Below are 57,671 nucleotides of genomic sequence, written 5' to 3'. Positions count from 1 at the left end.
GTAATCGGTGTGCTCTTCGGCCTTTGGCCCGCAAGGCAGGCTTCCAAGCTCAACCCGATCGAAGCCCTTCGATACGAATAGGGTCTATTGTTTGAGGTTCTGCAGCTGCTGCATGGCCTTGCTGAATTCTTCTAGGGCTACCATGCCGATTGCGTACTTCACGCGCGGCCCCAGCCCTGCCTCCGGTTTCTCCGCCGGCCCCTTTATCACAAAATCAAATATCAGGTTGCCCTGCCGTGACATGAGATATGGAGTAAGCCTGTTCACAGACGTCTGCAGGAACTGCGAATTTTCAGCGCCGGGTTTGGCTTTGATATGCAGTTTGTGAAAGGATATCGTTGTGAGCGAATCTACCATGTTATCATGCATACGGAACCGGGTGTCCGAACTGAAGACGCCGTCTTTTACGGAGAACGGCGTATACGCGTCGAAATACGGCAGGAAGAGCGCCATGTTTATATAGTTGGTGTATAAAGCCGCTTCCATATCCACCCTTTCAGGATAGATAGCCATGCCGGCGCTGAACTCGGCGCTGCCGTTTACAGAATTCAGCACGGGGATCCTGAGTTTGAAACTGCAGTCAGCCCCGATTTTTTCCCGGGAGATCCCGGTAGGCGTGAATTCGAAATTAAAATTATCGGCGTATATCGAGAATGGTTCCCGGGATATGTAGTAGTCTTTGAACCTGAGCACGGAATTCGATATGGTTATCTTTTTTATGCTCTTCGCGAAATTGTAGATGCCGCCTGAAGCCGGAGCCTCCGCGGCATACGCGACTCCCGCCTGACCGGGAGGATCATACACGGGCCATGCGGCAAGGTTGAGCAGCCCTTTAGCGTTCCTCTCGATGGTCAGCGTGCCCCTGTCGATATGTATCTCCTCAAAAACGAGCTGCCTCTCTTTCTCGAACTTTTCCCTGTCTATCGATACTGTGAATTTATCGGCCATGAAGATATTCTCTTCGAACTCCATCTTGTTCATTACCGTAAAACCCTGGAAGCTGACCATGCTTTTCTTTATGTCGAGCGCCACGCCCGTGAACTTTATCCGGGAGCCCAGCATATTGCTGACGGCCTCTTCGATAGCGCGCTTGCCGAATAATTGCATGTAGAGCGAAATAAAAGCGATGGTGACCGCGATGAGGATCACTGAGACGACGAAGATCTTTACAAGGTTTTTTGCGATGTTCATTATGGAATAGTATATCATGCCGTAACAATTTTGGTAACAATTTTGGCTACTCTTGGCAAATGATCATTTTAGGTGTATAATATTACATGTTACAAGGAGAAAAAAGTGGCTGATAAGGTCAAGATCTTGGTCGTGGATGACGGCAAGGAAAATGTGGAGCTTTTAGTTACGCTGCTGACGGTATTTGGATTCGAGGCGTTGAAGGCATATAGCGGAAAAGACGCGATAGAGATAGCTGGTAAGGCGCGTCCGGCGATGGTGTTGCTGGATATAATGATGCCGGAGATGGATGGTATCCAGGTATGCGGCGCGTTAAGGAAAGACCCGGGTAATGCTCAAATGGCTATAGTTATGGTGACCGCTAAGGACAAAGACAGCGATATAGTCCGGGCCCTTGAAATGGGCGCGGACGATTATATAATGAAGCCGGTTTCTAAAAAAGACCTCATCGTCAAGGTGGATAACCTTCTGGCAAAAGCGAAGGCAGGGGAACTGCCGAGCCAGCTTTATTTAAAGGACGTTAGATCCGAACAGAAAAAGAAGGACGATAGATAGGGAGAGAGCGATGGCGATCAATATCGATATCCTTTTACGCACTCTGGTTATTAAAAAATCCTCCGATCTGCATTTTCAGGCGGGAAGTCCGCCGATATTCCGCGTTAACGGCGAACTATCATTCTCCGATCTCGGCATACTGGCTTCAAAGGATATAGAGAAGTATATGTATTCCATCATGACGGAAGGCCAGAGAAAGATATTTGAAGAGAGCCACCGGTTCGACTTTTCATATTCGGTGCCCGGCATAGCCCGTTTCAGGGTCAATGTATACAGGCAGCGCGGATGCGTTGGGGCGGTGATGAGATGCATCCCTTTCGAAGTGCCTACTATAGAAGACTTAGGCCTGCCGTCCATCGTAAAGGAACTGGCGGCAAAACCTAACGGGATGGTATTGATAACCGGGCCGACCGGAAGCGGCAAATCGACTACCCTGGCCGCTATAATAGGATATATCAACGCGAGTTTTAAGCGCCACGTCATAACAATAGAGGACCCTATCGAATTTGTCCACCAGAACAAGCTTTGCGAAATAAACCAAAGGGAGGTCGGGATAGACACGGAATCGTTCGCGTCCGCTCTCAGGGACGCTCTCAGGGAAGACCCCAACGTCATCCTCGTGGGAGAGATGAGAGACCTGGAGACTATATCCAACGCCATAACCGCGGCCGAGACAGGCCATCTGGTATTTGCCACCCTGCATACGAACGACGCCGCCCAGACGGTAGACAGGATAGTGGACGTCTTTCCGCCCCACCAGCAGCCGCAGGTGCGCATGCAGTTATCCACATGTTTGAGGGCGGTAATTGCCCAGACATTGCTGCGCCGGAAGGACGGGGCCGGCAGGATAGCTGCTTTTGAAATAATGCTGGCCAACCCCGCCGTAAAGAACCTTATTAAGGAAGGAAAGACCTCCCAACTGTATTCAACCATCCAGACAGCGCGCCAGGAGGGCATGCAGCTTCTCGACCAGTCGCTCGAAAACCTGTGCAAGAACGGATTGGTGACCGTCGAAGAGGCGAGTACCAAGGTTAACGACCATAAGGCGTTTGAGCGGGCGATTAATTCCTAACAAAAGCTAGATGACCAAAAAAACTTGATTTTTTTACAACTTGAAGGTATACTTTTACAATTATAAGTAAACCTTGAAGGGGGTGAGCAAGCAGATGAAGAAGACTTTTATCGCATTATTAGCGTTGATCAGCCTGTGCGCGGTATGTTACGCACAGGATGATACTCTTAAAGCCACCGAACCGGTTGGCGTAGTGATCGAGGCAGGCGGCGTATTTGTGGGGACCGTGGTAGGCGCCACTGAAGAGGCTGTCACCGGCGAGAAGAAACTCACCGTTAAGAGCGATACCGGCGAGACGAGGATATTCCCGTTCACCGAGACCGTGAAGATAGTGGATGATACGGTCAACGCTGTTACTTTCAACCAACTCAAAGAAGGTCAGAAGGTAGTGGTTGAATATCTGAAGGAAGGCAATACCGAGAAGGCAAAGTCGGTAACAGTTACAGAATAGGACTTTGAAGAGGTAATTTGGAAATGGCAGGCTATATTTTTTAGCCTGCCATTTTTTTGGCGCGCGCTGTGATATTTCTTGATATATTGGGATAAAATACCTATAATGAATCAAAAAAAGGCGGGCATTTGAATATAGCGTATCTTGCTGTCAAACTATTGGCGTTCAAGGCAATGGCGTTTGAACGGTCTACAAAAGACCCTGTGCGCGCCCAGAAAAAAATTCTTCTGGAGTTCCTCAAGCGCAACCGTAACACAGAATATGGACGGCGTTACGACTTTTCCAGTATAAGATCCATTGCGGATTACCAGAATACGGTTCCCGTGAACGACTTCGAGACCTTTCTTCCTTACCTTGAAAAGATGGAGAAAGGGGAGGATCGTGTCCTGACCGTGGATAAGCCGATATTCTTCGGCGCCACCAGCGGCACTACCAGCCGCAAAAAGCTTATCCCCGTGACCGGCTATTCGCGGGAGAAGAAGGCCGAGGTTTCGACCCTGTGGTCATATTATATCTCAAGGGATCATCCGCGCGTCCTGGACGGCAAGGTGCTGGCCGTCATAAGCCCCGAGATAGAAGGATATACGGGATCGGGGCTGCCTTACGGAGCAGAGAGCGGGTTCGGTTACAGGAACCTGCCAATCGCCGTTAAGAGCCTCTACGCGTTGCCGCACCAGGTTTTTGAGATAAAAGATTACGACGCGAGATATTACTGCATACTCAGGATCGGCATAGAGCAGAATATAACGACTGTAGCAACGTTGAACCCGAGCACATTAGTATTACTGTGCAAAAAAATAGAGATATGGAAAGATAAGATAATAGACGATATCGAACGCGGTTCTTTAAATAAAGAATTCGATATTTCCGAGAATATAAGACGTGAGATAGAAGCGGCGTTCAGGCCGAACCCGGCGCGCGCAGCGGTCCTGAAAGATATTCTGAAGGAGAGAGGGGCCCTATTGCCGAAATATTTCTGGCCGGGCCTGGAGCTCATAGAGTGCTGGAAAGGCGGGACGGTCAAGATATACCTTAAGGAGCTGCCTCAGTATTTTGGGGACGTCCCTATAAGGGATTTCGGCTGCCTTTCCACGGAAGCCCGTAGTTCCATACCGATGAGCGATGAAGGGGCAGGAGGCGTCCTTGCCATAAACGCGAATTTTTATGAATTTATACCCAGGGAAGATATGTCAAAGAAGGACAAGCGCGTCTTTCTTTGCGACGAACTGGAAAAGGGCAGAGAATATTTGCTGGTCGTCACCACCCCCGGAGGGTTATACCGCTATAACATAGACGACGTTATTGTCGTCGACGGTTTTTTCAACAAGACGCCGGTCATAGAATTCGTGCAGAAAGGCCTTAACGCCGTTTCGCTTACGGGAGAGAAGGTATACGAATCGCAGGTGAACGAGGCGGTGAATAAAGCCCTCGACGCTCACAAGATGATAGTGGAGCTCTTCTCCGCTTCCGTCCAATGGGACCACCCGCCGCGTTATATATTTTTAGTGGAATTTGACGGCGTGCCCACTCTTGAAGAGAAAAAAGGATTTCTAAAGTCCATAGAAGAAGAACTTTGCCGCCAGAATTGCGAATACAGCTGGATACGGCAGGCGCAACTCCTGGGGTCCCCGCTTTTGAAGGTCGTAAAAAGCGGGGAGTTCGAACGATATCGCGCGAAGAAGATAAGTGAAGGCGCCCATGATACGCAATTTAAACTGCCGGAGCTGTCCGGCGACTTCACTTTCCAGGATAATTTTAAGGTCGAAGAGAATATATCGATCGAATAGAGAGTAGAATATCAGGCGTAAGGCGCCTTTTGCCGGATGATTACGATAAAACAGGGCGACATAACGAATGAGGATGTGGAGGCGATCGTAAATGCCGCGAATAGCGGCCTGCGCGGCGGCAGGTTGAAAGAGGCGGACCTTTTAAAGAGCGCCCGCAGCTTCCGCCTTCGCTGAATCAGCGATACCGGTTGAAGCTTCGGCGGATTTCGCCATGAATAGTTTAGGGTCGGGTTTAGGCTCAACAATTTTTGCGCTTATTTGAGTAAAAGCGCCCGTAGCTTCCGCCTTCGCTGAATCAGCGATACCGGTTGAAGCTTCGGCGGATTTCGCCATGAATAGTTTAGGGTCGGGTTTAGGCTCAACAATTTTTGTGCTTATTTGAGTAAAAGCGCCCGTAGCTCAATTGGATAGAGTGGCTGGCTTCGAACCAGTAGGCTGGGTGTTCGATTCACCCCGGGCGCGCCAAATTTTGCCGCAGCCTAACTCAGGCGAAATTTGTCCCGAGCAGCATGTATTTTAGTCAAGCTGCGAGGGGCTACAGATAAAAAACTGTAATATACTTTGACGATTTGACTTAAGATGTATTCCCTCGGCTGCTCCGATTTGTCGCAGCCTCGGGATGAAATTTATACATAAATTTCAGCGGACGTGGCCCGTCACTTAGGCTGGAAGTGCAAGAGATATCCAGTCAGATAGAAGTGGCGGAATTGGCCTTGCGCAAAGCGAATACAACAGCGCAATGCACAAAATACCTAAACTCTGACGATGTGACTTAAGTGGACTTACGCGGGCGTGACGGAATTGGCAGACGTGTACGGCTTAGGACCGTATGCCGCAAGGCTTGGGGGTTCAAATCCCTTCGCCCGCACCAAATTTTACTGCAGTCTCACTCAGGTAAAATTTGATCCTGAGGAGGATTGAGTTAGACTGCGGTTCGACGAAGGACCTATATCAGCTCGAGTGGAATGAAATAGTCAGAATAAAATTGGCTAAATTACGTATTTTGCCATATCTAATAGAATTTATTGCATTTAATTTATGATTTTGATATAATTATCGCTCTAAGCAACTAGGGATTTTTAGATATAGCGAATTTTATTCCATGCTTTTTTTGTTTTTGGTGTTAAAGTTAGAGGAAGGAAAACAGTCCCGCCCAGAGTTATAGTCCTGGCGGGACGTTAGAAGGAAACCTAGGTTTCCTTCTAAGGAGCGATATAGCAGGACGGTTTTCGCGACGCCCGCATAGCTTCCGCCTCCGCAATCAAGGCGCAAGCTAGAAGGTGCTTCGGCGGATTTCGCCATGAATAGTTTAAGGTCGGGTTTAGGCTCAACAATTTATTGCGCTAAAACTGACTGAGATTGCCCGCATAGCTCAATTGGCAGAGCAGGACACTCTTAATGTCAAGGTTCCAAGTTCGATTCTTGGTGCGGGCACCAAAATTGCGAAGCAATTTTGATATTGAAGCCGCGTAAAGAAATCCGACCAAAGGAAGGATTTTAGCGGCTGAAATACCTATAGACAATATGAAGAGAAAGATCCTGAGGAGGCTGGAGTCAAACTGTAGGCCAACGAAGGACCTAGGATCAGTTCACGGGCAAGCGGTCAGACTTTAGCGCAATTATATTTTAGTCGAAGCATAGGTGCTTCGCGTCGCCTGAAGCGCTCCTGTTCGTCGCGCTTCATGGCTAGCTCAGCATCGCTTTTGCTTTGCAAAAGCGGCGGTAATTCAGTGGTAGAATGCGACCTTGCCAAGGTCGATGTCGTGGGTTCGAAACCCATCCGCCGCTCCATTTTTTACAATAGTCTAACTCGGGTAAAAAATGATCCTGAGGAGGATACGGTTAGATAGTAGTCCGACGAAGGACCTATAACAACGCGCGGGGGTGACGGGTAAGATATTTCGGCAGCTAAAATGCTCACTATTCGTTCGCATTTCTTAGCGCTGCCTCAATATCAAATTTGTACGCAAATCTGACGCTAGAATAAAATAGGAGGCAGCATCCACATAAACCCCGCACCTTCTAATATCTTTTGGTGCGGGAAAGGTATTGTAAAAAAATCTCTTTATAAAATACAACGTTAAATTTAAGGAAGGAAGGTGCGGGGTGAAGATAATGGATTTTTTGAACAAGAAAGCCGTCGCTGGAAGCCTGAAATCGACGGATAAAGAAGGCGTTATCAGGGAACTGGTAGACCTTCTGGCTAAGGCAGACGAGATAAAGAACAAGGAGGAACTTGTAAAAGCCCTTATGATGAGGGAATCTCTGGGATCGACGGGTATCGGCCAGGGGATCGGTATACCGCACGCTAAATCCCAGAATGTGAAGAACCTGGTAGCCGCATTTGGGCTGTCCCAGAAGGGAGTGAACTTCGACTCTCTAGACGGGGAGCCTGTCTATATATTCTTTTTGCTCATAGCGCCCGAGGAGTCTGCAGGCCCGCATCTGAAAGCACTCGCCAGGATATCCAGGATGCTTAAAGACAAATTTTTCAGGGAGATGCTCAAGAAGGCCAAGGACGAAAAAGAGATACTCCACATAATTCAGGAAGAAGACTCCAAAAAATATTAAAAAAGAAGAATATCCTCCTTTTTTAATTTTCTAAAAAGGCGCTGAAGATAGTGAAAATATTAAATGCTTTTAAGTGGCTGTATCCGGGCATGTGGGTCAAGCGGTGGATCACATTGACCGTCTTCGGTATCATAATGATATCGATGGGATTTGTTACCGTACTGCTGGAGCAACACCCTAAGAACAAGACATTTGCGGGCATTATTATAATAATAGGTATATTGGCTGTAGTCACGGGAATAAAACGTATAATAAAATCTCTCGTGCTGGTTTTTCTGCCCCAGGGCAACGATGAACTTGTCGACAAGATATACCAGAAAAGGATCCTGGAAAAAGGGCCGAAGATAGTCGTAATAGGCGGCGGGACGGGGTTGTCGACGCTGCTGCACGGATTGAAAGAATATACCAGCAACATTACCGCCATAGTCACCGTATCCGATGATGGGGGATCGTCGGGTAGATTGAGGAAGGAATTCGACGTCCTGCCTCCGGGAGACATAAGGAATTGCCTCGTCGCGCTTGCCGACGCGGAACCGTTGATGGGCAAGCTTTTCCAGTTCCGGTTCGAAGAAGGCGGCGAACTCGGCGGGCATAGTTTCGGGAACCTTTTCATAACGGCGCTATCCAAAGTTACGGGAAATTTTGACGCGGCTATCAAAGAATCCAGCAAGGTCCTGGCAATAAGAGGAAGGGTGCTGCCTTCTACGCTGGATAAGGTTACTCTGGTGGCGGACCACCTGGACGGTAGACAGACGATCGGCGAGACCAGTATTGCGTCCGCCGGAAGCCCAATTAAAAAGATACATTTAAGGCCTGTAAATTGCAGGCCTACCGATGAGGCTATAGACGCCATCAGGAAAGCGGATACCATTGTGCTGGGGCCTGGGAGCCTGTATACAAGCATAATGCCGAACCTGCTGGTAGGCAGGATCTACAAAGAGATACTTGAGTCCAGGGCGGTAAAAGTATACGTCTGCAATGTGATGACGCAAAAGGGCGAGACGGACGATTACAAGGCGAGTGACCATCTCAAGGCCATGGTGGAACACGGAGCTCCGGGCATCGTCGATTACTGCATTATAAATACCGCGAAGATCCCGGAAGAGATGGCGGAAAAATATAAAGCGGAGGAGTCATATCCGGTCGTTCCCGATTCCGATAATTTAAAGAAGATGAAATGCAAAGTAGTGGAAGCCCATATAGTTAACAGCAGTGATTATGTGAGGCACGACCCGGCCAGGTTGGCAAAAATAATAATCGACCTGGTAACGAGTTTAAAGAAATCTAAAGGATAAAATGTATGACTGTTGAGAAGACGATAATGATAAGGAATAAACAAGGCCTGCACGCCAGGCCGGCCGCGCTATTTGTGCAGATCGCCAACAAATTCAACTGCGACATTACCATATCCAAAGGAAAGCAGAAGGTTAACGGGAAGTCCATAATGGGGATAATGATGCTCGAGGCCGGCGCCGGGGTCAAAGTATTGATAGCGGCGGACGGCGAGGACGCCGAGCGGGCGATCGCGGAACTCGAGAAGTTATTGTTAAGCGACGATATTGAGGATTTTGTCATATAGCGTCCAGGATGAGGGAATATTATGAATAAGAAGAAAGAGACAGCGCTGAAAGGAATACCGGCTTCGCCGGGTATAACCATAGGCAAGGCGTTCCTTTTCGGAAGAGAGCAGTATACTATCTCCAGGCGTAATATAAAAGATGAGCACATACCTTCGGAGATAAAGCGTTTCAAGGACGCTCTCATCCAGACCAAGAACGAAATAATCGATATAAAGAAACGCATTTCCGAGGAGATGGGCGTAGAGCACGCGCAGATATTCAGCGCGCACCTCCTGGTAATAGACGACAGCATGTTGATAGAAGAGGTGGTGTCGAGGCTTAAGAGGGAGAAGCTTTCGATCGAATACGTCTTCCAGGACGTCCTGAAGAGATATATCAAGGTATTCTCGGAGATGGATGACGAATATCTAAAGGAACGTATAAGCGATATAAACGACGTCGGTAGGAGGATCCTGAAAAATCTGATAGGAGCGAAAGAGGACATACTGTCAAACTTGAAAGAGAAGGTCGTGGTCGTAGCGTACGACCTTTCGCCGTCCGATACCGCCACAATGCATAAGAAGAATGTCACCGCTTTTGCGACAGATATAGGCGGCAGGACATCTCATACGGCCATCATGGCGAAATCTTTGGAGATACCCGCTGTTGTAGGCCTGGAGACCCTGACCAAGAAGGTCGAGAACGGCGACGAAGTGATAATAGACGGCACCCATGGTTTTGTCATAATAAATCCGTCTGCTAAAACGCTGAAAAAATATGAGCAGGATAAGGAACGGTTCGCGGTCATTGAAAAACACCTGCTCGAGCTCAAGAACCAGCCCTCCATTACTCTCGACGGCAAGAGCATACAGCTGTCGGCAAACATAGAGGTGCCGGAGGATGTGGCCTCTGTCATAGCGCACGGGGCCACCGGCATAGGCCTGTACAGGACGGAATATTTCTATATGAACAGGAAGGACCTTCCTACCGAAGAGGAGCAGTTCAAGGCGTATTCATCCGTCGCGAAGAAGATGAAGCCGAATTCTGTCATAATCAGGACGCTGGACCTGGGAGGCGATAAGTTCCTTTCTCAACTCGATGTCCCGCAGCAGATGAACCCTTTTCTTGGATGGCGCGCTATAAGATTCTGTCTCGCGAGGCCTGATATATTTAAGGCGCAGCTCAGGGCAATCCTGAGGGCTTCGGCATTCGGAAAACTTAAAGTTATGTACCCTATGATATCCGGCGTAGAAGAGCTGAGGCAGGCGAACACCCTCCTGGAAGAGGCTAAGAAGGATCTTAAAAAAGAGGCCGTCGAATTCGATGAGGATATAGAGGTAGGCGCTATGATCGAAGTCCCTTCCGCGGCGCTTACCAGCGATATACTCGCCAGGGAGATAGACTTCTTTTCGATAGGTACGAACGACCTTATACAGTATTCGCTTGCTGTCGACAGGGTGAACGAAAAGATAGCGTATCTATACGAGCCGGCCCACCCTGCCGTGTTGAGGCTTATAAAGAACGTGATAGAGAACGGCCATAACGCGGGCGTGTGGGTTGGTATGTGCGGAGAGATGGCCGGCGATATAGTAATGACCATAGTGCTTCTTGGGCTGGGCCTTGACGAATTCAGCACCTCGCCTATAGCCATCCCGGAGATAAAACGTATTATAAGGTCCGTGACTATCAGACAGGCGAAAGAGATAGCTCAGGAGGCTATGACCCTTTCCACGGGGAAAGAGGTGGAGAGGTTCGCTAAGAAAAAATTGAAAGAGATTGTTCCGGACCTGGCGATCGAAGTGGAATAGCAGAATGAACTTAGACGATCCGAAAAATATTACGAGATATGACAGGGCAGGTATGCTGGAGACGATCGAGCTGTTGCCTCAGCAGTGCCTTGTCGCCAGTAGTATAGGATCTAAGATCGACCTGCCGCGGCGTTTCAAATCCGGATATAAGAATATAGTATGCGCGGGTATGGGCGGTTCAGCCATCGGCGCGGATATCGCAAGATCATATCTCTTCGATAAGGCGAGGGCCCCTCTGTTTGTTAACAGGAACTATACCGTGCCCGGTTTTGTGGGCAGAGGATCTTTGATTATAGCCTCAAGCTATTCAGGGAATACCGAAGAGACGATAAGCTCGTATAAAGACGCCAAGGCTAAAAAGGCCGATATCATAGTCATAACTTCCGGCGGGAAACTAAAGAAGATGGCCGAAGCCGACGGTTTTCCCGCGGTCATCATACCCGGAGGGCTGCCGCCCCGCTGCGCTATAGGCTATTCGTTCTTTCCTCTCCTTATCCTATTGTCTAAAATAGGATTTGCGGGAAGCCAGGAAAAGGATATCTCTGAGACGATAAAGGTCTTAAGCCGCCTGAAGGAGAGATTGGGCCATGCCGTTCCTGAGAGCGTTAACCCGGCAAAGAAGATCGCCGGGAAATTATACCTTAAATACCCTGTGATCTATGCCGGCCAGGAACATATAGACTGCGCGGCTACCAGATGGAGAGGCGAGCTTGCGGAAAATTCCAAAACCGTTTCATCCGTCCATACTTTTCCCGAGATGTGCCATAATGAGATCGTCGGCTGGGCAAATCCGGAACGTATACTGAAAAGTTTTGCTGTCATTTTATTAAGAGATAAGGGGGATAGTCCCCGCATAGGATTAAGGATGGATATCGTCAAGAGGATGCTGAAGACGGAAGGCATCGAAGCGACGGAAGTCCATTCTTCCGGTGACGGATTATTGGCGAGGATATTTTCGCTCATATATATGGGCGATTTTGCAAGTTTCTATCTTGCCATAATGAACAGGACAGACCCGACACCTGTAGACAGGATAACGTATCTTAAAAAAGAATTGTCAAAGAAAGGGTAAAAGGCAAAAGTAAAAAGGGAAAAGTTATGAAAGTTGTTATTCTGGCTGCCGGTTACGCTATCAGACTTCATCCGATGACCCTGAATACTTCGAAGTCGCTCTTGAGCGTCGGCGGGAAAAAGATGATCGACAGGATATTGGATAAGATCGCGGCAATGAAGAACGCCGCGAGTTCGATATGTATAGTTACGAATGATAAGTTCTACGGCAGCTTCAACGGCTGGCTTATGACGTCGTTCCACAGGAAAAAGACCGAATTATTAAACGACGGGACTACGGCCAACGAGAATAGACTAGGTGCCGTGCAGGACCTCGAATTTGCCATTAAGTCAAAGAAGATAGACGATGATCTCCTGGTGATAGCGGGCGACAACCTGTTCGATTTTGACCTTGATAGATTTATCGAATTCGCCAAAGGGAGGGCAGACGGCGTTTCAGTAGCTCTGCATGACATAAAGAAGTTTGAGTCGGCCAGGAGCTTCGGCGTTGTCGAGATAGACGTTGACGAAAAGGTGGTCGACTTCGAAGAGAAACCTGAGAAACCGAAATCTACCCTGATATCGTGCGGAATATATTATTTTCCTAAAGAAAAATTGTCCTTGATAGAAGAATATGTAAAACAGCAGAATAAGCTTGACGCCCCCGGTTACTATATAAGCTGGATGAGCAAGGTCGACAGGGTTTACGGGTTTACATTTCTTGAAGATTGGTACGATATAGGGAATATCGAATCTTATGAGAAAGCGGACAGGGAATACAGGAAAAAGGAGAGCGCCGAAAGATAGTTTGTATCGAAAAGCATGGGCTTTTTAAATGTATCTTTCGGCATTAAATTCGGCCCAACGTTTGAGCAATCCGGACAACTTATGTTCGCTATCGCTCCATAAGTTGAGGCCTCATTTAAAAAGGAGAAGGGAAGATGACGAAGAATAAATATCTGTTCACATCGGAAAGCGTAACGGAAGGCCATCCCGACAAGGTATGTGACCAGGTTTCCGACAGCGTCCTTGACGAGGTATTGAAACAGGATCCGGCAGGCAGGGTCGCATGCGAGACTTATGTTACCATGGGCCTTATAATAGTAGGCGGGGAGATAACGACAACGGCATATGTGGATATACATAAACTGTGTCGAAGCCTGCTGAAGGATATAGGCTACACACATCCTAAATACGGGTTCGATCATCACACATGCGCCATATTGAACGCCATACATACGCAGTCGCCGGACATTGCCATGGGAGTAGACAAAGGCGGGGCCGGAGACCAGGGCATGATGATGGGATATGCCTGCAAGGAGACGCCGGAACTTATGCCGCTGCCGATAATGCTCGCTCATAAACTTTGCCGGAAACTGGCTGAGGTGAGAAAGAGCAACGAGCTGAAATATCTCGGACCCGACGGAAAATCGCAGGTCACGGTGGAATATCACGACGGCAAACCGGTTAAGGTGAATTCAGTCGTCCTCGCGAGCCAGCATACCGAAGACGTTGTTGATAAGAAGACCGACATGCTCTCAAAGAAGGCAAGGGAAGAGATAATCGAAAAGGTGGCGCTTCCGGTCCTGAAAAATTACATCGATAAGGAGACGGAATTCTTTATTAACCAGACCGGTAAATTCGTGATCGGCGGGCCGCAGTCGGATACCGGTATGACCGGCCGCAAGATCATAGTCGACACATACGGCGGTACCGTGTCCCACGGCGGCGGGGCTTTTTCAGGAAAAGACCCCACAAAGGTCGACCGTTCCGGCGCATACATGGGAAGGTATATAGCCAAGAACATAGTCGCCGCAGGCATCGCCGATAAGCTCTTTATACAGCTTGCTTATGTCATCGGACGCGCCGAACCGGTATCCATGATGATCAATACATACGTGACCGGAAAGATAAGCGATGAGAAGATCGAGAAGGTGATAAGGGAGCATTTCGAGCTTACGCCTCAGGGAATAATAGCCACTTTGAAGTTGCGGGAATCCGACGGCACAAGGTACAGGAAGACGGCCGCTTACGGACATTTCGGCAGGACCGAAGAAGGGTTTACCTGGGAAAAGACGGATGTGGCGAAGGATTTAAAGAAGTATGTTAAGTAGTCGTAAGTCGTAAGTTGTAAGTCGTAAGCGAATTGTTGATAGCTTGCGACTTAAAACTTAAAACTTACAACTTATAACTAACGCGGAGATATACCATGCAATATGATGTCAAAGATCTAAAACTCGCTGGAAAGGGTAAATTGCGCATAGAGTGGGCGAACGAGTATATGCGCGTCCTGCAGCTCGTCCGGAAACATTTCAGGAAAGAAAGGCCGCTTGCAGGGTTGAAGGTATCGTGCTGCCTCCACGTAACGACAGAGACGGCTAATCTCGCCCTTACCTTAAAAGAAGGGGGGGCGCTTGTGTCCGTATGCGCTTCTAACCCGTTGAGTACGCAGGATGACGTCGCCGCCTCGATGGTGAAGGACATGAAGATAAGCACCTTCGCCATAAAGGGGGAGGACAACAAAAAATACTACAGTCACATAAACAGCGTCCTCGAAACCTCGCCGAACATAACCATGGACGACGGCGCGGACCTCGTTTCGACTGTCCACAAATCTAAGGGCTCGCTGGCCAAAAATATGCTGGGCGGGACCGAAGAGACGACGACCGGCGTTATACGTTTAAGGAGCATGGAGAAGAGGAATCTCCTTCTTTACCCTATAATCGCCGTGAACGACGCGGATACAAAACACCTGTTCGACAACCGTTACGGGACCGGCCAGTCTACCATCGACGGCATAATACGCTCGACCAACGTCCTTATGGCTGGATCGAATTTCGCGGTATGCGGCTATGGCTGGTGCGGAAGAGGCGTTGCGATGCGCGCAAGAGGCATGGGCGCCAATGTGACGATAATCGAAGTCGATCCGTTAAAGGCTCTCGAGGCTGTCATGGAAGGATTTAATGTGATGCCTCTTAGAGAGGCCTGCAAAAAGATGGATGTATTCGTTACGCTGACCGGCGATATAAACGTCATAAGGAAAGAGCATTTTGAGCTTATGAAAGACGGCGCGATAGTCGCCAATTCCGGCCATTTTAACGTTGAGATAGACATACCGGCCCTGGAAAAGATCGCTAAGGGAAAACGCAAGGTCAGGGAATTTGTCGATGAATACACCTTGAAGGACGGCAGGCGCGTAAACCTGCTGGGCGAAGGCAGGCTCATCAATCTCGCCGCCGCTGAGGGCCATCCTGCCAGCGTAATGGACATGAGCTTCGCGAACCAGGCGTTGGCCTGCGAATATTTAGCCAAGAATTACAAAAAACTCGGCAAAAAGGTATATAAAGTCCCGGATTTCATAGACAAGAACATCGCGAAACTTAAACTTGAGTCTCTCGGCATAAAGATAGATACTCTTACCGAGGAGCAGGAGAAATATCTGGATAGCTGGGAGATGGGGACATAAAGGGTAAAATTCGAAGCTCGAAATCCGAAATTCGAAACAAATCCGAATGTTCGAAAATTCTAATGATAAGAAGTGATGTTTTGGAAATCAGGATTTAGAATTTGTTTCGGATTTCGATATTCGTATTTCGAATTTAACTTAAGAGAGGAGATTGACTTAAAATGGGACGAAGACCGCTAGATATGGACAAGTTGGCGCTGGATCTTGCGCTGACGGAAAATATTGATGATAAGAAAAAAATCGCAAAGAAGATCGCGGGGCTGGCTTACAAAGGCGGGGTATACCCGTCGAGCATAAATGAGTTCTACATGGCGCGCGGTAAGGGAGAATTTCCCGCGGCTTTCACGGTGCCCGCGATAAACCTGAGGACGCTTACCTATGATCTGGCAAAGGCGATATTCAGGGTGGCTAAGCGCAATAATGCCGGACCTTTTATATTTGAAATAGCAAAATCGGAAATGGGATATACAAACCAGCCTGCGGTTGAATATACCGCCGTATGTCTGGCCGCGGCCATGAAAGAAGGATGGAAGGGCCCCATATTCATCCAGGGAGACCATTTTCAGGTAAGCCACAAGAATTACGAGAAGGATCCTGAAAAGGAGCTGGAGAGCATAAAAGCCCTGATAATCCAGGCGATGGAAGGCGGTTTTTACAATATCGATATAGACTCGTCCACCCTTGTTGATCTATCTAAAAGCTCTATTAAAAAACAGCAGGAGCTCAACTACGAAGTCTGCGCCAAGCTTACTAACTTTATCCGGCAGAACCAGCCGCGCGGTATAGAGGTATCTGTCGGCGGGGAGATAGGGGAGGTCGGCAGCAAAAATTCGACCCCCGAGGATCTGCGCGCATTTATGGAAGGTTATAAAGAGAGGCTTCGCAAGGGCAGATGTGGTATATCGAAGATAAGCATACAGACCGGCACGTCGCATGGCGGGGTCGTTTTGCCTGACGGCACGATAGCCAAGGTTAAACTGGATTTTGACACCCTGAAGAACCTGTCCAAGATAGCGCGCGAAGAATACGCCCTCGCCGGGGCCGTCCAGCACGGAGCCTCGACCCTTCCCGCTGAGGCGTTCGGAAAATTCCCCGAGGTCGGGACCGCGGAGGTGCATCTCGCGACAGAGTTCCAGAACATGGTGTATGAATCCGGCCATTTCCCGAAAGAACTGAAGGATAGGATATACGACTGGATAAGGAAGAACATGGCCGGAGAAAAGAAGGCCGACCAGACCGACGAGCAGTTCATATACAGTTCCAGGAAGAAAGCTCTCGGCGCTTTTAAGAAGGATATTCTTGGCCTTCCAGCCGACACGCGGGACGCGATCGCGAAAGAGGTAGAGGCGAAGTTCGAGTTCCTTTTTGAAAAATTGAACGTCGGGAACACAAAAGATATCGTATTAAAACATACGACATTAAGAAGGGTCATATCCAGGAAGAGTAAGATGCCCGAAGGTAAAGTAGAGATAAGCCACGAAGGCGCGGACTAACTTCTCTTATTTATCAGATATATTCCGAGGATAGTGAATACGACGTTGCCGGACCATGCCGCAACTACAGGAGGCAGAAACCCCGCTTTTCCGAACGCGAGGCTTATGGCGATAAAGGCGTAGTAGAGGAGGCCTATCGCTATGCTCATGCCCATGCCTATCAAAACGCCGCCGCGGGTAGTTATCAAAGCGAACGGCGCCCCTATCAGTATGATTATAAGGCTTATGAGAGAAAAAGCTACCTTGTAATGCAGGTCTACCTGCAGGCTCTTAATCAGCCTTGTTCCAGTGCCCTCAAAATTTTTTATGTAATTCTTTAACTCCCTGTGACTCATGTAATCGGCGCGCCATTCCCGGTTAGCGAAATCGGAGGGCTTCTCTTTAAGGGCGATTATCCTCTCATCGAAGAATAAGGGTTCCTGCAGTATCCTGCCCGAATTATCTATCTTCCACATTATGACCTTTTTGAACTTCCATCCGTCCTCTGTCCATGTGCCGCTTTGGGCAGTGATCTTGGACACGAGATTCTCGGCCTTGTCGTGCTGGTGTATTATTATATCCCCCAGGGTCTTTTTTTCGGTATCGTAGTTCCGCGCAAAAATTATCTTATTCCCGGAACCGTATATCGCGACGTTCTCCACTATCTTCTGAGCGCTCTGTTTGCGCTTTTCTTTCTCGAGCTCATAACGCCTGATATCGGCGGCCTTCCTGGATGTGGGCGGTATTACCCTGTCGTTGACTATGAATATGACTGACGCGACGATCGTTCCTATTATCAGTATGGGGGCCATTATTCGCCACAGGCTTATGCCGCTCGATTTCATAGCGGTCACCTCGTTATGCTTATTGAGGTTGCTTAGTATATATATGGTTGAGAGGAGTATCGCCATCGGCGTTACCTGTATGAATATTGTAGGCGAATAGTATAGATAAAAATTGAAGATCGACATCGCCGGTATCTTGAACTTAACAATATCGTCGATAAACGAGAATATATCTATTATGACGGCCATTATAAGGAATACAAATGTGCACCATATAAAAGGCCCCACGAAACCCTTGACTATATATTTATCTATTATCTTCATGTATGGAGTTATGTCCGACTTAGCTATTAAGCGATTAAGTAATTAAGTGATTAAGTTGATGTCAATTTCCAACGCCCCGCGCCAGTGTAAGACAACGCACCTCTTTGGCGCCGGCATCCCGGAGCGCCCTGGAGCATTCGCTCAGGGTCGCCCCCGTTGTCATCACGTCGTCTATCAATAATACAGCAAGGCCATAGATGTCTGCCTCAGCCCTGACCGCGAATGCGCCTTTCAGGTTGGACAGCCTTTCGTCCCTGGACAGCTCATTCTGGTGTCTTGTAGATACGCGCTTTTCCAATGTATCGGCAAACGGAATCCCGGCCCTTTCGGATATATTGAAAGCCAGTATCCTGGACTGATTGAAGCCTCTCTCCCTTAAACGGTTATTTTGCAGCGGAACGCAGGTTATAATGTCTATATCTTTAACTATATCGCCGTTATCTTCAATAAAGTCAGCCGTATGTTTTGACAATATGCGGGATAACCGTATCTTGCCATTATATTTGAATTTATGGATAAGTTCTTTAAGTACGCCTTCATAAAGGTACGCCGAATACGCCCTGTCGAAAAACGGGGCCGATCTTTTGCATTCGGCGCACAGACATGAACTTTTTTCCACGGGGCGGCCGCAAATGCGGCAGAACGGCGCTGGATTCTTTCGTATGCGGCTAACGCAGTCGTCGCAGACGCCGTATTTGTTCAACGCTTCGAGATCCTTCCCGCAGGCGTAACACCGCATAGGATACAGCAGATTCATGAAATTTTTTGCTATAGTGACTATAGCCTGTGTCATACGGGATATCATAGCACGCTTAAAGCGGCCTTGTCAATTGAGCGGTATTTGAAATAAAAAAACCACCCTCCTGAATAAAATCAGGAAGATGGTTTATTATTCTCACCCGGTTATAACTTCACTACGTTTGCAGCTTGTTCGCCTTTGGGGCCCTGCACGATATCTAACTCGACATCCTGGCCTTCCTCCAAAGACTTATAGCCTTCACCCTGAATCGAAGTGTGATGCACGAATACATCATTTCCGTTTTCAGGAGTAATAAACCCATAACCTTTCTCGTTTGAGAACCATTTTACTTTTCCTTTAACCATTGATCTTGTTGCCTCCTTTCGCTGAAAATTGCAGCAAATACGGGATAATGATCATCCGCCATAAAGCGTTGGCGGATTATTCGCCTATGACAGCGACAGCGAATAAAAAAACCGCAAGGTCGGTCAATCCAGCCTTACGGTCCAAGATCTCCTATCCTTCTTAACTGCAGTAATAATATACCACGGCACTCCTGTTATGTCAACAGAAATTTTGAAATTTGAAATTTTTCGCCCATCCCCAGTCTGCCGCGTGCTTCCGGACACTAGCCCATGTAGGATTAAATTTTTCGGGTCCTGCCGCGGCTGAGACTTTTTCTTTTAAAGGGCTCGTATGGGTTTACAATCTCCCTATTTCTTTATACTATGCGGGGTAGATAACGGTCTAACTTGACTCTCAGTCATTAGATATCGGTATATTCTATGCGCGTATCTATGTATCCCGAACCACAGTCATTAACATTCGGGCACCCCATCCGTTCCTGCCACCCGTAAGCATAAAGGCAGGAACGGGTTTACAATCCCGTGGTATATATAAGCGCGTATCTATATGCCCGAACTACACTTGCTGTATTCGGGACACCCCATCCATACTTCGCCCTTATCATAAAAAGTCTCAAGCCGCGTCACCCGAAAAATTTCCAGATAGAAACGTCCCGGAGTTACTGATGTCTGGGCAGCTATAAACCTAAGCCGACGTTATGATGAGCACATTGAAAATATTAGGTCTTTGTGATGGAGAAAAACGGTTATATATAACAATGTTTTGATATTAAAAGAGCCAAGGCTGTTCGCCTTCGCATTCCGTAGTATTACCATAGATTGCTTCGGCGAAATCCCTCCGAAGTACCGCCGCCAAAGGTGGCGGGACGAAGGAGGGTTCGAGGCCGGATCATCGTCCCGCCGAAGGCGGGACGCCGGCCGAGTTGCCGCAGGCTCCCGTTTTTCGACTGAACAAAGACCGACCCAAGTATTAGAGCGCTGGGGAATATTTTCAGTGCTCGAATAACGAGGCTTAGGTTAGAAGCAGGACCCATAAAATTTATTTGACGTGCAGATGAACGAAGCGAAAGGATTTCTTGTCCTCTTTTAACTTGACCTAAAGGAGATAATTATATAATATAGTGTCCATGACAAAAAATACCTGGAATAAGGCTGGGACGCAGAAGAGGGCCGGTATACTGGCGCCTCTTTTTTCGGTATATTCGAAGAACAGCATCGGCATCGGCGACTTCGATGATCTGAAACTCCTGATTGAATTCTGCCATAAGTCGGGCTGCTCTATACTTCAGTTGCTGCCGATGAACGAAACGGGATCGACCTTTTGCCCTTACGACGCGGTGAGCTCTTTTGCGCTTGAGCCGATGTACATATCTTTAGTCGCTCTCCCGGGGGCGAGCGACAAAACCATCCAAGCTAAAATAGAGGCTGCAAGAAAGGCCAATCCTTCCGGGCAAAAGCATGTCGATTATAAGATCAAAGATGAAAAGATAAAACTCCTGCGGCATATATATTCGGCGCAAGGGGCCGGAGACGCTAAAGATCTTAAAAAATTCTCGGATCATAACGCATATTGGCTTGACGATTTTGCCCTATTTAAGGTCCTGAAAGAGTTCCATAAGGGTAAGCCATGGTATGAATGGGAAGAGCGTTATAAAGAACATGATGGCCGCGAGCTTGCTATATTCGCAAAAAAACATGGAAAAGAGGTCGATTTCCAGAAGTGGTCTCAATGGGTCGCATATAGACAATTTGCCGAAGCCAGGTCATGCGCCGGCTCTAAGAACGTCCTGATGTGCGGCGACCTGCCCATACTGATATCGAGGGACAGCGCGGATGTCTGGTCCCACCCGGAATTTTTCAAGTTGGATTTTGCGGCAGGCGCGCCGCCGGATATGTATTGCGCCAAAGGGCAGAGGTGGGGGATGCCGACGTATGACTGGGACAAGATATCGGCGGACAGCTACACATATCTTAAAGAGAAACTCAAATTCGCGGAGAATTTTTACGATATATTGAGAGTGGACCATGTGGTCGGCCTTTTCCGTATATGGAGTATCCCGTATAACGATCCGCAGGAGAATGAGGGGCTTAATGGCGTATTTGATCCCTCCGATGAGCACCTGTGGAAGGAACACGGCGTATCTATCCTGTCGGTGATGTGCGGGAATACCAGGATGCTCCTATGCGCCGAAGACCTCGGCATGATACCCAAGGCATGCCCTGAAACGCTTAAAGAGTTCGCTATTCCCGGCAATGAAGTCCAGCGCTGGACGAAAGACTGGGTAAAGACGCATGATTTCCTTGATCCTGAAGAATATCGTGAGATGTCCGTAGCGATGTTGTCTACCCACGATACGACGAACTGGGCAGCGTGGTGGGAAAATGAGGCAGGAACCGTAGATCAACCGCTATTCATAAGAAAATCGCTCGACCGTAATATAGATTACTCAGCCGCGCAGGACAGGCTTTTCGATCCTGTCCGGTCCAAACACGGCAGGTTAAGATGGCTCGACAGTATAAGATCGGTAGATTTGTTAGTAGGGATTCTGGGCAAAAGGCCGGAAGAGTTAAGGGATTTTATAGAGATGTATGAGAACACGTATGAAGAGAAAGAGAAGTTATGGCAGCGCTTTAAGCTTAAAGGGTCAATGAAGGAAAAATCCAGCCCTGACACAATTGCCGCTGCCTTAAAGATAACACTTAGCTCCCGCTCGATCTTCTGCATTGAGCTTATTATGGATTATCTTAACATGGCTGGCCTGTATAAAGGGGATCTATACGCTTACAGGGTAAACCGTCCCGGGACCATATCCAAAGACAATTGGTCTCTTACGATCCCCTTATACTTGGAAGAGCTTTTAAAGCATGGTGTTTGTAAAGAGATAAAAGAGATGGTTTCGGTTTCAGGCAGGTGTTGATACATATTTTTCCCGCATATTTTTCTGTTTCAACTTGTAAGAAGATATAAATTGGTGTAAACTATATCCCATGAATAAACCTACCGTGTTTTTCGATTTCGATAATACTATCACCACAAAAGATGTGTTGGACGGCCTCATTGAACGGTATTCCAGCGATGACCGTTGGGTTGAGCTCGAGAAGAAGTGGAAGAATGGGGAGATCGGCTCAAGGGATTGCCTAAAGGGGCAGATGGAGGGCGTCAGGGTAACGAAAGAAGCCCTGGATGACTATATAGGCACCGTTGAGATCGATCCTTATTTTAACAAGCTGATCAAGTTCTTCGACTCAAAAAAGATCAGGACGATGATCGTAAGCGACAATTTTGATTATATCCTGAACGCTGTATTGCGCAAGAACGGCATAAAAGATGTGCCGGTTTATTCAAACAGGTTAAGGATGTCCAAAGACAGGCTGATACCGTCTTTCCCGCTGAATAATAAAAGGTGCGGTGATTGCGCCCATTGCAAAAAGACAACGCTGGTGAAAAAATTCAAAAAAGGCTCGGTTTCGGTTTATATAGGCGACGGGTTGTCCGATGTATGCGCGTCCAAAGAGGCGGATATCGTCTTCGCTAAAGGATACCTGATGAAGCATTTCAGCGAAGAGAAGCTGCCGCATGTTCCTTTCAAGAACCTGAAAGACATTTATGAATATTTTAAAAGGAGAATGCCATGACCAGGACATCAAAGACTAACGCCTTAATATCAGATAGGCGGATGACCGAGGGCGAGCTTCTGAAGATGGAGGCGAAATATTGCTCATGGGGGGATACGGTCCATTACGTCGACAAGCCCAACATATTCGCGCGCGCTCAGGGCAGCTATCTATATGACAGGGAGGGCGTCGAGTTCCTCGATCTACAGATGATCTACTCCGCGGTGAATTTCGGATACGGCAACGAACGTTTCAACCTCGCCCTCAGGGCGCAGATAGACCGCCTTCCTCAGCTCGCCTGCCAGTATCTCCATGAAGAGAAGATTCGTCTTGCGGCAAGCATAGGGGAGAGGATGGAGCGCGTATTTGAAGAGAAGGGCAGGGTCCATTTCAATGTGGGCGGCGCCCAGGCGCTTGAGGATTCCCTGAAGCTTGTCAGGCGCAGTTCCGGCAGATCCCTGATGTTCGCGTTCATGGGCGGATATCACGGCAGGACGCTCGGCGCGTCCGCCATCACATCCAGTTTCAGATATAGGGAGTATTACGGCCATTTCGGGGAAAGGGCTCTATTCATACCTTTCCCTTATTGTTTCAGGTGTTTCTACGGACAGAAGAGAGAGACGTGCAAGATGTACTGCCTGAAACAGTTCGAGAAATTGTTCGAATCAGAATATTACGGGGTAGTCGATAAGAAGACGCGCGTATGCGAATTTGCCGCGTTCTACGTTGAAGCGGTCCAGGGGACCGGCGGTTATACAATACCTCCGGCCGAATATTTCCCGGGGTTAAAGAAGGTGCTCGATGATTACAAGATTCTGATGGTCGACGATGAGATACAGATGGGCTTCTTCAGGACCGGGAAGTTTTGGGCAATTGAGAATTTCGACGTCACTCCGGATATAGTGGTATTCGGCAAGGCTCTTACCAACGGCATGAACCCGATATCCGGCATATGGGCCAAAGAGAAACTGATATCTCCTAAGGCTTTTCCTCCGGGGTCTACCCATTCTACGTTCTCTTCAAATCCGCAGGGCACTGCTTTAGGCTTAGAGGTGATGAGACTGCTGTCGGAGTCGGATTTTGCCGCAGAAGTGCCGAAGAAAGGCAAATATTTCGTGTCGCGCCTGAAGAGCCTGCAGAAGAAGTATCCGCAAGTTATTGGTGATGTAGACGGCCTGGGTATGGCGCTCAGGATAGAGATGTGCCAGAAGGACGGGTATACGCCTAATAAGGAGTTGACGGACGCGATAGAGCAGATAGGCCTGGGCGGGAGGCTGACTGCCGGCGGCAAGAGGCGCGGGCTAATATTGGACGTGGGCGGTTATTATAAGAACGTTTTTACGCTGGCGCCTTCGTTATATATTACGCAAAAAGAGATCGACCTTGGAGTGGATCTGTTCGAGGAAGCGCTGCAAAAAGCACTGAAGAAGGTTTAAGGCTATATATGCTCTCGACTATAGCGGATAAGATCGTTTCGATCACACCTCCGAGAGTCCTGAGTAATTTTATAAAGGCAGCGCCACGCCGTCTCGTTCACTGGAAGCGGGACGCGTCATTCAAGCATATCGTAAGGTACACCTACAGGAATTCGAGATTCTACAGAGAAAAGTTCGATTCCCTCAAGATTAACCCCCGCAAAATAAATAAGCCATCGGACCTGGGAGATTTCTACACGACTCCAATAGATATAATGGAAAGGGCCGAAGATTTCATTTGCGGCAAGCCGGAGGCCGTCTTCGAATCGTCCGGCACGACAGGCAGGAATAAGCGTATATATCTGACGCAGGCGGAGCTCGACCATATTGGCAGGTTCAACGCGGCCGGGTTCTTTTTATGGGGGCTGAAGCCGACAGACCGCCTCGTCAACGCGTTTGACTTTTGCATATGGATACCGGGCATGGTGACGCAGAAGGGGATCGAGAAGTCGCGCATCTTCGCGCTTGCGGCAGGCAAGGTCGACCCCATGGAGGTTTACAAGAGGATCCCCATCTACAATATAAATGTCGTCCTGGGTGAGCCTACGTGGCTTATCAAACTGACCGAGATAGCGGAGAAGGAAGGCGCTTACCCCCTGAAGCTCATTATAGGAGGCGCCGAAGAGATGCCTGACGCGGCAAGGCCCTGGATGGAGAAAGTATGGAAGGGAGCGAAGGTGAAGATGGTATACGCGTCCGTCGAATCCGGCGGGATAATAGGCGGAGAGGTGACGCCTGAGTGCGGCGGGTACCACATCGACGAGGATGATTTCATGGTTGAGATAGCCGAACCGGATAAAGACGGATACGGCGAGGTCACGTTTACGACTTTGGGGCGCGCTACGATGCCGCTTATCAGGTACAGGAACGGGGATATAAGCAGGATAATGGAAGAACCCTGTGCCTGCGGTATGCCGTACAGGAGGCTTGAGAAGATGCGCGGCAGGTCGGATGAGTTGATAGTGGCCTCCGGCGGCAATCTCTACCCGCTGATGTTTGAAGAGATACTAAAAGACATAGATGGCCTGACGAGCGACTGGCAGATAGTATTCAAGCTGCGCGGAATAAAAGAGATAATGGAATTTAATATCGAATTGAGGGATGGCTTTTTCAGGGAGGCGACGGAAGCCAGGATATTGGAAAATATAAAGAACCGTTACCCGGACTTATGGAAAAATTATTCTATAGCCATATTCGAAATAGCGTTTGCCTGCCACCCGCCGTCGACTCTAAGGGCCGGCAAGCATAAACTCCTTCGCATAATCGATGATCGTTATGCAAGGTGAAGGTCTGGAAAGCCCTCAGCTTATAGCGACCAGCAATATCCCGCCCATGACGAGTATGGTGCCTGTAAGCTTGAGGCGGTTCACTTTCTCCCCCAGGAAGATATGGGCGGCTACCAGGGTGAGCACATACTGCATGCTGTCAATAGGGAAGGCAAGGCTGAGGTCGGCCTGCGCCAGGACCAGGAACCATACGAGGAAGCCGACCGTTATAAAAGAAAAACCTATCCACGTAGCGGGCGCGGCCAGCACACTCTTGAGAAATTTTACATAGGATTTAATATCGCGCAGATTAGGCGTCTCTATGGAGTTTACGCTCTTCTTGTAGAATATCTGCCCTGCGACTCCCCAAAATTCCGCGAGCAATATCAGCATAACTATCTTCAACTTGATCATGTACCGCCGTCTTCTTTCGTGTGAGTGCTCCTGGATACGAAATGGATCCCGGCTATTATCAATACGATGCCGGCCCAACGCAGGGGGTTTATCGTCTCGTGGAGGAAGCATACCGCCAGGATAGGAACGAATATATAGCTTGTGCTCCCGACCGGAGAGGCTACGCTAAGGTCCACGCGGGATAATACGGTCAACCATAGCAATAAATTGACAAGGAATACCAGTATGCCGAGCCACACAAGGGGAGAAGAGAATACCTTTAAGAAGAATTCGGCCATGTTCTGGAACGTTACAGACGTAACGCCGGTATTAACAAGACCTTTTTTGAGGAAGAGCTGGGCAATGGACTCATTGATGTCCGTCATTACTATTAAAAGAAAGACCTTGAGCGTTACCTTACCCATCGATCGGGCCTCGTTTACGGATCCGGTATATCATATCATATGACTAAAAGCCTTGCCTTCCGTCAGATTTTATACTAAAATAAAAGATTATTCAAGATGTTTTCTTGTCCGCCTTCGCAATCAACGCTTAATCCATGGATAAAATACGTGAAAATATAAAAGACCTGTCTAAGGCTGAGCTTGCGGCCAGGTTAAAAAAAATGGCTGCGGAGCCTTACAGGGCTAACCAGATATTCAGGCATCTATATATAACGGGCGTGAAGTCTTTCGACGGGATGACCGATATGCCGGAAGCCTTGCGCAAGTGGCTGAAAGAGGAGTTCCGTATAACGCATCCCGCGATGGCGGACTCGAGACGTTCTTCGCTGGATGGCACTACAAAATATCTGCTGAAACTTGACGATGGAAACACGATAGAGACGGTGTTTTTACCGGACGGTAATAGGGCCACAGCCTGCCTGTCATCGCAAGTCGGCTGCAAATACGGCTGCAGTTTTTGCGCCAGCGCCGGCCTGGGTTTTATACGTAACCTTGCGCAATCGGAGATACTCGACGAAGTAATATTTTTGAGAGAGAAGAACCCCGATCCTCCGATCACGAATCTCGTATTCATGGGCATAGGCGAACCCATGGATAATTTTGATAATGTGATGAGCTCGATCAGGGTCTTTAACGACAAGGTCGCTTTCAACATAGGGGCAAGGAGGATGACCATATCGACCTGCGGGATAATCCCGGGGATAGAAAGGCTGAAGGGCGAGGGACTTCAAGTAGAGCTCTCAGTCTCCCTGCATTCAGCCGATGACAGTGTGAGGTCGAAGCTCGTGCCAGTTAATAAAAAATATCCGTTAAAAGACCTCATGAGGGCTTGCGTGGATTACATCGAAAAGACGGGCCGGGTCATCACGTTTGAATATGTTCTGATAAAAGACGTCAACAGCTCCGCGCAGGATGCCCTCAGCCTCGCAAAATTGTTAAAGGGAGTTAAGTGCAAGGTGAACACCATATCTCATAACCGGACGGCGGCGGGGATCGGCCAGCCTTCGGGCAGGGAAGCGAAAGATTTTGTCAATATATTGAAACAAAACGGCATAAATGCCACTCACCGCAAATCGAGAGGCGAAGATATAGACGCCGGATGCGGCCAACTCAGGATATCCACCCTGCACCTTCAAAGGAAGGATAAGCAGGGGGAAGAAGGTGCTTAGGTGAAAAAAAGCGACAGATTGAAGAGGATGGTGGCGTTTTACCTGTCGGTCGTCCTGTTTTTTGTGACGCTTCCTATATTATTATCGTATTCGCTGGGCTATCACATAGATTACAACGCGCTTAAAGTATATAAGACCGGTATACTTTATATTAATAGCCATCCTGCGGGCGCTTCCGTATATGTTAACGGCAAACTTCACCCGTCCCTTACCCCTACCCAGGTGGAAGAGCTGAAGCCCGGCAATTACCGTGTAGAGGTAAGGCGGGAAGATTTTTATCCGTGGGAAAGAGAGCTTGCGGTAAGGCCTAATATGGTGACCAAGGCGGACAGGATAGTCCTCTTCCCGGTCACGCAGGATGTAAAGAAGGTAGGTAACCGCGAGACATTCAATTTTGTCGCGTATGACAAGAACAATATCTATTATATGAACGGTAAAGGGCTCTTCAAATCGAGCATCGACGGGACCGTTTCAAGCAGGATATCCCGGTATTCAAACTGGCCGGACAGGATAATAGCAAAAAAATTCTCTCCTGACAGCGACAAATTCCTGTATTATACAGAAAGGGCTATTTCGGTCGTATACCTTGACCTGGACAAGACGCTCTACGGAAAGGGAAGCGACGCCGCGCGCGTCGAAGAGGTCATGACCACGACAGAACCGATCAGGGACGTCTTCTGGTATTCCGGCTCCGGATATATTATAGTGATCACCGAAAGCGATATAAAGGTGGTAGAACTCAGGGGCGGAGAGAAACGTAATATAATAACGCTTTATAAATTCAATAAAAGGCCCCAGGGACTTTTTTATGACAGAAGCGCCGACTCCCTTTATTTTACGGATATAAGCAAAGATTCAGGTAAGAGCCATCTTTACAGGCTTGACCTGCGGCAGACGTTTCTGGATTCCTTGAAGCAGTTCTTAATGAAAAAGGAAGATGAGACCCAGGATGAGAAACGATAAGTTTTATAAGCGCCTCTTCGAGATAATACCTGGTTTGTTGACATGGACGACGCTCATTACCCTGTTTGCGCTTGCTTTCGTAAGGCCTGTGTGGGTGGCCATCTTCGTCATCACGTTCGACCTGTACTGGGTCATAAGGGTATGTTATCTGACAACGCTACTGGTCTTCGCGTACCGCAGGATGGAAAAAGAGAAGAAGATAGACTGGATCGGCCAGTGCAATAACATACAGAAGGTGAACGGGATAGAATATAATAGTATTTATCAGGCAATCCTCTTTCCGGCATATAAAGAAGGGCCGGATATATTGACGGCGTCCATATCGGCGCTCGAGAAAGCAAATTATCCCAAAGAGAGGATGACCGTGGTATTGAGCATAGAGGAAAGGGCCGGCCAGGAGGTATGGGATAATGCCGTTTTGTTGAAGGATAAGTATAAAGACGTCTTTTTGGGATTCCTGGTAACAAGACACCCCGATAATATACCGGGCGAGGTTAAGGTCAAAGGCGCTAACGCGTCATGGGGCGCCAGGGCGCTTAAGGATTATCTGGACTCCAAAAATATAGGTTATGAGAATGTCATAATATCCTGTTTTGACGCCGATACGTGCGTGGAGAAAGAATATTTCGGATGCCTTACTTATCATTACCTTGTCAACCCCGACAGGACGCGTTCGAGCTACCAGCCGATACCGGTTTACAACAATAATATCTGGCATGCCCGGTCGATAGCGCGCATCCTTGAGCTCGGATCGAGTTTTATGCAGATGATAGAGACTATGAGGCTGGAGAAGTTCGTCACTTTTTCAAGCCACAGCATGAGCTTCAAGACATTGGTTGACGTCGGGTATTGGCCGGTCGATATGATATCCGATGATTCGGTGATTTACTGGAAGTGCTTCCTGTATTTTGACGGGGATTATTCCGTTATACCTCTATACGTGACGGTATCGATGGATGTGGCTACCGCGAAAGGCATAGTGCCTACCATAATAAAACAGTATAAACAAAAACGGCGCTGGGCATGGGGCGTCGAGAATTTCCCTTATGTGATGATGGGCTTTATGGATAACAAGAAGATACCCTTGATAAAGAAGATAAGGCGCGCGTTCAATATCCTCGAGAGCCACTATACGTGGGCGATATGGGCTATAATCATAACGTTCATAGCGCCGCTCCCGCTGATCTTCGGGGGCGGGCTTTTCAGGCAGACGGCGATTGGATATAACCTTCCCAGCGTCTCTGCCGCGCTCTTCAGAGTGTCGCTCTTTACGATCTTTGTCTGCATATTCATAACGATAAGGTTGCTGCCTCCCCGGCCTAAGGATGTGAAGCCCGAAAAGAGGCTCATCATGATAATCCAGTGGTTCTTCGCGCCGCTCTTCGTGGCCGTCCTCGGCTCGACTCCCGCGGTGGACGCGCAGACGCGCCTGATGCTGGGCAAGTATATGCAGTTCTACGTAACCGAGAAGACCCGCAAGAAATAATCCGCGTAAAATTTTTCTCCCAACCCCAGTCCGGCGTGAACTTTCGGGCGTTGCCTCCGCTCGCCGCAAATTTACATTAGGCATGTAAATTTGCTGTGGTAAAATTTCGATGGCCTCGTAACCCGGACTGAGGGCATGCTGTTGACAGGTTTGCGAGTCCTTGCTATATCGCCAATAGGTATCGAAATTTTACGACATTCGCTTCGGCAATCGCCCAAAAGTTCTGCCACCTGAGTGTGTAAAAAAATTTTCTTGCTACAGCAGGCTGGATAACCTAAGCCGACGTTATGATGAGCACATTGAAAATATTAGGTCTTTGTGAAGAAGAAAAACGGTTATATATAACAATGTTTTGATATTAAAAGAGCCAAGGCTGTTCGAGGCCGGATTATCGTCCCGCCGAAGGCGGGACGCCGGCCGAGTTGCCGCAGGCTCCCGTTTTTCGACTGAACAAAGACCGACCCCGTAGTTAGAGCGTAGGGGAAATATTTTCAGTGCTCACATAACTAAGCTTAGGTTAGAATAGTAGTAGCAGAAAATTTTTTTTAATCTTTTTTCTTGCAACAGAAATTGCGGCGTGATATAATTTTTTCGCGATCGATCAGAAAGGAGGGGTGAGATGATGGGTAAGTATCTAAGCGTGATTATCGGAGCCGTTGTCGCACTTCTTGGTCTGTTAGGGCTGGTCAGATGGTGGGGTTTGACGATGCTTGTCTTGAAAGGCATCGTTCCAGCCATAATGATATTCGCGGGAGCCATAGCCGTGATAGCCGGAGTGAGCGAGATGAAAGACGAACAGGCTTTTAAAAAAGAAGAAAAAAAATAAAGTTCACAATTATAATAATGAGCCCTTGGTATTTGTTAGATACGCGAGATATCGAACTAAAACCACGGGCTTTTATATTTTAATAATAAGAATTCATAAATAGATCATAAAATCTCGCCGGAGACAGGCCCCTACTAATAGTGTCATCACTCATGAAAAACACAATATATAGTATTCCCCTTGACTTATTACGTCATGTATGGTATATTCTAAGACCGGAAAGCGATATTCCGGTATTTTTTTATAATTTTATTCAAGAAACAGCGATCATTTTATAGGAGAATATAAGATGGAAGAGAAGAGCGGCGGAAAGGCGGCGTTGTCGGAAAGCGCCAGGAAGGTATTAGAGAAGAGGTACCTGAAAAGGGATGACGACGGTAAGGTCATAGAGACGCCCGAGGAGTTGTTCCACCGGGTAGCGTCGAACATAGCGACGGCCGATAAGTACTACGGAAAAACGGATGAGCAGGTCGCGCGCGCCGAGCGCGAATTTTTCGATATGATGGCTAACCTGGAATTCCTTCCGAATTCTCCCACGCTGATGAACGCGGGCAGGGATCTCCAGCAGTTATCGGCCTGTTTTGTCCTGTCCATAGATGACTCGATGGAGTCGATATTCGGGACGATCAAAGATACGGCCCTCATACATAAATCCGGCGGAGGCACCGGTTTTTCTTTTTCCAGGCTGCGCGCAAAAAATTCTCCGGTACGGTCAACGGGCGGCATATCAAGCGGTCCGGTATCTTTTATGAAGGTCTTCAATTCCGCGACCCAGGCGGTCAAGCAGGGCGGGACGCGCAGGGGCGCCAACATGGGCATCCTGAGGGTGGATCATCCGGATATAATCGAGTTCGTGACGTGTAAAGAGAGCGACAAGGAGATAACCAATTTTAATATCTCGGTGGCGATCACCGAGGATTTCATAAAGAGGGCCATAAAGGGTGAAGATTACGATCTCATCGATCCTCACACAAAGAAATGCGTGCAGAAATTGAACGCGAGGAAGGTGCTGGACCTGATAATAAGAATGGCATGGAAGAACGGTGAGCCGGGGATAGTCTTTATAGACAGGATCAACAGGGATAACCCGACGCCGAAGGCGGGTGAGATAGAATCGACCAATCCTTGCGGGGAACAGCCTCTTCTTCCGTATGAAAGCTGCAATCTGGGATCCATAAATTTAGCCAGGATGATATCCTCCGGCGAGATAGATTGGAAAAAGCTGGGAAATACCGTAATAAAGGCTGTCCACTTCCTTGACAATGTCATAGACATGAACTGCTATCCCCTGAAGAGGATAGAGGATACGACCAAATCGAATCGTAAGATCGGCCTCGGCGTAATGGGTTTCGCCGACATGCTCCTGATGTTAGGGGTGAGCTACGATTCGGAGAACGCTACACAGATGGCTGAAAAGATAATGAAGTTCATACTGGAGACTTCGCAGGCCGCTTCCCGGAACCTGGCCGCAGAGAGAGGGGCTTTCCAGAATTTCCGCGGAAGCATATACGATGTGCCGGGCGCGAGGCCGCTCAGGAACGCAACGCTTACGACTATAGCGCCGACAGGGACTTTATCTATCATTGCCAATTGTTCCAGCGGTATAGAGCCTGTATTCGCTATTTCCTACATAAGGAACATACTGGACAATACGAAATTCGTGGAAGTCCATCCTTATTTTGAAGAAGTAGCCGAAAAGAGGTCCTTCTATTCAACGGAACTTATGAATATTATCGCGGAAAAGGGAACTGTCAGGGGACTCGACCAGGTGCCGGAAGACGCCCAGAAGCTTTTTGTTACGGCTCATGACATAGAAGCCGTCTGGCATATAAAGATGCAGGCGGCTTTCCAGAAGTACACGAATAACGCGGTATCAAAGACAGTCAATCTTCCCACCGAAGCTACCACGGAGGACGTCTACTCTATATATATGCTGGCATATGAAACCGGCTGCAAAGGCGTGACTATTTACAGGGATAAATCCAGGGAAGAGCAGGTATTGAATATATCCGGATCAGCTGCGCCTGATATAAAAGCGCCTTCCGAAACGAAGATAGTGCCGCGGCCAAGGCCTAATGTCATAACCGGCACTACGACCAAGATAGCTACAGGATGCGGAAATCTCTATGTCACGATAAATGTAGATGAAAAGAGCCTGCCGTTTGAGCTCTTTACCTCCATGGGTAAGGCCGGCGGATGCGCGATGAGCCAACTCGAGGCTATCGGAAGGCTCGTTTCTCTGGCCTTCAGGAGCGGGATAGATACGAATTCCATCATCGAGCAGCTTCGCGGGATAAGGTGCCCGTCGCCCAGCTGGGAAAAAGGCGGCAGGATATTCTCCTGCAGCGACGCCATAGCGCGCGTTATAGAGAGAAGGATGCAGGATGAGAAGGCTAAAAAGGCGCCTGAGACCGATACTGCGGCGCCGCAAGCAGGCCAAAATAGCGCCCAGATAGCGTCCGAAGGGTCCGGAGGAGTGGCAAAGGCCCGCCTGCCCGAGGGGGCAATGTCAGGCGGGCAGGCCCGCCTGCCCGGTGGGGCGATTACAGGCGGGCAGGCCGTAAAATCCAAGACCGGTAATATAGTCGGCGTATGTCCGGACTGCGGAAGCGCCTTATGGCATGTCGAAGGGTGTATGATCTGCAAGTCCTGCGGTTATTCAAAGTGCGGATAAGATCCGCGCCCCGAACGGGAAAATTTTTCCTTCCACCCTTGCCAAAAACGGATTTTGTGGTAAACTTTTAATAATATATACCATAAGATCGTAAAAGGGGTGGCTTTCGGCTGTCGATCTTGACGGACGAGAGCTTTAAAAGGGGAGGTGTGTATGGAATGGTTGACGTTTGTTGTGGTCGATCCTGTTAAGGCCATGCTGGTGAGGGTATGGAGTTACGTACCCACTATAGCGGGCGCCATCTTTATTTTAGTAATAGGCTGGCTTATCGCTAAGTTGTTAGAGGCGGTAGTTATAAGAGTGCTTAAAGCCGCGCAGCTTGATTCGGCGAGCGATAAGGCAGGCATATCCAATGTACTGGCGCACGGCGATATCAAGATAACCCTGTCCGAATTGATAGGGGCGGTGATATACTGGGTCATCGTATTGATAGTGTTGGCGACGGCTTTAGGGACGCTTAATCTAACTATCGCCGCTGATCTTGTGGCAAAGCTCGTGGAATACGTGCCGAACCTGTTAGGCGCGATATTCATCATGATCGTAGGGGCTTTCCTGGCTAATTTCATAGCTACTATAGTGCGTACGGCTGCCGGCAATGCCGGTATAAACAAGGCAAAGCTGTTGGCTAAAGTGACGCACATGGTCATTGTGATATTTGCGATCATTATAGCCATTGAACAGCTGAAGATAGCGTCGACTCTGATAGTGCTTGCAGTGAATGTGATATTGGTGTCGATCGGCCTGGGCATAGCGATCGCGTTCGGTCTTGGCTGCAAGGATATCGCCGGCAAGTTCGTTAAGGATATTGTCGATAACCTGAAGAAATAAGATAGTCAGGATTTATTTTTTCATCGAGGGGGCGTTTTAAGACGTCCCCTCGCTTTTTTTATGAATAGAATTCTGCGGTTATTTCCTCTATAATATATCTCATGGTAACCTCATTATATATTCATGTACCGTTTTGTAAAAGGAAGTGCGTCTACTGCAACTTTTATAGTGATATTTATGAAGAGGAGGTTGCCTCTTCGTACATGGATGCACTGGCATCACAAATTCAGCAACTCGAATATAATATTTCTAGTATATATATAGGAGGGGGGACCCCCACGGCGTTAAGCACATGTCTCTTCGAAAAGATGCTGAAAAGCCTTAAACCGCTTGTCAAAAATGTTTCCGAATTTACAGTTGAAGCCAATCCGGAAAGCCTTGACGAGGAAAGGGTTATGATCATGCTGGATTCAGGCGTAAACCGTATTAGCATTGGGATGCAATCAATCGATGACCGGAAACTAAAAAAGATAGGCAGGATACATAATAGCAGAAAGGCTGTTGAATCGGTCCATCTCGCCGCTAAGAGAGGATTCAAGAATGTAAGCATCGATCTCATATTCGGGCTTTGGGGCGAAAGCGCGGAGAGATGGAAAAAGGAGCTGGAAGAAGCGGCAAAGCTTCCCGTAACTCACGTCTCCTGCTACGAACTGACCTACGAAAAAGGCACCCCTCTATTTTTTGCCGCATCCAATAAAAGCATTACGCCGCTGGAGGACGAGTCTGTCGCGGGGATGTATGAGCTGGCCATAGACATGCTCAGCCTGAGAGGCTTCAAGCAGTATGAGGTCTCTAACTTCGCGCTCGAAGGATGTGAGTCAAAGCATAATCTTAACTACTGGGATAATGGTCAGTATCTGGGGTTGGGCCCTTCGGCGTTCTCATACATCGGCGGGGTAAGGAAGAAGAATGTGTCGGGCATAAAAGATTATATAATCAGGGCGGAGAATGGCAACGACCTTACGGATTTTAGCGAGAAGCTTCCTCCGCTTGAAACGGCGAAAGAGACCGCAGCCGTGAAGATCAGGACTAAAGGCGGAATCGATTTTGAATGGTTCACGGCAAAGACTGGTTACGATTTTAATAAGATCGAAAGAAATGCCATCGCAGAGCTTATTGAAAAAGGACTTATTAAGTACAAAAAGGATAATAATGTTCCAACCGGCATATGCCTCAAACGAAAAGGATTCCTCTTCTGTGACACCGTTTCCAGCGCGCTGCTGTAGATTATTTACCACCAAACAATAAAATATTTTACTCTTCATATGAATACTTTTGTGATACAATAATTTTTGAAAATTAATCGAAAGGATGACTACGATGAAGAGATTGGTGCTGCTGAGACACGGCGAAAGCGTATGGAATAAGGAGAACCGCTTTACCGGATGGACGGACGTCGACCTCTCCGAAAAGGGCATGGCTGAAGCGAAAAAAGGCGGCCAGGCGCTCAAGAAAGAGGGGTTTGTATTCGACGCCGCGTACACATCCGTATTGAAAAGGGCCATTCGGACATTGTGGGTCACCCTTGATGAGATGGACCTTATGTGGATACCGGTCTATAATTCCTGGAGGCTGAACGAGAGGCACTACGGCGCGCTGCAGGGATTGAACAAATCGGAGATGGCCTCGAAATACGGGGAAGAACAGGTTCTTATCTGGAGGCGGAGTTACGACGTCCGTCCGCCGGCCCTGGAGAAGAAAGACCCGAGGAACCCGGCCAAAGACCCGCGCTACAAAGACCTGGCTGAAAAGGATGCGCCTCTTACGGAATGTCTTAAGGATACAGTCGCGCGGTTCCTGCCTTACTGGCATGAGGCTATCGCGCCCGCGGTGAAATCCGGCAAGAGGATCATAATAGCGGCGCACGGGAATTCGTTAAGGGCGCTGGTAAAATATCTGGATAATGTTTCCGACAAAGATATCGTAGGGATGAATATCCCTACAGGACTTCCGTTAGTATATGAACTTGATGATAATCTGAAACCGTTAAAGAGTTATTATCTCGGTGATCCCGAAGAGGTGAAAAAGGCTATGGACGCAGTCGCAAACCAGGGCAAAGCAGCGAAAAAATGAGGCAAGGAGGAGTTAACGTGAAGATTAACAGGGCGCTCATAAGCGTGTCGGATAAGTCCGGTCTGGAGGATCTTGCAAAGGTTTTGAATAAATTCGGCGTTGAGATACTATCGACGGGCGGGACGGCTAAGGCCATAAGGGCTCTCGGTATTAACGTAAAAGACGTTTCCGAGCATACGGGTTTTCCCGAGATGCTCGACGGCAGGGTGAAGACGCTTCATCCGAAGGTCCACGGCGGGCTGTTGGCGCTGCGCGATAACAAAGAACACATGGAGACCGTTAAGAAGTATGGGATCGGCCTTATAGATATGGTTGTCGTCAATCTCTATCCTTTCGAGAAGACGGTAGCGAAGCCGGGCACTAAACTTGAAGAGGCGATAGAGAATATAGACATCGGCGGGCCTTCAATGCTGAGAAGCGCGGCAAAGAACCACAGGAGCGTATGTGTAGTGTGCGATGTCGCCGATTATAAGAGGGTCATCGAAGAGATGGAGAAGCGAAACGGCAGCGTATCGGAGGACCTTTTAGTCGAACTGGGAGTGAAGGTATTCCAGAAGACGTCGTGTTACGACGCGGCGATATACGCATATCTGAAAGGGCAAGGGGCCGATGGCCAGGACGAAGATTTCCCGCAGGCGCTCGATTTAAAATTCAAAAAACTTCAGGACCTGAGATACGGAGAGAACCCGCACCAGAAGGCGGCATTTTATAAAGATGAAGCGGCCAATGAGCCAAGCGTCTCCTGCGCGGCGCAACTTCACGGCAAAGAGCTTTCTTTTAATAACATAATCGATCTTAATGCGGCCCTTGAAATAGTGAAAGAATTCGAAGCGCCTGCCGCGGCCATAATAAAGCACACCAACCCTTGCGGGACGGCCGTTGCCAAAACCCTGAAGCAGGCTTACATAGACGCGCTTGATTGCGATCGTCTCAGCGCTTTCGGAAGCATCGTCGGGTTCAACCGCCCTGTGGATATAGAGGTGGCGAATACCATCCTCAAGGAAGCTGATTTTGTCGAATGCATAATAGCGCCGTCGTATGAAAAAGGGGCGCTCGATGCATTGCGGACAAAAAAGAACCTGCGCCTTCTGGAAGTGAAGAATTTTGGCCCTTCGACAGGCTCAGGGCCGAATCCTGAGCTTGTCGAAGGATTCGGCTCAAGACCAGGCGCTCCGGATAGGGACATGAAGAAGGTCGTGGGAGGCATTCTTATCCAGGACAGGGACCTGGCGCATATCAAAGAGTCCGATCTTAAGGTTGTCACCAAAGCCAAGCCGACAAAAGCTCAGATAGAGTCGCTGCTTTTCGGATGGGTGGTCGCCAAACACGTCAAATCCAACGCGATAGTGTTGTGCCAGGGCACGAAGACAGTTGGCGTAGGAGCCGGACAGATGTCCAGGGTGGTTTCTGTCAAGATCGCCGCTGAAAAGGCGGGAGCAAAGTCGAAGGATTCCACGCTCGCCAGCGACGCGTTCTTCCCTAAAGAAGACGGGATCGAGCAGGCAGCGCAAGCCGGCGCCAAGGCCATAATACAGCCGGGCGGATCGATACGGGACGCGGAGGTCATAAAGATGGCCGACAAACTCGGCATAGCAATGGTCTTTACGGGAGTACGGCATTTTAAGCATTAAAAACAATAGTAACCAGAAACCAGAAAGGAAGTAACCAGAAAAGAAAAGTGGCAGTTTGACTATTCTGGTAACTGGTAACTGGTAACTGGTAACTATCTTATCCCATGACTTACCCCGAAGCCCTGGAATACCTTAACGAATTCACCAATTACGAGAAGCTCAACAGCTACGACTATAATAGATCGTTTAGATTAGACAGGATGAGGAAACTTTCATCTCTCCTCGGAGATCCGCAAAAAGGCATAAAGTCTATCCATGTGGCGGGAACGAAAGGTAAAGGTTCGACCTGCGCCATAACATATTCAATATTAAGAAAATCCGGATTTAAAGTAGGGCTCTATACATCTCCTCACCTTTCGTCTTTCTGCGAGAGGATCAGGATAAATGAAGCCTTCATAAAAGAAGAGGATGTGGGAAGGCTTCTGGATAATGTAAAGGGCGCGCTGTCGGAGATGGGCGCGGAAGCGCCGTCCTTTTTTGAGGTCTACACAGCCATCGCTTATCTTTATTTCAAGGAAAATGCCGTTGATCTTGCAGTCTACGAAGTCGGCCTCGGCGGCAGGCTGGACGCGACTAATATCATAGAACCGCTCGTCTGCGCCATTACGCCGATAAGTTACGAGCATACCGATAAATTGGGTCATACGCTCCGTGAGATAGCCTATGAAAAAGCCGGGATAATCAAAGATGGCCTCGTATGTGTTACCGCGCCGCAGGAAGAAGAGGCGATGGAAACCATCAAAGACGTCTGCAAACGCAAAAACGCAAAGCTGGTAGTAGTCGGAAGAGATATAAAATTTAAAGAACTGGAGAGCGCGGAAGAGAAAGAGGTCTTCAATGTATCCGGAATGGCGGGCGAATACCTCGCGTTGGAGACGAAGCTTTTAGGCGCCCATCAGGTCATCAACGCGGCGACGGCCGTCGGGATCGTGGAATCTCTCGGCGATCATGGCATAGCGGTATCTCCGAAAGCGATAAGAGTCGGGATCGCCTCCGCCAGGTGGGACGGCAGGCTTGAGGTAGTGTCGAAGAGGCCCCATATCGTGCTGGACGGCGCGCAGAACGCCGCAAGCGCGAGGGCGCTTGCCGATTCCGTTAAGACGATATTTAAATATAAAAAATTAATACTTGCGCTCGGCGTTTCAAGCGACAAAGACATAGAGGGGATACTGAAAGAACTTTTACCGATAACGGATTCTGTTGTATTGACAAAGTCCCGTATTGCCGAACGCTCGCTCGACCCGGCAAGGATGAAAGCATTGATAACATCCAAAAATTCGGTTGTTACCTCGAATGTTGAAGAAGCCGTGAGACAGGCAAAGTCAAAGGCCGGAGCAGAAGATCTTATACTGATAACGGGTTCGCTATTCGTGGTGGGCGAAGCGCGGGAAATATTGACGGGAAGCGGCCTATGAAAAATAATAGTCCAGACGATACTATTGCCGCGCTCTCCACGCCGATAGGCGAGGGAGGTATAAGCATAGCCAGGCTCAGCGGGCCAAAGGCGCTCATGATCGCGGATGCCGTATTCGCTTCAAAAGATAAAGATAAGCCTTCCAAATTTAAGACTTACACAGTCCATTACGGCCACATAGTAGATGAAAAAAACAGGGTAGTTGATGAAGTCCTTTTGACCGTTATGAAGGCTCCGAAGAGCTATACGAAAGAGGATGTTGTGGAGATAAATTGCCACGGAGGAATCCAGGCGGCGAAGAGGGCCCTTGAACTGATATTGGAACGCGGGGCGCGTCTGGCCGAGCCCGGAGAATTTACGAAGCGCGCGTTCCTTAACGGCAGGCTCGACCTGGCGCAGGCGGAAGCGGTCCTGGACGTCATCAGATCCAAGACCGAAGGATCCCTGAAGGTCGCGATGAGCCAGCTTGACGGCGGACTTTCGAATAAGGTGAACGCGATACTTGATTCCATGATCGATGCAGCCTCGCAGATAGAGGCCTCTATAGATTTTCCGGAAGAAGACATAGAGATAATAGAGAATTCCGGGCTGGTAAAAAAGGTTGAAGGCGTTATACGCGGATTGCAGGATCTTGTCCGCACATACCGGAGCGGCGCAGTGCTAAGGGAAGGGGTGCTGGCGATAATCTGCGGCAAGCCGAACGTCGGCAAATCAAGCCTGATGAACCTGCTGTTGAACAGGGACAGGGTCATAGTCTCTCCTATACCGGGAACAACGAGAGACGCTGTGGAAGAAGTCATAAACCTTAAAGGTGTTCCAGTCAGGCTTGTGGATACGGCGGGCATAGCCGATGCGAAGGACGCGCTCGATAAGGAGGGCGTGAAGCGGAGCAAGAAGTACCTGGATCTCGCGGATATAGTGATCCTCGTGCTCGACGGCTCTACCGCGATCGGAAAAGAAGACCTGGATATAATAAAATTGGCACTCGGCAAGAAGAAGATAGTGGTGATAAACAAATCCGACCTTCCGAAAAAGACGGACGCGAAAAAAGCCAAAAAGTTTTTCAAGGATGATAAGATAGTCGAGATATCGGTTGGGAAGAGACGTAATATAGGAACGCTGGAGAAGGAGTTGCTTGGGGCCGTATGGAGCGGAGAGTATGACCAGGGCGAATCGGCAGTAGTGGCGAACGCGCGCCACAAAGAGCTTCTTGACAGGGCGCTCGATAATATGCTATCAGTTAAGAAGGCGCTTGCAAAGAGAACGCCCTGCGAGCTGGTCGCTGTCGATTTGAAGGAAGCGCTGTATCATCTGGGGCTCATAGTCGGCAAGTCTGTCTCGGATGATATCCTCGATAGGATATTTGAGCAATTCTGTATCGGAAAATAAAGGTAAAAGGAAAAAGTGAAAAGGCAAAAGTGTTGTGTACTTCGCACCTATATTTAAGGTCGCGACAGCGACACACGACTTTTACATTTTTCCTTTTGACTTTTTACTTAGAACCGTAATTTAATAGGAGCTATATATGGACAAAAAACGGATCGAAAAGGCTGTTAAAGAGATATTGATCGCGGTCGGAGAGGACGTTAAGAGGCCCGATATCAAAGATACCCCAAAGCGCGTCGCGGAGATGTATGAAGAGATATTGGGCGGGACGGGCATCAACCCCGGCAAAGAGCTCGAGGTGGTATTCGAAAAAGATCATGATGAGATAGTGCTGTTAAAAGGCATACCTCTTTATTCGATATGCGAACATCACCTGCTGCCGTTCGTAGGGAAAGCGCATGTCGCTTACCTGCCCAGCAATAACAAGGTCACGGGCTTAAGCAAACTGGCCAGGGTGGTCGATATCCTATCCAGGAGGCTGCAGGTCCAGGAACGCCTTACCACCGATATAGCCGATATAGTAATGAAGAAACTCAACCCTAAGGGCGTCCTGGTTATAATAGAGGCCGAGCACCTCTGCATGAGCATGAGGGGTATAAAGAAACCCGGCGTCCTTACCATAACGAGCGCCGTACGCGGCGTCTTTAGGCGGAACGAAAAGACCAGGGCTGAAGCCCTGGCTCTTATAAAGGGTTGATAGAAGGCTTATTTGGCTTGGCCTCGGTCGGAGACCTCGGCACGTTGTAGATCGACTTACTTATTTGGCTTGCCGAAAGATTTCCAGAGAAAACGCCTGGCTACGTGATCATATATTATCGGCGTGCTTTCAGCGGGCGTCATCACTTTCTTTTCGTAAAATCCGATCGTGTCTTTCCAGAGCGTCTTATTTGTTCTGGAGTCCGCTATCACGAATTCCGCGTCCATCTCGACGTAGTTTTCCGTTGCTGACGCAGCGGCGTCTAAGAGCATAGCTTGCGGGCTTGGGGAAAACTTGAGTGGGCCTTTTTCGAGATACTGGTATTTCTTAACGGTGCATGATATGCATATATCGCTTTGTTCGATAGTCTTCGCTATATGGAACGTGACGGCTTTTCTGGCAAGCAACGATTTTTCCACCGTTTTCTCTAATTCTCCCATTACCAGCTGATTCTGCCCGGATTCATTAACGAAATCTTTCATGAAAACTTTTATAGGATTTCCTTTATTAATCAGGTACGACAGCTCGTTGCTGCCCGCTAAGCATATGGACGGCGCCAAAAGCGCCGTTACTATCGCTATTGCGGTAAGCGCCAACAGTTTTCTCATGACCGCCCTCCTCGCGTTATATGCTATATTCTATTTGAATAACCGGATTTTATATATTATAATATAAAGCTAATATGATTGCAAACCTAATTGAGTTCAGCCACAACTACATATTCTGGACATCGGCGGCCGCATGGTTCATAGCGCAGACGATAAAGGTCCTGCTTGGCGTGTTCAGGGAAAAGAAGTTCAACTTCCGGTGGTTTGTCGGCTCCGGCGGCATGCCCAGTTCTCACGGCGCCGCGGTATCGTCCCTCGCGACGTCGGTGGGTATTACATATGGTTTTGATTCCGCGCTGTTCGCTATAACCGTTACGTTCACCCTCATAGTCCTTTTCGACGCGCAGGGCGTAAGGCTCGCCACGGGCCGGCAGGCCAATATATTGAATAAGATGCTGGAAGATATATACTGGAAAAAGAAATTAGACGAAGACAAGCTGAAAGAGTTCATCGGCCACACGCCCATAGAAGTCTGGGCGGGCATGGTCCTGGGCATCCTCGTCTCATTGCTGTTCTATAAGTGATAACTTTTAACGGGGGCAATATTAAATGGATAAGAGATTCCTGATTGTCGGCGCGGTTATATTATTCTTAATAACGGCCTCTGTCCTAGGGTACATTATAATTTCAACGAAAGCCCCATCAGGGGCGGCTGCGTCGTCCGCGGCGGTTATTAATCAATCCGTCATGAAGCTGGGCGACATCAAGAAATTGCTCGAGCAGGGCCAGACCGAAACAGCGTTAAAGAACCTGAAGATACTTATAGTGAAGTCGCCCGGATCGGCCGAAGCCCTGACGGCTTATTTTTTGCTCGGATCCACATACGAAAAATCCGGCGAGCTGCTGAACGCGAGGGACGCCTACCAGAAGTTAGTAGAGAAGTTCCCGGCGTCGGGGGAGATATTGAAAGCGCAGGAGGCGCTGGAGAATGTGAACGTGCAGATATTGTTCTCGCCTATACCGACCCCGGACTCTGTTTCTTATGAGGTGCAGAAGGGCGACACGCTGACCAGGATCGCGAAAAAATACGGCACCACCGTAGAGTTGATAGCAAAGGCGAACGGCCTTAAGAACAACGCTATCAGGGTAGGGGAAAATATCAAGATTAATAAATCCAGGTTCAGCATAGCGGTCGATAAGTCACAGAATATATTGACGCTTAAGGACAATGAAAATATATTGAAGACATACAGGGTCTCTACCGGCAAAAATTCATGCACGCCGGTAGGCACGTTCAAGATCACGACCAAGATAGTCGATCCGCCATGGTATCCGCCCACCGGAGGGGTGGTTCAGTCCGGGGATCCTAAGAATGTGCTCGGTTCCAGGTGGCTCGGTATATCCAAAGAGGGGTACGGGATCCACGGGACGATAGAGCCCGAATCGATAGGCAGGAGCGTCACAGAAGGCTGCGTGAGGATGAAGAACGCGGAAGTCGAAGAGTTATATACCATAGTCCCGGAGGGGACTGAAGTGCTGATCGTCGACTAAAGATTCGCGGATGTTGCATAAGGTTACATCAGGTTCCATGAGGTTACATAAGGTTGCGAGTTTTAAAAATATTGAGTGCTGGCGGTAACATTATGTAACCTTACGTAACTTTATGTAACGTTACGTAACTTATCGCGGAATCTATTGGAGTATCACATGGCTATACATGTTTACGGGTTGGAATTCGAGAAGCCCATATTAGAGCTGGAGAGGAAGATAGGCGAGCTCAGAGGGTTCACCGCCCATAAGGACATAGACATATCCGGGGAGGTAACAAGACTCGAGGAGAAGCTCTCTCGCATAAAGAAAGAGATATATGATAACCTGACTCCGTGGCAGAGGGTGCAGATAGCCCGTCATCCCAAAAGGCCGTATACACTTGACTATATAGATATGATGATGACGGATTTCATAGAGATCCACGGCGACAGGCATTACGCCGACGACAAGGCGATGATCTGCGGCCTGGCGAAAGTGGGCGGTGAAAATATCGTAGTTATAGGACACCAGAAGGGGAAGGATACCAAAGAGAACCTTGAAAGGAATTTCGGCAGCGCGCATCCGGAAGGGTACAGGAAGGCTATCCGGGTGATGAAGATGGCCGAAAAGTTCAGCCTGCCGGTAATTTCGTTTATTGATACGCCGGGAGCGTATCCGGGGATAGGCGCTGAAGAGAGGGGCCAGGCTGAGGCGATCGCGTACAATTTAAGAAGGATGGCCGACCTGGCTACGCCGGTGATCATATTTGTTATCGGGGAAGGCGGATCCGGCGGGGCGCTCGGCATAGGTATCGGCGACAGGACATATGTACTTGAAAATTCATATTATTCGGTGATATCCCCCGAAGGGTGCGCGGCCATATTGTGGAAGGAGCGCTCGAGAGCGCCTGACGCGGCCGCAGCGCTGAAATTGACGGCGAAAGATTTATTTGAAATGCAAATTATCGATGGTATAATAAAAGAACCTCTCGGCGGGGCGCACAGGAATCCTCAGGAGTCGGCCGATAACATAAAGAAGGTAATAAAGAAGGACCTGGCCGAGTTAAAGGGCCTGTCCGGGACCAAATTGCTGGATATGAGGTACTCCAGGATACGGGCGATCGGTAAATTCACGGAAAAATAGAACGGAGCTAAAGCGATTATTATAACTGTTCCCAGCGAGATAAAGTATGTAAAAGAAATCTCTTCGAAGATCACTAAAAGCCTTTTGCCATATAAATTGGAAGAAGAAGCGCTGTTCGATATAAAGTTATGCGTGGAAGAGGCCGTCAGGAACGCGATCGTCCACGGCAACCGATCGAACAGGAAATTACCGGTCAAGGTGGATTGCAGGGTCGATGACGGTATCCTTAATATCGAGGTCGAGGACCGGGGAGCGGGTTTTGACCATAAGCTCCTTCCGGATCCTACCAAGGATGGAAACATCCTCAGGAATTCCGGCAGAGGCGTATATCTTATATTGAAATTGATGGACAAGGTCGAATTCAATGAATCAGGAAATAGAATAAGGATGATAAAAAGATTCAGAACATTAGACGCGTGAAAGGCGAAGCAGAAAAGGAGATGATTTATGGCCGTTAAGATAGAATCCAAGAACGGATTGACTGTATGTAATGTAGACGGCGAGATAGATATAAACTCAAGTCCGGCTATAAAGAAGTCCTTCGACAAGCTGCTTTCCCAAAAGACGCCAAAGATAGTTATAAACCTGACCAAGGTCACTTATGTGGACTCATCCGGGCTTGCGACTCTGGTGGAGACACTAAAGAATATGAAAGCTTACGGCGGAAGACTGCGGTTAACCGGCCTTTCTCCAAAGATAAAGAGCCTCTTCGAGATAACCAAGCTCGAGAAGCTGTTTGAAATAATGGCAGACGAAGAAGAAGCCATCTCAACGTTCATGTAGCGAGGCCGTCATACTATGAACTTATTTGAAAAGACAGGCGGCATTATTTTAAATACGGGCCGGCAGATCTCGGATGTGCTGGCCCTATTTTTTGATACGCTCTATTGGCTCATAGCCGGGCCCTTGAAGAACAAATTCGTGAAGAGCGAAAGCATATTCAGCCAGATGGTATTTGCCGGTGCCGGCTCTTTCCTCATAGCTTTCTTCGTATCCTTTTTCACCGGGATAGTTATAGCCATGCAGAGCGCTTACCAGCTGTCCAGGTTCGGGGCGAATATATTCGTGGCGCCGATGGTGAGCGTAGGCATTGCCAGGGAGCTCGGGCCGGTTCTTACTGCGCTTGTCGTGGCCGGGCGCGTCGGCGCGGCCATTGCGGCTGAACTTGGGACGATGAAGGTAACGGAACAGGTAGAGGCGCTTGAGACTATGGCGCTCAACCCGATAAGGTTCCTCGTTGTGCCGCGGTTCCTGGCGCTTCTTGTAATGCTGCCGTGTCTTACTATAGTTGCCGATATGACAGGCATCTTCGGAGGATTTTTAGTCGGGGTGTTCAATCTCCGCCTCGATCCTTACAGGTATTTGACGTTCTCTTTCCAATTTATGCAGTGGAAAGACGTTTGGACCGGGCTCATCAAGAGCGTCGTATTCGCGATCATAATCTCTTTGATAGGATGTTACATGGGCCTTCGGGCGAAGGGCGGAGCCGAAGGCGTGGGCAAGGCGACGACGCTCAGCGTGGTTACCAGTTTCATATTGATAATCCTGTTTGACTGTATATTGACGGGATTATTCTATTTTACTCAGAAATAGGCCGATGAATATATGGAAAAAGAGATTATAATAAAGGCCGATAAGGTAGTGAAGAGATTCGGCGACCGGACCATACTGAACGGCATATCCCTTGAGATATACAGGGGCGAGACGTTCGTGATAATGGGGGGCTCGGGGTGCGGCAAGAGCACATTCCTCCGGCATCTCATCGGCGCGCTGAAACCCGATTCCGGCAAGGTCCACGTGCTGGGAAAAGACCTCAGCGTTTTGAACGAAGACGAGATGGACAAGGTCAAGAAGAAGATCGGGATGTCGTTCCAGTCGTCAGCGCTCTTCGATTCGATGACTGTCGGAGAGAACGTCAGCCTTCCGCTCAGGGAGCATACCAGGCTCGACAGGAGCGTTATCGATATAGTGGTAAAGATGAAGCTGGAGCTTGTGGGCTTGAGGGGCTTCGAGGATCTCATGCCGAGCCAGCTTTCAGGAGGCATGAGGAAGAGGGTGGGGCTGGCGCGCGCGATAGTGATGGACCCGGAGATAGTCTTTTACGACGAACCGACGGCGGGCTTAGACCCGATAGTCGCCGGCGTCATAGACAAACTCATAATAGATCTTTCCAAGAAACTGGCCATAACGAGCATCGTGGTGACCCACGATATGAAGAGCGTATTTTCCATAGCGGACAGGGTAGCGATGCTTTACGAAGGAAAAGTCCTCGAGGTGGGGACGCCGGAGCAGATAAAGAAGAGTTCGAACCAGATGGTCCAGCAGTTCGTCATGGGCAGCCCCGACGGGCCTATAAGGTTTTTCCAGCAGAAAGACGATTACCTGGAGCAGCTCATAAAATAGTTATAAGTCGTAAGTTTTAAGTTATAAGTAAAAAATTTGATGAAAGGAAATGAGATGAAGATAAATAATGAGATGAAGACAGGCGTAATAGTCATCACGGCGATAGTAGTGGGGCTTACTTTCTGGGTAAAGACCACCGATTTTAAAAGTAAGCCGTATAAGGTGAAGACCTACTTCAATTACGCTGAAGGCATAAAGATAGACTCCATTGTAAAGCTTGCCGGCATAGAAGTCGGCCGCGTGAACAGCATAGCGTTCCAGTATGTGCCGGAGACAAAGATAGAGCTCGTCCTCTCTATCAAAGACACTGCCAGGATACATGAGGACTCGGTCGCTTTCATATCCACGTCCGGCATGATAGGGGACGCCTATATAGGTATCACTTCCGGTTCGGTTGAAAAGCCATTTGTTAAAGACGGGGCGGTCCTATTAAGCGAAGACCCTATAGAGATGAGAAAACTCATGAAGAGGGCGGATGCGATAGCCGAGAACCTGGACAAGACCCTGGCAGAGGTCAAGCTTCTGGCCGAAAATGTAACAGGCGTAGTCAAAGACAATAAGGAACATATAGGCAACATCGCCAATAACCTGGAACAGACCACGGTAAATTTCAAGGAATTCAGCGAGGATATAAAGCGCCATCCATGGAAACTTTTAATGAAGGGGAGCAAATAGGAAGGGGTGCTACATGGTTAAGCCGGTCAGGTTTGGACTTATTTTTATAGTATTTGCGGCGATGTCCGTGGTTTTCTTCAATATGGCGAAGGCTCAGCAGGGTGATGTTAAGATCGTCTATCTGAAAGGCGATCCCAAGATAATGAAGTCCGGGACTAATACATGGAGCCCGTGCGATCTGAAGATGGCCGTCGGTAACGGCGATAGGATAAAGACGCTCGATAAAGAAGCTGTCGAGATATCTTTCTCAAAAAAAGACGCCAACATAGTAAGGATCGAACCGAATTCCGACGTATTCGTGAGGAAGTCCGAATCGCCTTACTTGATCGAGCTCATGAGCGGGACGGCCATGGCGCTCATTAACGATCTTCCCAAGGGGTCGGCATTTGAGGTAAAGACACCGCTCGGTTTAAGCGGCGCAAGGGCAACAGGCTGGACCGTAAGCGCCGATGAGGCGGCTTCCATGTTCAGCGCGCTCGAGGATTCTATTTATACGGCGATATTGGATGAGTTCGGTAATATAAAAGGGGATATGGTAAATGTAAAAGAGGGGTGGAAGCTGATACTGGAAAAGGATAAGGCGATGATCCTCGAGAGGTTGACGGCCGGCGACTTCCAGAAGTGGAATGAGTGGAGGCAGGATGTGCTGTCAAGGTTGGGGTTGTCGTCTATGGTTAATCTCAACCAGGCAGGCAACATGGGGAATGCCATAGACCAGCTAGACTCTAAAAAGGATAACGTCAATGAAAACAGGGATGAACAGAGGATAGAGGCCAGGCAAGGAGGGGTCAGCATACCGGACACGACCTAAGGTCCTACATGATGATCGCCGGAGGAAATCGTATGAGAAATATTTCTGGATGGAAGAAAGCTTTAATGTTGCTTCTGTGCGTTGCTTTTTCATTTTCAGCGGGCCCGATACTCGCCGCGACGGATACGGTGGAGGAGCAGGAGCCGAAATATAAAGTTGTGACCAGGCCGACTGAAAGGTTCCTTATGCAAAGGCAAAGGACCGTCCCGTCCAAGGATAAGCTCTCCGCCAATTCCATCGTCGGTGTGACGATGGGATTGGACACCAACCCGCTCTTTAATTCCAACAAGAAGAGCGACGGATATGTCCAGGAGACGGCGGGGATGGATTTCAAATATCCCTTAAATGATTTTAAATACGGGCCGATGGGCTCCTATTTCGGTTTTAATATGATGAATGTGAATTATTTCAGGATCAACGATGTCAACATGCTCGACGGGAATGCTTATGCCGGTATAGAACAGGGCCTCTTCGATATGTTTACGCTGAGTGTCGGATACGGTTTTGAGGGGTTGTGGTTCTCCCACGACACGAACGGCACTTTTATAGGCAACGAGGTGAATACGAGCATCAAGCATAAGATAACGAAGAGGATATACCAGAAGGTCACATACAGATTTCTTGGCAGGGATTACACCGGCAGGAAAGCGAGGCTTGCGAACGGGAACAAAGGTTCAAAGCTGAGAGTCGATACGCGAAACCTTGTCGAGCATGAGCTGGGCTTCTTTCCGACGGACATAACCAAGTTAAGGATGACGAACCAGGTATATTTTAACGATTCCAACGACGAGTATTACGATTATTACGATTATTTGAACTACAGGCTCGGTTTTTCCATAATCCAGTATTTCAATCCGAAGTTTTACACTATTACCGGTTTCTACTATCAGTTAAGGAATTACGATTCCAGGCTTTGCAGCGATAAATACGTTGTGCAAAAGGACAAGCAGTATACCGTTACTACGTCACTTATGTATGATCTCACGAAGAACATATCCGCTTTTGTGAACTATTCCTATACCGAAAACCAGTCCAATGAGCCGTTAGAGAGATATACCGATAACCTTTACACGGCCGGTGTATACTACATGTTCTAAAAGATGAAACCACTCGGCATTAAAAAACTATCCGGTCCGATCATCCTCGCTTTGATCATCCTGCCGGTATTCGCGTTATCATATTTCAGGCTGTTCGATGTTTATGAGCTTGGAGCGCTCGATATCAGGTTCCTGATACGGTCGACCGTGCCTGCGACGGATAAGGTTGTGATAATAGAGATCGGCGAAGACTCCCTGAAGAAATTGGGAAGGTTCCCGTTCGACAGGAGCTATCACGCTATTCTCATAAGGGCGCTCTCCGATTTCGGCGCCAAGGCCATAGTCTTCGATCTTCTCTTTGCCGAACCTCAGGACAATGACAGGGAGATAGAGGACGCCATGAGGAAAGCCGGCAACGTCTATCTTCCTTCAGCGTTCGATTTCGATACAAAGAATGTATCGAAGATGATATCGGCGCGCGGTTATGTGGCAAAGTGCCAGGACAATTTCCTGATGCTCGCTAAGGGCAGCGGCCATATAAATATAGTCCCAGACAAGGACGGGAAGTTCAGGAGGATCCCCGTCTACTTAAGATACGGGAACGCCTTTTATCCGTATATATCTTTCCTCGTCGCGTGCGATTACCTGGGCATACGCGAGAGTGAGATCAAACTTAAACCCGGCAAATACCTTCTTTTCGGAAAGACCGGCAAGATACCTCTGGACGACGATTCCAATATGATCATAAACTTCTCCGGCAGGTGGGGGGACGTTTATAAACACTACTCATATGTGGATGTGCTCCAGTCATACTTCGCTTATGTATCCGGGCAGAAACCCAGCATAGACCCCAAGGTTTTCAAGGACAAGGTGTGTATAATCGGCCTGACCGCGGCAGGAACAGGCGATCTGCATCCCAATCCTTTCGAGACCCTGTATCCGGGCGTCGGCATTCATGCGGAGATCTTCAACTCCGTGCTGAATAACAGGTTTATTCAACGCGCCTCCCGCGAAATGAATTTATTGATATTGCTGGTTTTGGGGATCCTTGTGTCGCTGGCCGCGCTAAGCATGAAGCCGGTCAAAGGCCTTTTGTCGCTTATAGCCATAGGAGCAATATTCGCGGGCCTCTCCGTCGGATTGTTCATAAAGTCCGGCGTATGGATAGACGTCGTTTACCCTGAAGCGGCCATGATATTCTGTTATCTCGGGCTCACCCTTTACAAATATGTAGCCGAATGGACGAAACGGCTGATGGTAGAGAACGAGCTGGGCATCGCCAAAAAGATACAGGAGAGCTTCCTGCCGAAAAAACTGCCCGAGGTGAACGGCATGGATATCGTCGCGGCGATGTTTACGGCCAGGCAGGTTGGCGGGGACCTGTACGATTTCCTGAACCTTGGGGGCGGCAGGCTCGGAGTTATGATTGGCGACGTTTCGGGCAAAGGCGTACCGGCTAGCCTCTTCATGGCTATGGTCACAGGAGCTTTCAAGTTCTTCACTACGCCGGATTCCCACCCTAAAGACGTGCTCTCCCGTCTTAATTCAAAACTGGTCAGCGAATCGGCGTCGAATCTTTTCGTTACGGTATTCTATACCGTATTTGATAATAAAAAAAGAACGGTTACCTATTCTAACGGCGGGCATCTGCCTCTCATCCATATGAAGCAGACAGGCGAAGCCGATTTTCTCGATGTCGACATCGGCACTCCTCTGGGCCTTATTGAAGGCGACTATGCCGAAAAGGAAGCGGTGTTTGCGCCCGGCGACGTATTCGTATTCTATACCGACGGGATAACGGAAGCGATGAACGAGGGATCGGATATGTATGGAAGCGAAAGGTTGTCGGCCGTGATCAAGGCTAATAAAGGGCTCTCTTCCGCGAAGATCCTCGATGCGATAGAAAAAGACGTGAGGGCCTTTGAGCCCAAGGCGAGCCAGCATGACGATATGACATTGGTCGTCATCAAAATAGTTTAAAAGATCGGAGCGCAATGGCCGTACATTATAAGCGATATGAATCGATGAAGATACTGCTGGATGTGAGCCGGATAGTGGGCTCGTCTTTGGATATGGATAAGGTCTCCGACCTCGTCCTGAAAGAATCGATAAAGGCGCTCGGCGCAGACCACGCCTCGTTATTCCTGGCCGACGAAAGCCGCGCTCACCTTATGCTGGCCAGGGCAGAGGGTTTCAGCGCCGACGAGATAGATAACATTAAATTGATGGGCAGCTGGGAGGTGATAAACGGCCAGCTGGTAAGGAAGAAGAAGAGCTTGATAGTAAATGACGTGCGCCGCAGTTCGATATTTAAAGATAAGATGCTGCCGTTCATGAGGGAGAAGATACCCGTCCAGTCGTTCCTGGCGGTCCCGCTTAAGAAAGACGGCATTATCGTCGGATCCCTGATCGCAAGCAACAGGAAGCGTCCTGGGCATCTATTTACAAAAAAAGACGAAGAATTATTGGCTGCGCTTTCCAATCATATCGCCATAGCCCTCCTGAATGCCAGGCTTTATCAAAGCCTGAAGAACCTTTTTTTAAGCACAACGAAGTCGCTCGTCAGAGCCATCGACGCCAAGGACCAGTATACGAGCGGACACTCGGAACGTGTCATGAAATACAGTTATGCCTTAGGCAAGGCGCTGAAGCTGGCCGGGGAAGAGCTGGAGAACCTAAAGTTATCGAGCCTTCTCCACGATGTCGGGAAGATAGGGATAAGGGAGAATGTCCTGTCCAAGCCCTCAAAGCTGTCTGCTTTCGAAAGGACCCACATAAAACACCATCCGCTGATAGGCGTAAAGATCGTCGAGGGCATAGACGCCGCCCATAAGATAGTGCGCGGTATATTGGAACACCACGAGCGTTTTGACGGAAGCGGATATCCGAACGGGTTAAAGGGAAGGGCGATATCGCTGCAGGGCAGGATAATCGCCGTAGCCGATACTTTTGACGCGCTCACCACTAACAGGCCTTATCAACGCGGCTACACAAGGAAAGAGGCCCTATTTGAAATAAAGCGCGGCTCGTCTACACAGTTCGACCCCAAGCTCGTCAAGGCATTCATGCTTTCGTTTTCAAGGCGTCCGGAGATATGGAAGTAAAGGTTAAGAATTTAAAAATGTGGAATATTTCCTTGACACCGTGTTACATGTATCATATAGTGGAAATTGCCCAAGAATTGGGCATGTCAATATGAAAGCTCAAACAATCTTATCTATTGTTATAATACCCGCCATGTGTATGTCACTTGCTGCGATAAATTTTAATCACAAAATAAATAATAGCGAAAACTCCAAACCGTCTTCACAAATCCTAAAATTCGAGGAAATCAATTTCACAAAATATGCGAATAACGGCCGCGATAAGGAATTCACTATTCACGGTAAAACGCTCAATCCTGCCGCGAAAAAGATTAGCCTGTTTGCCATTGGACCGGTCAAAACCGCAGAGATACGGGATGTGGAGGTCATTTTTTACGAGAAGAACGTCCGGGTGTCGTCCATGCGATCGAAGAAAGCAGTGATCGATGTACCTTACGGCCATGGAGTTAAAGACGCCGAAGTAGCCGCATTGGCGGCCGGCCGGATAGATTTATCCGGCAACGTAATGATTATGACAGAGAACAGGAGGGCGCTTGTCTGCGATAACTTGAGATGGGACAGCGCCAAAAGCCGGCTTTTCGCCCGCGGAAACTGTATCCTTGGATATGACGGCAGGTCCGTTAAAGCAGATATGGTCGATACGGATGTGAACCTGAAAGATTTTGAATTGGGAAATGACAGGCTGAAACGGTTAAGGGCTTTTACAAGGATATTATAATGCAATGGACAAAAATGGGGGGAATAGGCATGTTTAGAAAAATGAAAATTATATCGGTAACAACGGTAGTCTTGTCAATTTTAATGTTGGCGTCTGCTGCAGGATTTGCCGAGCCCGGCAATCTCGATGACGGCAAGGCGCTTTTCCTGGGTGAAGCCGATATGGTTGGCGCACATACGGAATTTGACGCGGCGCTTACGGCGAATCCTACAGGTCAACCCGAGAATTTCTGGCATGCCGCTACGGTGATCTCCCAGAACGCAAATCTCAAAGCGAAACTTCGCGAACTAGAGATATTCGGGCCGACCGGCACCCAATGGGAAAATAAACCGATAATATTCGATGATGAGGGCGAACCTAATTTTAATACTGTAACGCCCGTTGATACTATTATAATGGATGACGGGTCGGCCGGCTTTGAAGGCACCGCATGGGGAACTTACAGTGAGCCGACAGACCTGGAAACTGCTTATGGCACGTCATGCCGTTATCATGAAGCAGGCACAGGCGCCAATGTCGCAAGATGGACTCCGAGTATAACCACTGCCGGATATTATGACGTGTATGCCTGGGTGGCCAGAGCCGACACGAATGCTACAGACGCTAAGTACCGGATAAGCGGACTTGATGGTTTTTACATATTAGTAGACCAGAGGAATCATGAGGGGTGGCAGTATCTGGGAGCCTATTATTTTCCCACCGGTGCAACTACATCAGTTACACTCTCCGATAATACTTCGACGGGCCGTGTTGTGGCCGACGCCATGAAATTTTTATATGGCGGCATCGTAATAGACGATTCCGACGCAATCGGCTTCGCGACCACTGAAAGCGGATGGACTGCTGAGACAGAGTATGGGAATTCCGTTAAGCAGAATTATCACAAACATGCAGCGGGAAGCTCCGCCACAGCGACGTGGACATTCGATGTCCCTGATTTCAGCAAGGAATATCTTGTATATTTCAGCGCTCCTAAGGCGGCGGAGTCAGAGTACTCTGGCTATCAATATAAGGTAATGTCGTCAGGCGCTGAACTCAAAACACGCGATATAAAGGAATATAATAATTATGGTCAGTGGTATTGCCTGGGCGTCTTCCAGTTCACAAGCCTTACTGGAAACACGATTACGCTGGAGACCGACGGCAGCCAGGATATCGCGGCCGACGCCGTGAGGATAGTCCCTTGTAGGCCATATCCCGACATGACGGAGGGACAGGGCCTGATGGCTGGAACCGTTACGCAGATCAACGAAGCCCTCCTTAACCTATCGATTATAACTAACGGGTTTACTGACCAGATAACCTCTGCCCACTTGCCCGATCTTAAGGCGGGCGAGGTGATAGACCTTGATTATGGTGACGCGAAGGCCATCGAAGCCATGCTCTATTTCATGAAGTTCAATATAAAGTTGAACGAATCCAGCGACGGGGATAATGCGAATTTACAGCCGTTATTTTTCGGCGAAGGAAACCTGGGCATAGCCCAGTTCATGCTGAATGACTACCCGGACATGTTTAAGCTTAGAACGGACCTTACGGACGAGCAGATGCGCGCGCTTCTCGGCGAGGCGAAAACGGCCCTTATTTCCGGGATCGACTCTTATAATGCCGCTTCGACGTTCATAAGGGCGCGCCCCAATGACGACAAAGAGCATTTTATCATGTTCTATGAGCCGGGTGTGCCGCAGGATGAAAGAGATGATATTTTATCTAAAGAAAGCGAAGTAAGAAATATGTTGGATCAGGTAAGGACGAATCTTGCCGACGCCGGGCATCCGCTGATTACCATACCCGCTTATTTTGAAGATGGGGACGGTAATGAGATCGGTTCCGGTTTGGCTGTCCAGGTAGATATGAACGAGCTCCTTACGAATCCGCGGGATATACGTTTCTATATGAACGCCCTGTTAGCCAATGAGATCATTAACGACGATCTCGATCCCGGGATCGCGACCTTGGGCGGGATACTGCCTGACATGACTCCTAAGGATTGGAACTACTTATTAGGTTATGGCCCGAATGTTGAGGAAAAGGCATGCGTATTATGGAATAACGATGTTCCGTCGGTCAGGATGAAGTGGGATCCGTCGGAAGATCCAAACAGCGCGAATATCGAAAAATACGAGATATACAGGTCTACCACGATCGATGTTGATAAGAACTCTACGAACGTGGCTGAGATAACGGATCCGGAAGCGAATTACTTCGTCGATGACACGATCGACAATTCCTCGGACGCATATTATTACAGGTTGTATACCTATTATGATTTCGGAGACGATGATACGGCCGAGACCTATTCGCCTATTTTATCGGCGTTAGTGAGGATATACGTCAACGCGGCCGCGACCGGCGAAGAGGACGGCACAAAGGCCCACCCGTATAAGGACCTGGGTGACGCGATATCGCATAACGCGACAGGCGGAACGAAGATATGCGTTTCCAAAGGCACATATTCGGGATCGAGCGACAACATTCACTTCGAGGACGGGATGATCCTTGAAGGCGGATACGACAGCGCGAACAATTGGTCGCGGGATGCCGCGGCGAATGAGACCATCATCGATGGAACCGGCAGGGGCGGATGGGCGCTACTTGGCCTGTGGAACAGGTCGGGAATAACCATAGACGGCTTTACCGTAACAGGCGCTTTTATGCAAGAAGATGCCCGCGCCATAGAGATGAACTATTCGTCCTTGATCGTCATTAAGAACTGCAAGATCATCAACAATAGGCGCGCTATCGGCATGTGGAATAATTCCTCCGCCACGATAACGAACTGCCAGATCTCGCAATCCCTGGGGCAGTATGATTCGGTTCAGGTTGAAGATTCTTCCCTGAATATATCGGATTCCAGCATCTACGCAAACGGCCCTGCGGGCAATCTATGGATCAGCGCTATCGGTATTAGCAGAAATAGTTCATTCAATGCCGATAACATAACTGTCACTCAAAACAACGGGCGGGGAATCGGCGTATGGAGTTTTTCCACTTTCGATATAAGAAATTCGCGAATCACCGAAAACGCCGGGTTGGGGTTTGAATCAAACAATTCCTACGGGGCGTTCTTTAACAATCTCGTGGCAAATAACGGTCAGACAGGCGTAAGTTTCGGCGGCCTTGATCTGGAAGGCCAGATCTTGGTAGAGAACAATACCATTACGGGAAACGGAGAGAGCGGAGGTATGGTATGCAACCGGGTTCCGAGCACGTCCGAGGCCGATGACCAGCAGAACGCCGGTTATTTCACCTACGCGGGAAATTGGAACGAACAAATCAATGCGCAGGCTAACTGGGGAAGGTATAAATTACATGAGGCAGGAAACGGTTCGGACTTCGTTAAATGGATTCCCAAGATAGTCGCGTCCGGCGATTATAATGTATACGCGACATGGACAGGAGGAGCGGCGCATAGCGGTTCGGCCGGATACGAGATCCATCATGACGGAGGAGTCACGACCGTATATGTGAATCAAACGGGAGGCACTACCGGGTGGCTGGGACAATTGTTGGGGCAGTACCATTTTACGGCGGGCCAGGACCATCATATCATTTTACGCGAACACGCCTCGGGTCAGGTGGTCGCCGATTCAATAAAAATGCAGTATGTCCTGGCAGGACCGGAAACTTTTACGCCCGCTATCCGCAACAATATAATCGCGGAGAATAATGGTAATACCGACGGCGGCAAGCGCGGGATATGTGCATACGGCGGCGCTAATCCGGTAGTTTCCTATAACAATGTCTGGGGTAATGCGAACGGGGATTATGATGGTCCTTACACGGACGGCGGCGGCAATATTTCGACCGATCCGCTCTTTGTTACCGGGCCGGATGGTGATTACTATTTGAGCCAGACGGCTGCGGGCCAGGAGGCCGATAGCCCATGCGTTAATGCCGGTAGCCGGGAAGTTGAAGCGGACGACGGCACTACCCGCACCGATCAGAAGCCGGATTCCGGAATCCTGGATATGGGGTATCATTACCTCATAACCGATCAGCAGGCGCATAAAGACGAAGTGATCCTCGATTACGGGGAATTCGGTATCCACGTATGGGATTCCAACGGCACCCCCCAGTGGACACAGCTCCACACGTTAAGCCCTGAACTCATGGTAACAGGCGACTTCGACGGGGACAACCAGGAC

Annotated in this window: 52 protein-coding genes and 4 tRNA genes (1 of these 56 running past the window's edge); 49 read left to right on the top strand and 7 right to left on the bottom strand. The window is 48.7% G+C overall.

Annotated elements, in window-relative coordinates; genetic code table 11:
• Nucleotides 1-81, top strand: the final stretch of a protein-coding gene (locus WC592_00905; protein MFA4981012.1) for an ABC transporter permease. It extends 1,887 nt beyond the left edge of the window; the window shows 81 of its 1,968 coding nt (coding positions 1,888-1,968); its start codon lies beyond the left edge, outside the window; its stop codon occupies nucleotides 79-81.
• Nucleotides 82-84: 3 nt separating this feature from the next.
• On the opposite strand, the gene WC592_00900 is transcribed toward WC592_00905, so the two are convergent.
• Nucleotides 85-1,191 (bottom strand): DUF748 domain-containing protein, encoded by a 1,107-nt coding sequence (locus tag WC592_00900; GenBank protein ID MFA4981011.1) that lies wholly within the window; start codon nucleotides 1,189-1,191, stop codon nucleotides 85-87.
• A gap of 105 nt (nucleotides 1,192-1,296) precedes the next feature.
• Between WC592_00900 and WC592_00895 the strand changes: the two genes are divergently transcribed.
• The 18 genes from WC592_00895 (at nucleotide 1,297) to WC592_00810 (ending at nucleotide 17,003) form a co-directional block, all read left to right on the top strand.
• Nucleotides 1,297-1,746 carry a response regulator gene (locus WC592_00895; GenBank protein ID MFA4981010.1) on the top strand — a complete coding sequence of 150 codons (450 nt, stop codon included), beginning with the start codon at nucleotides 1,297-1,299 and terminating at the stop codon, nucleotides 1,744-1,746.
• A 10-nt stretch (nucleotides 1,747-1,756) separates the two neighbouring features.
• Complete coding sequence (locus WC592_00890) at nucleotides 1,757-2,818, top strand: type IV pilus twitching motility protein PilT (GenBank protein MFA4981009.1); 1,062 nt, start codon at nucleotides 1,757-1,759, stop codon at nucleotides 2,816-2,818.
• A 94-nt stretch (nucleotides 2,819-2,912) separates the two neighbouring features.
• Nucleotides 2,913-3,269, top strand: coding sequence for a hypothetical protein (locus WC592_00885; GenBank protein ID MFA4981008.1), 357 nt, complete (start codon nucleotides 2,913-2,915; stop codon nucleotides 3,267-3,269).
• Between the two features lie 128 nt (nucleotides 3,270-3,397).
• Nucleotides 3,398-5,056 carry a GH3 auxin-responsive promoter family protein gene (locus tag WC592_00880; GenBank protein ID MFA4981007.1) on the top strand — a complete coding sequence of 553 codons (1,659 nt, stop codon included), beginning with the start codon at nucleotides 3,398-3,400 and terminating at the stop codon, nucleotides 5,054-5,056.
• A gap of 36 nt (nucleotides 5,057-5,092) precedes the next feature.
• A complete protein-coding gene (locus tag WC592_00875) occupies nucleotides 5,093-5,230 on the top strand; it encodes a hypothetical protein (GenBank protein ID MFA4981006.1) in 138 nt (45 codons plus the stop codon).
• A 214-nt stretch (nucleotides 5,231-5,444) separates the two neighbouring features.
• Nucleotides 5,445-5,521: transfer RNA gene (locus WC592_00870), tRNA-Arg, on the top strand.
• Nucleotides 5,522-5,842: 321 nt separating this feature from the next.
• A tRNA-Leu gene (locus tag WC592_00865) sits at nucleotides 5,843-5,927 on the top strand.
• 490 nt (nucleotides 5,928-6,417) lie between these two features.
• A tRNA-Lys gene (locus tag WC592_00860) sits at nucleotides 6,418-6,493 on the top strand.
• Nucleotides 6,494-6,772: 279 nt separating this feature from the next.
• Nucleotides 6,773-6,847 (top strand) — tRNA-Gly (locus WC592_00855).
• 324 nt (nucleotides 6,848-7,171) lie between these two features.
• Complete coding sequence (locus WC592_00850) at nucleotides 7,172-7,627, top strand: PTS sugar transporter subunit IIA (protein ID MFA4981005.1); 456 nt, start codon at nucleotides 7,172-7,174, stop codon at nucleotides 7,625-7,627.
• Between the two features lie 50 nt (nucleotides 7,628-7,677).
• Nucleotides 7,678-8,922, top strand: a complete 1,245-nt coding sequence (locus WC592_00845) for a gluconeogenesis factor YvcK family protein (protein ID MFA4981004.1) — start codon at nucleotides 7,678-7,680, stop codon at nucleotides 8,920-8,922.
• A gap of 5 nt (nucleotides 8,923-8,927) precedes the next feature.
• A complete protein-coding gene (locus WC592_00840) occupies nucleotides 8,928-9,206 on the top strand; it encodes an HPr family phosphocarrier protein (GenBank protein ID MFA4981003.1) in 279 nt (92 codons plus the stop codon).
• Between the two features lie 21 nt (nucleotides 9,207-9,227).
• Nucleotides 9,228-10,994, top strand: coding sequence for a phosphoenolpyruvate--protein phosphotransferase (gene ptsP / locus WC592_00835; protein MFA4981002.1), 1,767 nt, complete (start codon nucleotides 9,228-9,230; stop codon nucleotides 10,992-10,994).
• Nucleotides 10,995-10,998: 4 nt separating this feature from the next.
• Entirely contained in the window at nucleotides 10,999-12,066 is a 1,068-nt protein-coding gene (locus WC592_00830) for a bifunctional phosphoglucose/phosphomannose isomerase (protein MFA4981001.1), read from the top strand.
• A gap of 26 nt (nucleotides 12,067-12,092) precedes the next feature.
• The gene (locus tag WC592_00825) at nucleotides 12,093-12,851 is read left to right on the top strand and encodes a nucleotidyltransferase family protein (GenBank protein ID MFA4981000.1); all 759 of its coding nucleotides are present in this window, start codon (nucleotides 12,093-12,095) and stop codon (nucleotides 12,849-12,851) included.
• Nucleotides 12,852-12,985: 134 nt separating this feature from the next.
• Nucleotides 12,986-14,158: a methionine adenosyltransferase gene (metK, locus tag WC592_00820; GenBank protein ID MFA4980999.1), complete on the top strand. Its 1,173-nt coding sequence runs from the start codon at nucleotides 12,986-12,988 to the stop codon at nucleotides 14,156-14,158.
• Nucleotides 14,159-14,253: 95 nt separating this feature from the next.
• Complete coding sequence (ahcY, locus tag WC592_00815; GenBank protein MFA4980998.1) at nucleotides 14,254-15,510, top strand: adenosylhomocysteinase; 1,257 nt, start codon at nucleotides 14,254-14,256, stop codon at nucleotides 15,508-15,510.
• A 161-nt stretch (nucleotides 15,511-15,671) separates the two neighbouring features.
• A complete protein-coding gene (locus tag WC592_00810) occupies nucleotides 15,672-17,003 on the top strand; it encodes a class II fructose-bisphosphate aldolase (GenBank protein ID MFA4980997.1) in 1,332 nt (443 codons plus the stop codon).
• Here the strand turns inward: WC592_00810 and lptG are convergent.
• The 3 genes from lptG to WC592_00795 form a co-directional block, all read right to left on the bottom strand.
• Nucleotides 17,000-18,091, bottom strand: a complete 1,092-nt coding sequence (lptG, locus tag WC592_00805; protein MFA4980996.1) for an LPS export ABC transporter permease LptG — start codon at nucleotides 18,089-18,091, stop codon at nucleotides 17,000-17,002. The genes WC592_00810 and lptG overlap by 4 nt on opposite strands.
• A 61-nt stretch (nucleotides 18,092-18,152) precedes the next feature.
• Nucleotides 18,153-18,884 (bottom strand): ComF family protein, encoded by a 732-nt coding sequence (locus WC592_00800; protein MFA4980995.1) that lies wholly within the window; start codon nucleotides 18,882-18,884, stop codon nucleotides 18,153-18,155.
• A gap of 110 nt (nucleotides 18,885-18,994) precedes the next feature.
• Nucleotides 18,995-19,195 (bottom strand): cold shock domain-containing protein, encoded by a 201-nt coding sequence (locus WC592_00795; GenBank protein ID MFA4980994.1) that lies wholly within the window; start codon nucleotides 19,193-19,195, stop codon nucleotides 18,995-18,997.
• Nucleotides 19,196-20,322: 1,127 nt separating this feature from the next.
• Here WC592_00795 and malQ point away from each other — a divergent pair.
• The 4 genes from malQ (at nucleotide 20,323) to WC592_00775 (ending at nucleotide 25,571) form a co-directional block, all read left to right on the top strand.
• The gene (gene malQ / locus WC592_00790) at nucleotides 20,323-22,113 is read left to right on the top strand and encodes a 4-alpha-glucanotransferase (protein MFA4980993.1); all 1,791 of its coding nucleotides are present in this window, start codon (nucleotides 20,323-20,325) and stop codon (nucleotides 22,111-22,113) included.
• A 70-nt stretch (nucleotides 22,114-22,183) separates the two neighbouring features.
• On the top strand, nucleotides 22,184-22,831 hold the full coding sequence (locus tag WC592_00785; protein ID MFA4980992.1) for an MtnX-like HAD-IB family phosphatase: 648 nt from the start codon (nucleotides 22,184-22,186) through the stop codon (nucleotides 22,829-22,831).
• 41 nt (nucleotides 22,832-22,872) lie between these two features.
• Nucleotides 22,873-24,246: an aminotransferase class III-fold pyridoxal phosphate-dependent enzyme gene (locus WC592_00780; GenBank protein ID MFA4980991.1), complete on the top strand. Its 1,374-nt coding sequence runs from the start codon at nucleotides 22,873-22,875 to the stop codon at nucleotides 24,244-24,246.
• Between the two features lie 8 nt (nucleotides 24,247-24,254).
• A complete protein-coding gene (locus WC592_00775) occupies nucleotides 24,255-25,571 on the top strand; it encodes a hypothetical protein (GenBank protein MFA4980990.1) in 1,317 nt (438 codons plus the stop codon).
• A gap of 15 nt (nucleotides 25,572-25,586) precedes the next feature.
• Here the strand turns inward: WC592_00775 and WC592_00770 are convergent, their stop codons facing one another.
• Entirely contained in the window at nucleotides 25,587-25,964 is a 378-nt protein-coding gene (locus tag WC592_00770; protein ID MFA4980989.1) for an EamA family transporter, read from the bottom strand.
• Complete coding sequence (locus tag WC592_00765) at nucleotides 25,961-26,368, bottom strand: EamA family transporter (protein MFA4980988.1); 408 nt, start codon at nucleotides 26,366-26,368, stop codon at nucleotides 25,961-25,963. Before WC592_00765 ends, WC592_00770 begins: the two co-directional genes overlap by 4 nt.
• A 134-nt stretch (nucleotides 26,369-26,502) precedes the next feature.
• Between WC592_00765 and rlmN the strand changes: the two genes are divergently transcribed.
• From rlmN to folE, 12 genes are all read left to right on the top strand, one after another.
• Nucleotides 26,503-27,576 carry a 23S rRNA (adenine(2503)-C(2))-methyltransferase RlmN gene (gene rlmN / locus WC592_00760; protein ID MFA4980987.1) on the top strand — a complete coding sequence of 358 codons (1,074 nt, stop codon included), beginning with the start codon at nucleotides 26,503-26,505 and terminating at the stop codon, nucleotides 27,574-27,576.
• Nucleotides 27,577-28,539, top strand: coding sequence for a PEGA domain-containing protein (locus tag WC592_00755; protein MFA4980986.1), 963 nt, complete (start codon nucleotides 27,577-27,579; stop codon nucleotides 28,537-28,539).
• Nucleotides 28,526-30,025 carry a glycosyltransferase family 2 protein gene (locus tag WC592_00750; GenBank protein ID MFA4980985.1) on the top strand — a complete coding sequence of 500 codons (1,500 nt, stop codon included), beginning with the start codon at nucleotides 28,526-28,528 and terminating at the stop codon, nucleotides 30,023-30,025. Before WC592_00755 ends, WC592_00750 begins: the two co-directional genes overlap by 14 nt.
• A gap of 619 nt (nucleotides 30,026-30,644) precedes the next feature.
• Entirely contained in the window at nucleotides 30,645-30,851 is a 207-nt protein-coding gene (locus WC592_00745) for a hypothetical protein (protein MFA4980984.1), read from the top strand.
• Nucleotides 30,852-31,140: 289 nt separating this feature from the next.
• A complete protein-coding gene (locus WC592_00740; GenBank protein MFA4980983.1) occupies nucleotides 31,141-33,525 on the top strand; it encodes a vitamin B12-dependent ribonucleotide reductase in 2,385 nt (794 codons plus the stop codon).
• Between the two features lie 153 nt (nucleotides 33,526-33,678).
• Nucleotides 33,679-34,353, top strand: coding sequence for a hypothetical protein (locus tag WC592_00735; protein MFA4980982.1), 675 nt, complete (start codon nucleotides 33,679-33,681; stop codon nucleotides 34,351-34,353).
• Nucleotides 34,354-34,454: 101 nt separating this feature from the next.
• On the top strand, nucleotides 34,455-35,579 hold the full coding sequence (hemW, locus tag WC592_00730; protein ID MFA4980981.1) for a radical SAM family heme chaperone HemW: 1,125 nt from the start codon (nucleotides 34,455-34,457) through the stop codon (nucleotides 35,577-35,579).
• Between the two features lie 94 nt (nucleotides 35,580-35,673).
• Entirely contained in the window at nucleotides 35,674-36,426 is a 753-nt protein-coding gene (gpmA, locus tag WC592_00725; protein MFA4980980.1) for a 2,3-diphosphoglycerate-dependent phosphoglycerate mutase, read from the top strand.
• Nucleotides 36,423-38,057: a bifunctional phosphoribosylaminoimidazolecarboxamide formyltransferase/IMP cyclohydrolase gene (purH, locus tag WC592_00720; GenBank protein MFA4980979.1), complete on the top strand. Its 1,635-nt coding sequence runs from the start codon at nucleotides 36,423-36,425 to the stop codon at nucleotides 38,055-38,057. The genes gpmA and purH overlap by 4 nt, the downstream gene beginning before the upstream one ends.
• Before the next feature lie 104 nt (nucleotides 38,058-38,161).
• Nucleotides 38,162-39,472 carry a folylpolyglutamate synthase/dihydrofolate synthase family protein gene (locus WC592_00715; GenBank protein ID MFA4980978.1) on the top strand — a complete coding sequence of 437 codons (1,311 nt, stop codon included), beginning with the start codon at nucleotides 38,162-38,164 and terminating at the stop codon, nucleotides 39,470-39,472.
• On the top strand, nucleotides 39,469-40,860 hold the full coding sequence (gene mnmE / locus WC592_00710; GenBank protein ID MFA4980977.1) for a tRNA uridine-5-carboxymethylaminomethyl(34) synthesis GTPase MnmE: 1,392 nt from the start codon (nucleotides 39,469-39,471) through the stop codon (nucleotides 40,858-40,860). The genes WC592_00715 and mnmE overlap by 4 nt, the downstream gene beginning before the upstream one ends.
• A gap of 136 nt (nucleotides 40,861-40,996) precedes the next feature.
• Nucleotides 40,997-41,554, top strand: a complete 558-nt coding sequence (gene folE, locus WC592_00705; GenBank protein MFA4980976.1) for a GTP cyclohydrolase I FolE — start codon at nucleotides 40,997-40,999, stop codon at nucleotides 41,552-41,554.
• A 56-nt stretch (nucleotides 41,555-41,610) separates the two neighbouring features.
• Here folE and WC592_00700 read toward each other — a convergent pair whose 3' ends face one another.
• The gene (locus WC592_00700; protein ID MFA4980975.1) at nucleotides 41,611-42,162 is read right to left on the bottom strand and encodes a hypothetical protein; all 552 of its coding nucleotides are present in this window, start codon (nucleotides 42,160-42,162) and stop codon (nucleotides 41,611-41,613) included.
• A 74-nt stretch (nucleotides 42,163-42,236) separates the two neighbouring features.
• Here WC592_00700 and WC592_00695 point away from each other — a divergent pair, with 74 nt between their 5' ends.
• From WC592_00695 to WC592_00630, 14 genes are all read left to right on the top strand, one after another.
• Nucleotides 42,237-42,686: a divergent PAP2 family protein gene (locus WC592_00695; GenBank protein ID MFA4980974.1), complete on the top strand. Its 450-nt coding sequence runs from the start codon at nucleotides 42,237-42,239 to the stop codon at nucleotides 42,684-42,686.
• A 25-nt stretch (nucleotides 42,687-42,711) separates the two neighbouring features.
• The gene (locus WC592_00690; protein MFA4980973.1) at nucleotides 42,712-43,653 is read left to right on the top strand and encodes a L,D-transpeptidase family protein; all 942 of its coding nucleotides are present in this window, start codon (nucleotides 42,712-42,714) and stop codon (nucleotides 43,651-43,653) included.
• Between the two features lie 156 nt (nucleotides 43,654-43,809).
• On the top strand, nucleotides 43,810-44,775 hold the full coding sequence (locus WC592_00685; GenBank protein MFA4980972.1) for an acetyl-CoA carboxylase carboxyltransferase subunit alpha: 966 nt from the start codon (nucleotides 43,810-43,812) through the stop codon (nucleotides 44,773-44,775).
• Between the two features lie 15 nt (nucleotides 44,776-44,790).
• Nucleotides 44,791-45,195: an ATP-binding protein gene (locus WC592_00680; protein MFA4980971.1), complete on the top strand. Its 405-nt coding sequence runs from the start codon at nucleotides 44,791-44,793 to the stop codon at nucleotides 45,193-45,195.
• A gap of 27 nt (nucleotides 45,196-45,222) precedes the next feature.
• Entirely contained in the window at nucleotides 45,223-45,558 is a 336-nt protein-coding gene (locus WC592_00675) for an STAS domain-containing protein (GenBank protein ID MFA4980970.1), read from the top strand.
• Between the two features lie 15 nt (nucleotides 45,559-45,573).
• Nucleotides 45,574-46,368, top strand: coding sequence for an ABC transporter permease (locus WC592_00670; GenBank protein MFA4980969.1), 795 nt, complete (start codon nucleotides 45,574-45,576; stop codon nucleotides 46,366-46,368).
• A 12-nt stretch (nucleotides 46,369-46,380) separates the two neighbouring features.
• The gene (locus tag WC592_00665) at nucleotides 46,381-47,178 is read left to right on the top strand and encodes an ABC transporter ATP-binding protein (protein ID MFA4980968.1); all 798 of its coding nucleotides are present in this window, start codon (nucleotides 46,381-46,383) and stop codon (nucleotides 47,176-47,178) included.
• A gap of 54 nt (nucleotides 47,179-47,232) precedes the next feature.
• A complete protein-coding gene (locus WC592_00660) occupies nucleotides 47,233-47,853 on the top strand; it encodes an MlaD family protein (GenBank protein MFA4980967.1) in 621 nt (206 codons plus the stop codon).
• 13 nt (nucleotides 47,854-47,866) lie between these two features.
• Complete coding sequence (locus WC592_00655; GenBank protein ID MFA4980966.1) at nucleotides 47,867-48,664, top strand: FecR domain-containing protein; 798 nt, start codon at nucleotides 47,867-47,869, stop codon at nucleotides 48,662-48,664.
• 32 nt (nucleotides 48,665-48,696) lie between these two features.
• Nucleotides 48,697-49,761 (top strand): outer membrane beta-barrel protein, encoded by a 1,065-nt coding sequence (locus tag WC592_00650; GenBank protein ID MFA4980965.1) that lies wholly within the window; start codon nucleotides 48,697-48,699, stop codon nucleotides 49,759-49,761.
• A gap of 3 nt (nucleotides 49,762-49,764) precedes the next feature.
• Nucleotides 49,765-51,681: a CHASE2 domain-containing protein gene (locus tag WC592_00645; protein ID MFA4980964.1), complete on the top strand. Its 1,917-nt coding sequence runs from the start codon at nucleotides 49,765-49,767 to the stop codon at nucleotides 51,679-51,681.
• A gap of 14 nt (nucleotides 51,682-51,695) precedes the next feature.
• On the top strand, nucleotides 51,696-52,805 hold the full coding sequence (locus WC592_00640) for an HD domain-containing phosphohydrolase (protein MFA4980963.1): 1,110 nt from the start codon (nucleotides 51,696-51,698) through the stop codon (nucleotides 52,803-52,805).
• A 139-nt stretch (nucleotides 52,806-52,944) separates the two neighbouring features.
• The gene (locus tag WC592_00635) at nucleotides 52,945-53,523 is read left to right on the top strand and encodes a hypothetical protein (GenBank protein MFA4980962.1); all 579 of its coding nucleotides are present in this window, start codon (nucleotides 52,945-52,947) and stop codon (nucleotides 53,521-53,523) included.
• 83 nt (nucleotides 53,524-53,606) lie between these two features.
• Nucleotides 53,607-57,671 (top strand): right-handed parallel beta-helix repeat-containing protein (locus WC592_00630; protein MFA4980961.1); only part of this gene is annotated, 4,065 nt, incomplete at its 3' end.

This window comes from Candidatus Omnitrophota bacterium, from assembly GCA_041648975.1.
GTDB lineage: Bacteria > Omnitrophota > Gorgyraeia > 2-01-FULL-45-10 > 2-01-FULL-45-10 > JAQUSE01.
This window is presented reverse-complemented; position numbering and strand designations above follow the sequence as displayed.

Coding starts and splice junctions, on each gene's coding strand:
- WC592_00900 (MFA4981011.1), bottom strand. CDS start 1,191: ATGAACATCGCAAAAAACCTTGTAAAGATCTTCGTCGTCTCAGTGATC.
- WC592_00890 (MFA4981009.1), top strand. CDS start 1,757: ATGGCGATCAATATCGATATCCTTTTACGCACTCTGGTTATTAAAAAA.
- WC592_00885 (MFA4981008.1), top strand. CDS start 2,913: ATGAAGAAGACTTTTATCGCATTATTAGCGTTGATCAGCCTGTGCGCG.
- WC592_00875 (MFA4981006.1), top strand. CDS start 5,093: ATGATTACGATAAAACAGGGCGACATAACGAATGAGGATGTGGAGGCG.
- WC592_00850 (MFA4981005.1), top strand. CDS start 7,172: ATGGATTTTTTGAACAAGAAAGCCGTCGCTGGAAGCCTGAAATCGACG.
- WC592_00840 (MFA4981003.1), top strand. CDS start 8,928: ATGACTGTTGAGAAGACGATAATGATAAGGAATAAACAAGGCCTGCAC.
- ptsP (MFA4981002.1), top strand. CDS start 9,228: ATGAATAAGAAGAAAGAGACAGCGCTGAAAGGAATACCGGCTTCGCCG.
- WC592_00830 (MFA4981001.1), top strand. CDS start 10,999: ATGAACTTAGACGATCCGAAAAATATTACGAGATATGACAGGGCAGGT.
- WC592_00825 (MFA4981000.1), top strand. CDS start 12,093: ATGAAAGTTGTTATTCTGGCTGCCGGTTACGCTATCAGACTTCATCCG.
- metK (MFA4980999.1), top strand. CDS start 12,986: ATGACGAAGAATAAATATCTGTTCACATCGGAAAGCGTAACGGAAGGC.
- ahcY (MFA4980998.1), top strand. CDS start 14,254: ATGCAATATGATGTCAAAGATCTAAAACTCGCTGGAAAGGGTAAATTG.
- WC592_00810 (MFA4980997.1), top strand. CDS start 15,672: ATGGGACGAAGACCGCTAGATATGGACAAGTTGGCGCTGGATCTTGCG.
- lptG (MFA4980996.1), bottom strand. CDS start 18,091: ATGAAGATAATAGATAAATATATAGTCAAGGGTTTCGTGGGGCCTTTT.
- WC592_00800 (MFA4980995.1), bottom strand. CDS start 18,884: ATGACACAGGCTATAGTCACTATAGCAAAAAATTTCATGAATCTGCTG.
- WC592_00795 (MFA4980994.1), bottom strand. CDS start 19,195: ATGGTTAAAGGAAAAGTAAAATGGTTCTCAAACGAGAAAGGTTATGGG.
- malQ (MFA4980993.1), top strand. CDS start 20,323: ATGACAAAAAATACCTGGAATAAGGCTGGGACGCAGAAGAGGGCCGGT.
- WC592_00785 (MFA4980992.1), top strand. CDS start 22,184: ATGAATAAACCTACCGTGTTTTTCGATTTCGATAATACTATCACCACA.
- WC592_00780 (MFA4980991.1), top strand. CDS start 22,873: ATGACCGAGGGCGAGCTTCTGAAGATGGAGGCGAAATATTGCTCATGG.
- WC592_00775 (MFA4980990.1), top strand. CDS start 24,255: ATGCTCTCGACTATAGCGGATAAGATCGTTTCGATCACACCTCCGAGA.
- WC592_00770 (MFA4980989.1), bottom strand. CDS start 25,964: ATGATCAAGTTGAAGATAGTTATGCTGATATTGCTCGCGGAATTTTGG.
- WC592_00765 (MFA4980988.1), bottom strand. CDS start 26,368: ATGGGTAAGGTAACGCTCAAGGTCTTTCTTTTAATAGTAATGACGGAC.
- rlmN (MFA4980987.1), top strand. CDS start 26,503: ATGGATAAAATACGTGAAAATATAAAAGACCTGTCTAAGGCTGAGCTT.
- WC592_00750 (MFA4980985.1), top strand. CDS start 28,526: ATGAGAAACGATAAGTTTTATAAGCGCCTCTTCGAGATAATACCTGGT.
- WC592_00745 (MFA4980984.1), top strand. CDS start 30,645: ATGATGGGTAAGTATCTAAGCGTGATTATCGGAGCCGTTGTCGCACTT.
- WC592_00740 (MFA4980983.1), top strand. CDS start 31,141: ATGGAAGAGAAGAGCGGCGGAAAGGCGGCGTTGTCGGAAAGCGCCAGG.
- WC592_00735 (MFA4980982.1), top strand. CDS start 33,679: ATGGAATGGTTGACGTTTGTTGTGGTCGATCCTGTTAAGGCCATGCTG.
- hemW (MFA4980981.1), top strand. CDS start 34,455: ATGGTAACCTCATTATATATTCATGTACCGTTTTGTAAAAGGAAGTGC.
- gpmA (MFA4980980.1), top strand. CDS start 35,674: ATGAAGAGATTGGTGCTGCTGAGACACGGCGAAAGCGTATGGAATAAG.
- purH (MFA4980979.1), top strand. CDS start 36,423: ATGAGGCAAGGAGGAGTTAACGTGAAGATTAACAGGGCGCTCATAAGC.
- WC592_00715 (MFA4980978.1), top strand. CDS start 38,162: ATGACTTACCCCGAAGCCCTGGAATACCTTAACGAATTCACCAATTAC.
- mnmE (MFA4980977.1), top strand. CDS start 39,469: ATGAAAAATAATAGTCCAGACGATACTATTGCCGCGCTCTCCACGCCG.
- folE (MFA4980976.1), top strand. CDS start 40,997: ATGGACAAAAAACGGATCGAAAAGGCTGTTAAAGAGATATTGATCGCG.
- WC592_00700 (MFA4980975.1), bottom strand. CDS start 42,162: ATGAGAAAACTGTTGGCGCTTACCGCAATAGCGATAGTAACGGCGCTT.
- WC592_00695 (MFA4980974.1), top strand. CDS start 42,237: ATGATTGCAAACCTAATTGAGTTCAGCCACAACTACATATTCTGGACA.
- WC592_00690 (MFA4980973.1), top strand. CDS start 42,712: ATGGATAAGAGATTCCTGATTGTCGGCGCGGTTATATTATTCTTAATA.
- WC592_00685 (MFA4980972.1), top strand. CDS start 43,810: ATGGCTATACATGTTTACGGGTTGGAATTCGAGAAGCCCATATTAGAG.
- WC592_00675 (MFA4980970.1), top strand. CDS start 45,223: ATGGCCGTTAAGATAGAATCCAAGAACGGATTGACTGTATGTAATGTA.
- WC592_00670 (MFA4980969.1), top strand. CDS start 45,574: ATGAACTTATTTGAAAAGACAGGCGGCATTATTTTAAATACGGGCCGG.
- WC592_00665 (MFA4980968.1), top strand. CDS start 46,381: ATGGAAAAAGAGATTATAATAAAGGCCGATAAGGTAGTGAAGAGATTC.
- WC592_00660 (MFA4980967.1), top strand. CDS start 47,233: ATGAAGATAAATAATGAGATGAAGACAGGCGTAATAGTCATCACGGCG.
- WC592_00655 (MFA4980966.1), top strand. CDS start 47,867: ATGGTTAAGCCGGTCAGGTTTGGACTTATTTTTATAGTATTTGCGGCG.
- WC592_00650 (MFA4980965.1), top strand. CDS start 48,697: ATGAGAAATATTTCTGGATGGAAGAAAGCTTTAATGTTGCTTCTGTGC.
- WC592_00645 (MFA4980964.1), top strand. CDS start 49,765: ATGAAACCACTCGGCATTAAAAAACTATCCGGTCCGATCATCCTCGCT.
- WC592_00640 (MFA4980963.1), top strand. CDS start 51,696: ATGGCCGTACATTATAAGCGATATGAATCGATGAAGATACTGCTGGAT.
- WC592_00635 (MFA4980962.1), top strand. CDS start 52,945: ATGTCACTTGCTGCGATAAATTTTAATCACAAAATAAATAATAGCGAA.